Annotated in this window: 50 protein-coding genes and 1 pseudogene (2 of these 51 only partly in view); 17 read left to right on the plus strand and 34 right to left on the minus strand. The window is 35.1% G+C overall.

Features of this window, described 5'->3' with window-relative positions; translation table 11 throughout:
- The 4 genes in view from QJV49_RS01340 to QJV49_RS01355 are tightly spaced (at most 16 nt apart) and all read right to left on the minus strand, a layout consistent with a single transcriptional unit that may run on beyond the window.
- Positions 1-1,748, minus strand: partial view of an HsdR family type I site-specific deoxyribonuclease gene (locus tag QJV49_RS01340; RefSeq protein ID WP_225511456.1) — the 5' portion only. 1,342 nt of this gene lie to the left of the window's left edge; 1,748 of the gene's 3,090 nt are visible here — the first part of the coding sequence; the start codon lies at positions 1,746-1,748; the stop codon falls past the left edge of the window.
- A gap of 16 nt (positions 1,749-1,764) precedes the next feature.
- Complete coding sequence (locus QJV49_RS01345; protein ID WP_225511457.1) at positions 1,765-2,991, minus strand: restriction endonuclease subunit S; 1,227 nt, start codon at positions 2,989-2,991, stop codon at positions 1,765-1,767.
- The gene (locus QJV49_RS01350) at positions 2,988-5,567 is read right to left on the minus strand and encodes a type I restriction-modification system subunit M (RefSeq protein ID WP_225511458.1); all 2,580 of its coding nucleotides are present in this window, start codon (positions 5,565-5,567) and stop codon (positions 2,988-2,990) included. The genes QJV49_RS01345 and QJV49_RS01350 overlap by 4 nt, the downstream gene beginning before the upstream one ends.
- Entirely contained in the window at positions 5,564-5,803 is a 240-nt protein-coding gene (locus QJV49_RS01355) for a helix-turn-helix transcriptional regulator (RefSeq protein WP_225511459.1), read from the minus strand. Before QJV49_RS01355 ends, QJV49_RS01350 begins: the two co-directional genes overlap by 4 nt.
- 287 nt (positions 5,804-6,090) lie before the next feature.
- Here QJV49_RS01355 and QJV49_RS01360 point away from each other — a divergent pair, with 287 nt between their 5' ends.
- Entirely contained in the window at positions 6,091-7,194 is a 1,104-nt protein-coding gene (locus QJV49_RS01360; RefSeq protein ID WP_225511460.1) for an SLC13 family permease, read from the plus strand.
- Positions 7,195-7,237: 43 nt separating this feature from the next.
- Here QJV49_RS01360 and QJV49_RS01365 read toward each other — a convergent pair whose 3' ends face one another.
- The 5 genes from QJV49_RS01365 to QJV49_RS01385 all read right to left on the minus strand — a co-directional run bounded on the left by QJV49_RS01365 (position 7,238) and on the right by QJV49_RS01385 (position 11,004).
- Positions 7,238-7,834 (minus strand): histidine phosphatase family protein, encoded by a 597-nt coding sequence (locus tag QJV49_RS01365; RefSeq protein ID WP_225511461.1) that lies wholly within the window; start codon positions 7,832-7,834, stop codon positions 7,238-7,240.
- Between the two features lie 206 nt (positions 7,835-8,040).
- Entirely contained in the window at positions 8,041-8,844 is an 804-nt protein-coding gene (locus tag QJV49_RS01370; protein WP_225511462.1) for an HAD family hydrolase, read from the minus strand.
- Between the two features lie 270 nt (positions 8,845-9,114).
- Positions 9,115-9,921 carry a Cof-type HAD-IIB family hydrolase gene (locus tag QJV49_RS01375; protein WP_225511463.1) on the minus strand — a complete coding sequence of 269 codons (807 nt, stop codon included), beginning with the start codon at positions 9,919-9,921 and terminating at the stop codon, positions 9,115-9,117.
- Between the two features lie 37 nt (positions 9,922-9,958).
- Positions 9,959-10,585, minus strand: coding sequence for a sugar O-acetyltransferase (locus tag QJV49_RS01380; protein WP_225511464.1), 627 nt, complete (start codon positions 10,583-10,585; stop codon positions 9,959-9,961).
- A gap of 23 nt (positions 10,586-10,608) precedes the next feature.
- Positions 10,609-11,004, minus strand: coding sequence for a VOC family protein (locus QJV49_RS01385; RefSeq protein WP_225511465.1), 396 nt, complete (start codon positions 11,002-11,004; stop codon positions 10,609-10,611).
- A gap of 233 nt (positions 11,005-11,237) precedes the next feature.
- On the opposite strand from QJV49_RS01385, the gene QJV49_RS01390 reads away from it, so the two are divergent.
- Positions 11,238-12,206, plus strand: a complete 969-nt coding sequence (locus QJV49_RS01390) for an ROK family protein (RefSeq protein ID WP_225511466.1) — start codon at positions 11,238-11,240, stop codon at positions 12,204-12,206.
- 80 nt (positions 12,207-12,286) lie between these two features.
- Here QJV49_RS01390 and QJV49_RS01395 read toward each other — a convergent pair whose 3' ends face one another.
- Positions 12,287-13,933 (minus strand): alpha-keto acid decarboxylase family protein, encoded by a 1,647-nt coding sequence (locus QJV49_RS01395; protein WP_225511467.1) that lies wholly within the window; start codon positions 13,931-13,933, stop codon positions 12,287-12,289.
- A 134-nt stretch (positions 13,934-14,067) separates the two neighbouring features.
- Between QJV49_RS01395 and QJV49_RS01400 the strand changes: the two genes are divergently transcribed.
- Entirely contained in the window at positions 14,068-14,538 is a 471-nt protein-coding gene (locus tag QJV49_RS01400; RefSeq protein ID WP_017864566.1) for a MarR family winged helix-turn-helix transcriptional regulator, read from the plus strand.
- 50 nt (positions 14,539-14,588) lie between these two features.
- Positions 14,589-15,410 carry a LysR family transcriptional regulator gene (locus QJV49_RS01405; RefSeq protein ID WP_225511468.1) on the plus strand — a complete coding sequence of 274 codons (822 nt, stop codon included), beginning with the start codon at positions 14,589-14,591 and terminating at the stop codon, positions 15,408-15,410.
- Between the two features lie 40 nt (positions 15,411-15,450).
- Here QJV49_RS01405 and QJV49_RS01410 read toward each other — a convergent pair whose 3' ends face one another.
- Together QJV49_RS01410 and QJV49_RS01415 are read right to left on the minus strand one after the other, a co-directional pair.
- Positions 15,451-16,224, minus strand: coding sequence for an alpha/beta hydrolase (locus tag QJV49_RS01410; RefSeq protein WP_225511469.1), 774 nt, complete (start codon positions 16,222-16,224; stop codon positions 15,451-15,453).
- A 97-nt stretch (positions 16,225-16,321) separates the two neighbouring features.
- Positions 16,322-16,519, minus strand: a complete 198-nt coding sequence (locus QJV49_RS01415) for a hypothetical protein (RefSeq protein WP_225511470.1) — start codon at positions 16,517-16,519, stop codon at positions 16,322-16,324.
- 203 nt (positions 16,520-16,722) lie between these two features.
- On the opposite strand from QJV49_RS01415, the pseudogene QJV49_RS01420 reads away from it, so the two are divergent.
- Positions 16,723-17,258, plus strand: a pseudogene (locus QJV49_RS01420) (ClbS/DfsB family four-helix bundle protein).
- 67 nt (positions 17,259-17,325) lie between these two features.
- On the opposite strand, the gene QJV49_RS01425 reads toward QJV49_RS01420, so the two are convergent.
- The 7 genes from QJV49_RS01425 to QJV49_RS01455 all read right to left on the minus strand — a co-directional run bounded on the left by QJV49_RS01425 (position 17,326) and on the right by QJV49_RS01455 (position 23,393).
- Positions 17,326-17,631 carry an arsenic metallochaperone ArsD family protein gene (locus QJV49_RS01425; protein WP_225511471.1) on the minus strand — a complete coding sequence of 102 codons (306 nt, stop codon included), beginning with the start codon at positions 17,629-17,631 and terminating at the stop codon, positions 17,326-17,328.
- Positions 17,632-17,689: 58 nt separating this feature from the next.
- On the minus strand, positions 17,690-18,061 hold the full coding sequence (locus QJV49_RS01430; protein ID WP_017864571.1) for an ArsC/Spx/MgsR family protein: 372 nt from the start codon (positions 18,059-18,061) through the stop codon (positions 17,690-17,692).
- Positions 18,062-18,250: 189 nt separating this feature from the next.
- Positions 18,251-20,137 carry an aminodeoxychorismate synthase component I gene (gene pabB / locus QJV49_RS01435; protein WP_225511472.1) on the minus strand — a complete coding sequence of 629 codons (1,887 nt, stop codon included), beginning with the start codon at positions 20,135-20,137 and terminating at the stop codon, positions 18,251-18,253.
- A 4-nt stretch (positions 20,138-20,141) separates the two neighbouring features.
- Entirely contained in the window at positions 20,142-20,723 is a 582-nt protein-coding gene (locus QJV49_RS01440; RefSeq protein ID WP_225511473.1) for an aminodeoxychorismate/anthranilate synthase component II, read from the minus strand.
- A 169-nt stretch (positions 20,724-20,892) separates the two neighbouring features.
- The gene (locus QJV49_RS01445; RefSeq protein ID WP_225511534.1) at positions 20,893-21,834 is read right to left on the minus strand and encodes a metal ABC transporter substrate-binding protein; all 942 of its coding nucleotides are present in this window, start codon (positions 21,832-21,834) and stop codon (positions 20,893-20,895) included.
- Positions 21,818-22,672 carry a metal ABC transporter permease gene (locus tag QJV49_RS01450; RefSeq protein WP_225511474.1) on the minus strand — a complete coding sequence of 285 codons (855 nt, stop codon included), beginning with the start codon at positions 22,670-22,672 and terminating at the stop codon, positions 21,818-21,820. Before QJV49_RS01450 ends, QJV49_RS01445 begins: the two co-directional genes overlap by 17 nt.
- Positions 22,673-22,679: 7 nt before the next feature.
- Positions 22,680-23,393 carry a metal ABC transporter ATP-binding protein gene (locus QJV49_RS01455; RefSeq protein ID WP_225511475.1) on the minus strand — a complete coding sequence of 238 codons (714 nt, stop codon included), beginning with the start codon at positions 23,391-23,393 and terminating at the stop codon, positions 22,680-22,682.
- A 271-nt stretch (positions 23,394-23,664) separates the two neighbouring features.
- Between QJV49_RS01455 and QJV49_RS01460 the strand changes: the two genes are divergently transcribed.
- Complete coding sequence (locus tag QJV49_RS01460) at positions 23,665-24,078, plus strand: VOC family protein (RefSeq protein WP_225511476.1); 414 nt, start codon at positions 23,665-23,667, stop codon at positions 24,076-24,078.
- A gap of 115 nt (positions 24,079-24,193) precedes the next feature.
- Here the strand turns inward: QJV49_RS01460 and QJV49_RS01465 are convergent, their stop codons facing one another.
- The 9 genes from QJV49_RS01465 to QJV49_RS01505 all read right to left on the minus strand — a co-directional run bounded on the left by QJV49_RS01465 (position 24,194) and on the right by QJV49_RS01505 (position 39,328).
- Positions 24,194-28,462, minus strand: coding sequence for a bacterial Ig-like domain-containing protein (locus QJV49_RS01465; RefSeq protein ID WP_225511477.1), 4,269 nt, complete (start codon positions 28,460-28,462; stop codon positions 24,194-24,196).
- A gap of 471 nt (positions 28,463-28,933) precedes the next feature.
- Positions 28,934-29,161, minus strand: coding sequence for a DUF4176 domain-containing protein (locus tag QJV49_RS01470; protein WP_225511478.1), 228 nt, complete (start codon positions 29,159-29,161; stop codon positions 28,934-28,936).
- Between the two features lie 130 nt (positions 29,162-29,291).
- Entirely contained in the window at positions 29,292-32,432 is a 3,141-nt protein-coding gene (locus QJV49_RS01475) for an SbcC/MukB-like Walker B domain-containing protein (protein WP_225511479.1), read from the minus strand.
- Positions 32,433-32,434: 2 nt separating this feature from the next.
- A complete protein-coding gene (locus QJV49_RS01480) occupies positions 32,435-33,607 on the minus strand; it encodes an exonuclease SbcCD subunit D (RefSeq protein WP_225511480.1) in 1,173 nt (390 codons plus the stop codon).
- 153 nt (positions 33,608-33,760) lie between these two features.
- A complete protein-coding gene (locus QJV49_RS01485; protein WP_225511481.1) occupies positions 33,761-34,699 on the minus strand; it encodes a 2-dehydropantoate 2-reductase in 939 nt (312 codons plus the stop codon).
- Between the two features lie 199 nt (positions 34,700-34,898).
- Positions 34,899-35,318 (minus strand): Spx/MgsR family RNA polymerase-binding regulatory protein, encoded by a 420-nt coding sequence (locus QJV49_RS01490; RefSeq protein WP_225511482.1) that lies wholly within the window; start codon positions 35,316-35,318, stop codon positions 34,899-34,901.
- A gap of 193 nt (positions 35,319-35,511) precedes the next feature.
- Positions 35,512-35,676, minus strand: coding sequence for a hypothetical protein (locus QJV49_RS01495; protein WP_003131055.1), 165 nt, complete (start codon positions 35,674-35,676; stop codon positions 35,512-35,514).
- 326 nt (positions 35,677-36,002) lie between these two features.
- On the minus strand, positions 36,003-38,531 hold the full coding sequence (locus tag QJV49_RS01500) for an adhesive domain-containing protein (RefSeq protein ID WP_225511483.1): 2,529 nt from the start codon (positions 38,529-38,531) through the stop codon (positions 36,003-36,005).
- 353 nt (positions 38,532-38,884) lie between these two features.
- Positions 38,885-39,328: a hypothetical protein gene (locus QJV49_RS01505; RefSeq protein WP_225511484.1), complete on the minus strand. Its 444-nt coding sequence runs from the start codon at positions 39,326-39,328 to the stop codon at positions 38,885-38,887.
- Between the two features lie 308 nt (positions 39,329-39,636).
- On the opposite strand from QJV49_RS01505, the gene QJV49_RS01510 reads away from it, so the two are divergent.
- The 5 genes from QJV49_RS01510 (at position 39,637) to QJV49_RS01530 (ending at position 45,850) form a co-directional block, all read left to right on the plus strand.
- The gene (locus QJV49_RS01510) at positions 39,637-41,259 is read left to right on the plus strand and encodes an NFACT family protein (protein ID WP_225511485.1); all 1,623 of its coding nucleotides are present in this window, start codon (positions 39,637-39,639) and stop codon (positions 41,257-41,259) included.
- 39 nt (positions 41,260-41,298) lie between these two features.
- Positions 41,299-42,114, plus strand: a complete 816-nt coding sequence (locus tag QJV49_RS01515) for a putative RNA methyltransferase (RefSeq protein WP_225511486.1) — start codon at positions 41,299-41,301, stop codon at positions 42,112-42,114.
- A gap of 178 nt (positions 42,115-42,292) precedes the next feature.
- Positions 42,293-43,813 carry an ABC transporter ATP-binding protein gene (locus QJV49_RS01520; RefSeq protein WP_225511487.1) on the plus strand — a complete coding sequence of 507 codons (1,521 nt, stop codon included), beginning with the start codon at positions 42,293-42,295 and terminating at the stop codon, positions 43,811-43,813.
- Positions 43,806-44,900: an ABC transporter permease gene (locus QJV49_RS01525; RefSeq protein ID WP_225511488.1), complete on the plus strand. Its 1,095-nt coding sequence runs from the start codon at positions 43,806-43,808 to the stop codon at positions 44,898-44,900. The genes QJV49_RS01520 and QJV49_RS01525 overlap by 8 nt, the downstream gene beginning before the upstream one ends.
- Positions 44,897-45,850, plus strand: coding sequence for an ABC transporter permease (locus QJV49_RS01530; protein ID WP_225511489.1), 954 nt, complete (start codon positions 44,897-44,899; stop codon positions 45,848-45,850). Before QJV49_RS01525 ends, QJV49_RS01530 begins: the two co-directional genes overlap by 4 nt.
- Before the next feature lie 124 nt (positions 45,851-45,974).
- On the opposite strand, the gene QJV49_RS01535 is transcribed toward QJV49_RS01530, so the two are convergent.
- From QJV49_RS01535 to QJV49_RS01560, 6 genes are all read right to left on the minus strand, one after another.
- Positions 45,975-46,952 (minus strand): L-lactate dehydrogenase, encoded by a 978-nt coding sequence (locus tag QJV49_RS01535; protein ID WP_225511490.1) that lies wholly within the window; start codon positions 46,950-46,952, stop codon positions 45,975-45,977.
- A 117-nt stretch (positions 46,953-47,069) separates the two neighbouring features.
- A complete protein-coding gene (gene pyk / locus QJV49_RS01540) occupies positions 47,070-48,578 on the minus strand; it encodes a pyruvate kinase (protein ID WP_003131076.1) in 1,509 nt (502 codons plus the stop codon).
- A gap of 87 nt (positions 48,579-48,665) precedes the next feature.
- Positions 48,666-49,688, minus strand: coding sequence for a 6-phosphofructokinase (gene pfkA, locus QJV49_RS01545; RefSeq protein WP_003131080.1), 1,023 nt, complete (start codon positions 49,686-49,688; stop codon positions 48,666-48,668).
- A 386-nt stretch (positions 49,689-50,074) separates the two neighbouring features.
- Complete coding sequence (nagA, locus tag QJV49_RS01550) at positions 50,075-51,223, minus strand: N-acetylglucosamine-6-phosphate deacetylase (protein WP_010905894.1); 1,149 nt, start codon at positions 51,221-51,223, stop codon at positions 50,075-50,077.
- Between the two features lie 172 nt (positions 51,224-51,395).
- A complete protein-coding gene (locus QJV49_RS01555) occupies positions 51,396-52,574 on the minus strand; it encodes a toxic anion resistance protein (protein WP_003131084.1) in 1,179 nt (392 codons plus the stop codon).
- 143 nt (positions 52,575-52,717) lie between these two features.
- Positions 52,718-53,344 (minus strand): 5-bromo-4-chloroindolyl phosphate hydrolysis family protein, encoded by a 627-nt coding sequence (locus tag QJV49_RS01560; RefSeq protein WP_010905895.1) that lies wholly within the window; start codon positions 53,342-53,344, stop codon positions 52,718-52,720.
- A gap of 191 nt (positions 53,345-53,535) precedes the next feature.
- Here QJV49_RS01560 and QJV49_RS01565 point away from each other — a divergent pair, with 191 nt between their 5' ends.
- From QJV49_RS01565 to rsmG, 6 genes are all read left to right on the plus strand, one after another.
- On the plus strand, positions 53,536-54,561 hold the full coding sequence (locus QJV49_RS01565; RefSeq protein WP_225511491.1) for an NAD(P)H-dependent glycerol-3-phosphate dehydrogenase: 1,026 nt from the start codon (positions 53,536-53,538) through the stop codon (positions 54,559-54,561).
- 41 nt (positions 54,562-54,602) lie between these two features.
- Positions 54,603-55,544: a UTP--glucose-1-phosphate uridylyltransferase GalU gene (gene galU / locus QJV49_RS01570; protein ID WP_225511492.1), complete on the plus strand. Its 942-nt coding sequence runs from the start codon at positions 54,603-54,605 to the stop codon at positions 55,542-55,544.
- Between the two features lie 70 nt (positions 55,545-55,614).
- Positions 55,615-56,022, plus strand: coding sequence for a NusG domain II-containing protein (locus tag QJV49_RS01575; protein WP_225511493.1), 408 nt, complete (start codon positions 55,615-55,617; stop codon positions 56,020-56,022).
- Positions 56,019-56,549 carry a Gx transporter family protein gene (locus QJV49_RS01580; protein ID WP_225511494.1) on the plus strand — a complete coding sequence of 177 codons (531 nt, stop codon included), beginning with the start codon at positions 56,019-56,021 and terminating at the stop codon, positions 56,547-56,549. Before QJV49_RS01575 ends, QJV49_RS01580 begins: the two co-directional genes overlap by 4 nt.
- Positions 56,540-57,499: a polyprenyl synthetase family protein gene (locus QJV49_RS01585; RefSeq protein WP_003131090.1), complete on the plus strand. Its 960-nt coding sequence runs from the start codon at positions 56,540-56,542 to the stop codon at positions 57,497-57,499. The genes QJV49_RS01580 and QJV49_RS01585 overlap by 10 nt, the downstream gene beginning before the upstream one ends.
- Positions 57,496-57,671, plus strand: partial view of a 16S rRNA (guanine(527)-N(7))-methyltransferase RsmG gene (gene rsmG / locus QJV49_RS01590; protein WP_225511495.1) — the 5' end (the start) only. It continues 541 nt past the right edge of the window; the window shows 176 of its 717 coding nt (coding positions 1-176); the start codon lies at positions 57,496-57,498; its stop codon lies beyond the right edge, outside the window. The genes QJV49_RS01585 and rsmG overlap by 4 nt, the downstream gene beginning before the upstream one ends.

The raw sequence follows: 57,671 nt of genomic DNA on the forward strand, positions 1-57,671 counted from the left end.
TTACGAGCAACTGTCAAAATCGCATTAAATTCACGATTTTGGGATTGACTTTCCCAATTCTCTAAAATCTCTGTCACTACACGTGGAATATGCGTCTCATCTTGATAGATCAAAACTTCCTGCTTAGCTGCTTCTTTTTCCACTTCTAGCTCGGACATCACAGCATATTTACGTTCGAGCTCTTTTTTATTGACATCAGGATTCTCTACTAAGGCTTTATCCAGTAGCTGTTCACGCAAATCATCATAGCTCTTGAATTCACCCGTATTGATGTAATCCACATGGAAACCGAGGACGTTCCCGTCAGAAATTGCTTGGTCAATCGTATATTGATGAAGTTCAGGGCCGAAGAGTTTTTCAGTCGTATTGATGAGTTCACTCTTTTTATTGATTTTGCCTTTAACTTTATTTTCATCAAAGAGGGGTGTCCCTGTGAAGCCATAGAACAAACCATTTTTTCTAAAATAATCTTTGATATTTCCCATCATTTGTCCCATGGTTGTACGGTGGGCTTCGTCAATGATAAAAACAAAGCGTTTCTCTGAAAGACTATAGTCTTGATTCTTTTTCAGATCATCAATCAGATTATTCAGCTTAAAAGTAGTTGTTACGACAATGCCATTTTTTACATTCCCGAGTTTCTTCTTCAATTGATGAGTTGAGCGGGTATCATCGACATCTATCGGTTCATAGGCAGCGTATGCTTTGAAATTTTCCCCTGTACGACTATCTAACTCTCTTCTGTCAACGAGGAAAATCACTTTATCAAAACCCGCTCTTGTAGATAGGAATAGAGCCGTCTTAAAGCTGGTGATTGTTTTCCCTGAACCAGTGGTGTGCCAAACAAAGCCACCATGTGGAATCTTTTCGTCATTATCCCAACCAAAGGCTGCCCCTTCTATGGATTGAAGAGCATAAACTTGATAAGGGCGCATGAGCATGTGCCTACGGTTCTCCTCTTCCTTGGCTTCATCAATCACCAAGTAATCCCCCACCATTTGGTGCGCCATTGGAATCATTAAAAAGTGTTCTATCACCTTTTTCCAGTCATTAATGCGCTTATTATCTCTGTCTGACCAGTGAAAGACAAAGGCAGGATTGAAGTCATTGACAGTTTTGGGCGTGGCAAAATATCGCGTTTCGATTTCTGTCGTAACCACCATCATCTGTGAAAAGGCCATGAAGTTATTGGTATATTCACCATCACGATAATAGCGCTGGAATTGTCCAAAAGCTTCATCAATCGACTTGTCTGTCCGCTTTTGCTCGATATTTATCAGTGGCAAGCCATTGATTAAAAGTACAATATCAAAGCGATTGCCATTAGGCGTCTCCACTTCACGCGCCACCTGATAGCTTGATTCTCCGCCACGTACTTCTGCTTTTTTGAAGATGGTTAGCGTGATTTGCTTACGAGTGACTTGCGGATGGCTATCTCGATAGATGCCGTCAATCTTACCTTTGCCTTCCTCCATTGCCAGCACTTTAGCTGCCTCGTAGGAGTTGCTAATCTGCCCAACTTTTGACAGCACTTGAGCAAACTCTCCGTCTGTCAAAGAAATTCCCTCAAGCTGGTCATTATTCAAGCGATTGAGCTCACTCCGCCAGTTGTTAATGAGGCTTTGAACGGTAACTTTTTGTTTATTTCCATTCAAAAAGTCAGGCGTTTGCCATTTAAACTTTGCCAGTTCAGCTACAAAGTTCTCTTGATAGGCTTTTTCACTCGCATCTTTAGGTGCATTACTCACAGCTTACGCTCCTTTCCTAAATAAACATCTCATTGAGGTATGCTTTTTTGATATTTTGCAGCTTTTCCAGCTTTTGCTGTTGAAAAGTGATGGTTTGGTCGAGGTTAGTAAAGAATTGTCCGATTTGGATCTGTTCATCTTTACTCGGTACATAATCTTTAAACGTTTCAACCGAATTTTTTGAAATATTCAGTTGAGACATTCCAGCGCCTTGGGATTTAAAATAATTCTGGTGTGCATTGATATAATAAAACAAAAAACTAGAATTAGCTGTTTCATTTGGTCTTAATAATGCGACTCGCTGATTTAACACAAATCTATTATCTTCAGGTATTAGAGCTACTCTTCCAAGTAAATCTCCATGTCCAACATCACTTAAAACCATAACTAAGTCGTTCTTTAATAATGTGTCGTCTACCTCATCAATGTATTTTCCAGAATGTTTGAGCCCACCGTCAATACTTATTGAATTTAAGTTAATCAGCTCATACTTACCTGTATCACTTTGTCTATCTTCATGACCTTTGCCATTCTTATATTGGGTCATACTTCCCAACTCACACTGTTCCCAAGCATCAGTAAAGCCTGGAAAACGGCGTTTTGGCTTACGCTCACCTTCAGCAGGAAACATTTCTGACAAACAAGCCGATTTCATCGCCTTCATCTTCTCAAGCTTTCGCTGTTGAAAAGCGATGGTTTGGTCGAGGTTAGTAAAAAATGAACTAATCTCTTTTTGTTCCCCAAGTGATGGTATAAAAATTTTTTGATTTTTCACCAAATCAGAATTTAGATTTACTTGACTTCCTGGTTGTCCATATTTTTGCCATTGAGGTCTAAACATCTCTAACCACTGAAACATAAATTCTAGATCAAATTTTGGATTTAGGAAAATTAAAAATCCATCGTGTACGCCGGTTGGAACATAGTTAATAACTGGTTTCCCAACTGTTGCAGCAATACTAAGTAATAAGTGACTTGAATGCAAAACACGAGTTTTTCCTTGTCCAGCTTCTGATATTCTCTGTTCAAGAAAATGTATTCGGCCATTTTGTTCAGTAACATCTGAAATCCGTAACCATCCGATTTCAGAATTTTGGTCGAACCATTTTGGATTTTGAATTGGTCTTGGTGATGCTCCTCTAACAATTTCAGCTAGATCCCCCAACTCACGCTGTTCCCAAGCGTCAGCATTTTGAAACGCCTTGAAACGTCTTTTCGGTACTAATTTTTTATTTTTGCTCATTGATTCACCACCAATTCACTCGCAAGTGCTTCAAAAGCTTTTTCTAGCTCTGAAACTTGTGCATCAATTTCATTGAATGTTTGAGCATAACGCTTTTCAAGAAGTGCAATCGTTGAAAGCTCCGCGCGCAAAGGCTTTTCAACTAGCCCTACAAGAGCATCTACTGTACCCGCAAACCACTTTTCAAAAACCAGCATATCAATCTCTTCATTTGTCAGATTTTCAATCTTAGATTCAACCGCTTCTTTGAGTTGTTTTTCTTTTTCTTTGACGGACTTATTCGTTGAACTTTTATCCGTCAGAAGTTTTTCAACACGTTTTAGCCATTCAAATTCAGACGTGCCTTTTTCTGCTCTTTTCAGCTCAGCCTTGATCGTTTTAGCTTCAAAAACATCTTGTGGCTCGTCATCCTCATTTTTCTTGAGCGATTCGTAAAGGGCCTCATATTCTTCAGAATCCTCAACTTTGGCAGCCTCTACAAGCTCAGACAATTCGCTGTCAATTTCTTGAGCTTTATTTTTCAACGCTTCGATTTCTTCTTGTTCTGAAGCAAAAAGACGTTTGGCTATCAATTCATTTGGCACAAGCATACCAATCCAGCCATCTTGCTCTTGGCGTTTGTTCTTGCCTGACCCTTTTGTCACCATATTTGGCTCACGTGTACGACCAATGGCATAAAAATCACTTGCTGCAATCAATTCAGTGTCTTTAGTCAGACTATCTTTCCAGATTTCAGCCACGATTTGGTAAGCACTATATGCGTCTACAAATTCAATACTAGAAACCTCTTCCTTTATCTCAGAAAGCATTTCTGACATGAGACTCGTCAAATCACTATCAAGATTGACCTGACGGAGAATATCCCAATACTTCGCAACGAAACTTTCAGCAATCTTTCTCAACTCATCATTCTTTGCCAAAACTTGTGGGGCATTGATGACTTCTTCTGTCAGTTGCTCCATGCTCTTATTTAGCATCAGGTAGCCCTCGCGCAATACTTCAAATGATGAGTTTATCACTTCGGGAACACTCTTATTTAATACCAACAGTTCATCGATGTTGGACTTAGGAATTCCACCATATAAATGCGCATCTACATCTTGAGCAATCTCATCATTATCAGCTTCCACGTATCTAGGAATGTTCATATTCCACTCGTTAGCAATAATTTCCTCATGAGTCGCTAGGTGGCTATAGCCTTCAATCTCATCCCGTGATGAATAAGTATCTACGATTTTGGCAATATCTTTTTCTTGTAGAACGTTTTGCTTGCCAACTTTGACAAAACCACGAGATGCATCAATGATTAAAACGGGTTCTCCAACGGGACGATTTTTCTTCAAAACCATCACGATGACTGGAATACCCGTATTGGTAAACATTCCGCTCGGCAAGCCAATGATGGTATCAATTTGATTTTTCTCTAAAAGTCTTTGACGAATATCACCTTCTGAGCCACCTCTAAAGAGCACACCGTGAGGCAAGACAATCGCCATTGTACCATTTGTTCCCAAGTGGAAAAGGCCATGCAAAAGAAAGGCAAAGTCTCCCTTAGAATCAGGCGGTAATGTCCCTGCAATCTCAAAGCGAGGGTCACTAACTTTTAAGCCAGCTTTATTCCAGTCCTTGAGTGAGTACGGTGGGTTCATAACAACCGCATCAAACTGTACCCCAACATTTGCTTGACTCGGATCTTCGGGCCAGTCATGAGATAGAGTATCCGCATTTCTTACCGTCATCTTTTCTGGACGTACCCCATGTAAGAGCAAGTTCATACGTGTCAGGTTATAAGTGGCTGTATTTTTTTCTTGACCATAGTAAGATAAATCTTTTTGCACTTCTTTGCTCAGATGTTTTCCCACAGTTAATAAAAGTGAGCCAGAACCAACGGTTGGGTCATAGATAGATTGGATATTTGAGTTCTTAGCTGCAATTTGTGCCATTATTTCTGAAACTTGTCTTGGCGTGTAAAATTCTCCAGCCTTTTTCCCTGATTCCATGGCAAACTGACCAATCAGATATTCGTATGCATCACCGAGCACATCGCTCTTTTGCAAAGCAACCATATCAAGGTCAGCAAATAAATTGATTAGGGCTTTAATGCTTTTGTTACGTTCATTTAAGTTGCTACCCAAAGCAGTATCAGTTAAATCTAAAGTCGAACTTGAGAAAAGACCTTTAAAATCATCAGAGTCCCCTGTTACGGCAATAGTCTTTTCAAAATTATTTAAACTATCCGTTACTTTTTGAACTTCAAAATCCCCTGTGTTGATATCCTTTATCCATTTTTGATACAGGTATTCAGGTGCTACAAAATAGCCCAAGACCTGTTGAATCATCTTATCCAGTTCTTCCCCTAATTCTTCACGATTTTGGGTGTACGCTTCGACTAACTCTGATTCTGATATTCTGCCTAAGCCTGCAGTAGTTCTAAATGTCTCTAAGGTTTTATCACTTAAAAATTTGTAAAACATTAAGCCAAGCATATAATCTTTGTAACGGCTGGCATCCATTGAGCCACGAAGTTCCGTCGCTCCATCCCATAGTCTGCTTTTAATTTCTTCTGATGTAATCACGCTTGTTCCCCCAGTTGAGTTGAATCTTCTTTTTTGTTACTTTCTACTTCACAAATATCTTCTATCTTACATTTCAATGCATCACAAATCTTAGATAATGTTTCGGTCGTCACCGACTCACCTTTATTTAGTTTATTCACGGTGTATTGGCTAATCCCAGCAAGTTCAGCTAATTGCTTTTTGCTGAGTTCCCTATCTATCAACAGCTTCCAAAGCCTTTTATAAGAAAAAGTCATAACTGCATTCCTTTCAGTTCTTTGTAAATGAATCTTTTAAAATTATATCATAATAACGATGCTTATAGGCTATAAAATAGAGCAAATACTAAATTTAGATGGTCAATATTTTCGTTACAGTTTATAATTATCTTAATAGTGAGGGAGAGCTTATAAAATGTTTGGCTGCTCATAACATATATAATCTTTTTACTAGAAACAGTTAAATCTTGTAGTTTAAAAAAGAATAACAGGTGTTAGTTTTATGCTAAAATTAATTAAAAATAACTCCTTTGCGAGGAATCTCTATGGCATCTACTCTAAAACGTATTTTTTCTGATAAAACTTTTTTATTTACTTTCGCTCTAGCGCTACTTTCTTTAATTTTTGGGACGGTCAGAGCTTCTGATATTGATTTGAAAACCATTTTGGCTCTTTTGAGCTTGATTATTCTTATTTCTATTTTTGAAATTCTTGGTATTTTAAAATATTTTGCGGCCTTTATTATTGATAAATGTCAAAACTTGAGACAAGTGGCTTTAGTGGTGCTGCTCTTGTCTTTCTTTGGTTCGATGTTTTTTACAAATGATGTGGCGATTTTAACTTTGGTGCCAATTGTTTTTAATATTGACCGAAAGGTGAAGTTACCTAAAATTGGCTTGATTAGTTTGATGACCATTTATGCCAACTTAGGCAGTGCGATTACACCTATTGGAAATCCTCAAAATTTGTATTTGGTTTCTTATTATCATTTAAAGCTTTTAGACTTTTTCAAACTATCCTTACCTTTAGGATTGGTCAGCTTATTGACTTTATTTTTATGTGCCTTCTTCTTTTCAAAGAAGGCTGTAAGACAGATAGAAAACAAGGTATTTTCTATCAAAAAACGAGATCTTTACTTGTTAGGATTCACGACCTTAATTGTACTTTTGGGCGTATTAGCTTTGATTCCTGTTTGGATTTCTTTAATTGCAAGCTTGGTCTGTGCTTATCTTATCGAGAAAAAAGTTTATCAAGAAGTGGATTATGGAATCATCTTAACTTTTATCAATTTCTTTATTATTGTTGGTGCACTTGGGCGTATTCCTTTGATTCATGATTGGCTTCATCAGCTGATGAATAATGACCTCTCTATTTTCTTTACCTCTATCTTATCTAGTCAGATCATCAGCAATGTTCCTGCTGCTGTCTTACTATCAAAATTTACCGGCCAGCTTTCTCCTTTATATTTGGGAGTGACAATCGGTGGTTTAGGAACACTGGTGGCTTCTTTGGCTAACTTGCTAGCCTTAAGGCAATATCAATTGAATGTTAAAGACCAATCTACCTTGAAATTTTTCGGCCTTTTTACACTTTTAAATTTTCTCTATCTACTTGTTTTTATTGGAATTGGGATTTTATTTCTTCGATAATATTGATAAAAAACAAATCAATTTCTGATTTGTTTTTTTATTCTTAATAGTGTGCCGTAGAGTTTAAGAGTTTTAATTTTGCTTTTTTATTTTCTACTTCTATAATGCTTAATGATGTCGAGCTAAGGTCCATCTCACCATAAAGTTCTTTGTTGTTTAATAAGAGAGAAATCAGCATTCTAATCGTTATTCGATGAGAGACGATTGCGATTTTGCCTGAGCGCTCCCTGAGTCTTTCTTCTTTGATAAAAACTTTTAGTCTGGCTTCTAGTTGAGCAAATGATTCACCATCTTTAGAGGGAAAGTAATTAAAGGGGTGATTAAAGAAATTATTCCATTCTAGAGGGGCGAGTTTTTCAATTTCTTGATAAGTTTTTCCTTCCCACGCGCCCATAGCGATTTCACCTAACAAATCTGATGAAGTTTTCTTTTTATCACCAAATATTAGTCGAGAAGTTTCCAGAGCTCTAGGACTCGTACTTGAGTAAATATGATCAAAATAGTGTTTATTCAGCTCTTTACCTAATGATACTGCTTGCCCAACTCCTTCAACTGTCAAGTCAGAATTGAGTGAACCTTGCATTTTCTTTTCGAGATTCCACTTTGTTTGTCCATGTCGTATTAAATAAATTTCTAGCATTTTTTTCACCTCAAAAATTATTTTAGTAAAATAAATAGCTTTTTAAAAATACATTTTAATTAAGCAGATATAAGTAAAAGTTATGAATCTTTTTATCAACGATATTCTAGTAGATAATCTTTAAAAATAAAACATAAAAAAAGGACAATAGACATATTCTATTGTCCTTTACATTTTAATCAGTCAACTTAGACCTATGTTTCCTTTCATTTTTGTAAAATCAATAACTTTTCAATTGTTTGAAGAACGCCACTCTCTTCATTTGATTTTGTTATGAAATCAGCTTTTTCTTTTACAATGTCAAAAGCATTATTAACGGCAAAGCTACAGCCAGCGGCTTCTAATAGTTCAATATCATTGAGTCCATCGCCAAAGGCAATTGTTTCTTCTTTTGTTACTCCAAGAATATGTTGTAGTGCTTGAACGGTCGTTCCTTTGTGAACATTATAGTTGGAAATATCAATCCATGCTGCTTCTGAGGCCACGATATAGGCTTGCGCTTCAAATTCGGACAGCTCTTTAACATTTTCAAATGCTCTCAGTTTTTGATCAAAAACGGTTATTTTTACAAAGTCTTCCTCAATATTTTGTAAATCTTCCTGCTTTTTGACAACAGCATATGACTTTCTTATTTTTTGAGCATCCTCTTCAGAGACTGTTGACTTGATATAGGCAGCGGTTGGGGTACAAGCGATAATAATATGATCTGATGCAATATTTTCTAGTTTTTCAATAATTTGAAGTCCTAACTTGTTTGGTAATAAGGACTCATAAATATATTTACCTTCATGTTTAATTCGTGTTGCGCTATCGCCCAATATCCAGATATTTTTAGAAATATCGGTATCAAGGAGTTCTTCAACCCGCTCACATTGTTTACCAGTACAGGGGGCAAAAATAACATTATTCTGATCCATTATTTTCTTTACCTTCTCGTAGTAAGACTGATCAAAACTACCACTTTTGTTTAAGAAAGTACCATCTAAATCTGTAAATACAAGTTTAATCATATTATTATCTTTCTTTTATTAGTATTTTTTTGTTCAAGAATCTGAGTTAAAAGCTAGCCACTTCATTTTAAGACAGTAAATCAAATTGAAGACAAGATTTATTGCTATTTAGATCATTATAATGTGCCTTATGCTTGGTGAGAGCTCTACAATAATGTTTCTATAGGAGGTCAAAATTATAGTTGTTCATTATAATATCAATTATTTACTCTTAAGTTTACTGCCTTAGAATGAAGTGGTTTTTACTGGTTCCTTCCACTTCATAAAGTTTTAGCCTAATTTATCAAATAAAGCATTGATAGTAGAAATTACTCCGTTCTCATCATTTGATGGTGCTTGATATTTTGCTACTCGGGCCACTTGTTCACTTGCATTAGCCATAGAATAACTATAGCCTGCGAGCTCTAACATTTCTAAATCATTATTGCTATCACCAAAGGCTAGAAATTGCTCGGGCTTGATTCCCCATTGATTCAATAATTGCTTAAGTGTGCTCCCTTTGTTTACTTCGTTTGCAATCAAATCAACACTTCCATGTCCACTATATACGGCTTTTAGTTGAGAATTATTCTTTTCATTCATTAAATCAATAATCGAAAAAGCATTTTTATCCTCTAATTGAAGGGCAATTTTTACCCATTCATCATCTGGAAGGTCTTGAAATGAATCGATTTCTTTGAGTGCAAAATAGTATTTTGCTGCTTCCTTTTTCAAATCAGTGTTTTCGCTCTTGAGGATATAGGCAGATTGTACACCACAAAGAATAATTCCAACTTTGTAGGAAGTATTTTCTAAAAGAGTCAAAGTATCCTGAATAATTGGTTTGGCAATGGTCTTTTTTATTAATAAATTTCCCTTTTCAAATACGAGTCCGCCATTTTCTGAGACAAATGTTATTTCTCGCCAAATTTCTGGGAAAAAAGAACTTATTTGAGCGTACTGATTTCCACTTGCTACCACAAACCTCACTTCTTTAGCTTTTAATTTTTTAAAGAGCTCAAGGAATGCTTCTCTGTCGTAGTAATTATTTGAATTAAGAAAGGTTCCATCCATATCCACGGCGATTGCTTTAATCATACATTATCTCCAATTTAAAAAATATATCGATTTATTTCTATTTTTCTTTTAATCTTGATTGATATTCATCTTTTTTCTTGTTCCAATAGTGCTTGTCCTCTTCATTGATTGCTCGTATAAGCTGAGCTGGATTTCCTCCGACAATTGTATTGGCTGCAACATCTTTCGTTACTACTGCACCCGCAGCAATGATTGAGTTTTTACCAATGGTCACTCCTGGAAGGATAGTGGCACTCCCACCAATCCATACATTATTTTCAACAGTGATAGGCAAGCCAAATTCAAGTTCTTCTATTCTAATTTGAGGATCTATTGGATGTCCTGCCGTATAAAAACTGACACGTGGACCCACCATAACATTATTGCCAATCTTTATTTTATTAACATCTAAGAAAATACAATCCATATTTGCATAGAAATTATTTCCAATTTCTACGTGTCTGCCATAATCCACCTGAAATGGGGGAGTTACATACAGATTGTCCCCTGTTTTCCCAAAAATTTGACGTTCTAAAGCAACGATTGTTTCTTTTTCTTCAATCGGAGTATTATTGATTTTTTGGATAATTTTCTTGCCGTGGATGGATTTATTTTCTGGTAAAATATTCCCAGCAAGATATAAGTTACCTAACAACATCTCTTGATAATCAAAATCAACTGCCAAAGCTCCTTACCTACTCTCTATTTTTAATGTTCTTCATCTAGCGTTGTCGTGAGTTCAATCAAATTTCCTTCAGGATCTTGAATGACTGCTTCATAATAGCCATCCCCCGTAGTACGAGGGCCGTTGAGCAATGGATAACCATCTTTTACAAATCTTTCAGCATACTCATCTACTGCTTGTTTATCACCTACTGCAATAGCAATGTGGGCATATCCTAAACTCTCAGCAATTCTATTTGATAAGAATTTTTTTGTTGTGACTTCCATTCGACTTCCTGAGTCAAAGGTTAAAAAGTAAGATTTGAAGCTTGTTTTTTGATTATGATATAAATCACTTGAAGTGACATTAAAATATTTTTCATAAAAAGCTTTTATTTTTTCGATATCCTCAGCATAAATCGCTACGTGTTCGATGTACATTCTGTTTCTCCATTTTCTAGCTAACTTTATCCAATTGCTGGATAATCTTTTAAAAATAGTGGTATAATGATTCTAATGGCAATGATTGCTCCTTTTATTAAGAATAATAAGAGCAGGCCGATTTTTTTAAATAAACTTTATTAACAAACTTTAATAAGTTGATTTCATTATATCTTTTTTATCAAAATTAGTAAAGCGTTTTTATTTTGAAAAATGATCATATAAGGAGAATTATGAAAGCCTATAAACCTAAAAATATCAAAGAACACAATAAGGAACTAATTTCTGATTACATTAAAAATGCTCATTTACCACTTACAATTCGTCAAATATCAGATGGGACTCAACTCAGTGTTGTTACAATTAATAAACTTATTGTGGAACTGATTGAGAGTGATACCATTAAATCTCTTGATAAACATGCTAAAACTGGCGGTCGTTTCGCAACAGCCTATGAATTTAATGCTACTAAAGAGTTAATACTAATCCTTCAATTTATCGAAAATGATAAAAATTTGGTGATCAATTATCATATTGTTGATCTTCTGGGAAATGTCATTGAACAAAAAAATTTAAAGACTAATAATTTAGAAGAACTTTTGCTTAATATTAATCATTTTAGAAGTGTTTTTCCTCAAATCGTTTTAATTACTTGTGGTATTACTGGAGTTGAGATTGATGGAGAATTACGTATTATGGATTTTTCACCGCTTAAAAATGTCAATCTCGCTAAAGAAATTAGAGATTCAACTCAGATTGAAACCATTATTGAAAATGATATTAACGCCGCTACACTAGGTTATGCTTTAGAGGAGAATGAGGTTTTATCCGGCATTTATTTTCCAGAAAAATTTCCGCCGGGTTCTTCTTTGATTATTAATCAAACTATTTTTAAAGGAAGTAATAATATCAGTGGGGAAATAAAATATCTTCCTACTTTTAGAACTGCTGAATTTCCATTGAGTCAAAACGAGATTTATCTAAAAGTATTTGATTCGATTCAAACAATTATCGCAATGTATGCGCCCCATCAATTAATCATCTTTATTCCTCAGGTTTGGGAGAAACTCTTAAATATAGACAAGATAAAGGATGAACTCAGAGAGATTTTTCCTAAAGGAACTCTTCCGCAAATGGAATTTTCTTCCAACTTCTCTAGTTTCTATTTGGCAGGCTTAATTAAGTTGTCTTTGAGAAACTAAGGTTTTCTAAAGAAAGAGACAATTGATTTAGTCAACAAAAAAACATTAGGTATTTCCTAATGTTTTTTACTATTTATAAATTATGATTTATTTTGTTCAGCAAATAGTTTACCCATTTTTTTCAGTACTTTTGGTGCATCTTCTTTTGCCAAAATTAACTCAATCCAGTACATTCTATTTGGATCTGCTTGAGCTTCTTTCATGACAGACACAAATTCATTTTCAGTTCTAACGATTTTTGAGACTACTCGATCTTCTGTTGCTCCAAACGATTCTGGTAATTTTGAGTAATTCCACATTGGAATATCATTGTAGCTTTGATTTGGTCCATGAATTTCTCTTTCGACTGTATAACCATCATTATTGATAATAAAGCAAATTGGATTAATTTTTTCTCTGATTGCTAATCCTAATTCTTGCACTGTAAGTTGAAGTGAACCATCACCAATAAATAAAAGGTGTCTGCTTTCTTTATCTGCAATTTGGCTTCCTAATGCTGCTGGGAATGTATATCCAATTGATCCCCATAAGGGTTGACCAATAAAATGACTCTTTGGTTTTAAGAAAATTGATGAAGCGCCAAAGAATGATGTCCCTTGTTCAGCAACGATTGTTTCATTGCTTTGAGTTAGACTTTCAACTGCTTGCCATAGGCGGTCTTGTGATAAAAGCGCATTTGATGGAACAAAGTCTTCTTGCTTTTTATCGATATATTTTCCTTTGTATTCTATTTCGCTTAGGTTTAAGAGAGAGGAGATGAGGGATTCAAAATCAAAATTTTGGATTCTTTCGTTAAATATTTTTCCTTCATCTATATTCAGTGAAATCATTTTATTTTCATTTAAATGATGAGTGAAGGCTCCTGTTGAAGAGTCTGTGAGCTTAACTCCAAGCATCAGGATAAAGTCAGCTGATTCCACGAATTCTTTAAGATTAGGCTCTGAGAGTTTACCATTATAGATTCCTAAAAATGAAGGGAGAGCTTCATCAACTGAACTTTTTCCAAAGTTTAATGTCGTAATAGGTAGTTTTGTCTTTGAAATAAATTGAGAGACTGTATTTTCTAAGCCAAAACTAATTATTTCATGTCCTGTAATCACGATTGGTTTTTTGGCATTTTTCAAGCTTTCTTGAATTTTATTCAAAATCTCTTGGTCACTTGTATTTGAAGTTGAGTTTTCCTTTTTCAAAGGGAGTGAGGGTTTCTCTGCTTTTGCAGCAGCAACATCAACTGGTAAGTTGATATAGACAGGTTTTCTTTCTTTTAATAGTGCAGAAAGTACTCGATCAATTTCAACGGTTGCATTTTCTGCTGTCAGTAAAGTTCGAGCTGCTGTAACAGGTTCGTGCATTTTCATAAAGTGTTTAAAATCGCCGTCAGCCAGCGTATGATGGACAAATTTTCCTTCATTTTGGACTTTTGATGTAGGTGATCCCACTATTTCTACTACTGGTAAATTTTCGGCGTAACTTCCTGCTAATCCATTAACTGCACTCAATTCACCTACTCCAAAGGTTGTAAGAAATGCGGCAGCTTTTTTAGTACGAGCATAGCCATCAGCCATATATGAAGCATTTAATTCATTAGCATTTCCGACCCATTTCATATCCTTGCGGGAAATAATTTGATCTAAAAATTGTAAGTTATAGTCTCCAGGGACTCCAAAAATTTCTTCAATTCCTAACTCGTGTAATCGGTCTAATAGGTAATCTCCTACTGTATACATCGCATTCCTCCGTATTTTATTATATATTGGTCAATCAAATTGACATTTATAGAATAACGCTTTTCTTTAAATAAGTCAACGATATTGACTTATTTAAATTATCAAGTATAATAGACTAATAAAAGGAGTGAATTATGACTAAAGAAAACTCAGGAATAGACGATAACTTAAATTTTACTAGAGATTTGGCTTTATTTTACTTCGGATACCGTGCATTTATTAAACAAGAGGACGACCTAGTACTTTCTTACGGAATTCGTCAAGTACATCGACGAATTATATTTTTCATCGGAAGACTTCCTGGCTTAACTGTTAATGAATTACTTGAAGTGCTTGATATTTCTAAACAAGCTTTGAACGGTCCTATGAATGATTTGAAAGAAAAAGAGTTGGTTTATTTCAAGCCAAATGAAAATGACAAAAGAATCAAACAGCTTTATCTGACCGAACAAGGAAACATGTTAGATGAACGTATGAATGAAAATCAAATCAATAAAATGAAGCAATATTTTAGTGAATCTGGCGATAAAGAGGGAAGTTTTTGGACTAAGGTCATGGAATTATATGCCAATGAAATTGGTGAAAAATATGTCAATCGTTTATAAGGTCTTAATCAGACTTCTATCAATTACAAGTGAAAGTTAAATAGACATCAATGAATACACATCAGCTTGAAATTTTTTATCATGTCGCAAAATTTCAGTCAATATCAAAGGCAGCTGAGGCACTTTATATCAGTCAGCCAGCTGTCAGTAGCCAAATTAAAAAACTTGAGTCTGCTTACGGAGTTCACCTAATCGAGAAAAATGGTCAGGGAATTCAGCTGACAGCTCTTGGAATTCAACTTTATGAAATTATTCGCCCCTTTTTTGAAAATGCCATTGTTTCCGCAGAATCACTCTTAAAAAATTCTGCTGTTCTCCGGATTTCAGGAAATTTTTTAATGACAAATTTTGTGATTCCTCAAATTTTCGAGCAAGAAAATAATCAGGCTAACATAATTATCAAAAGTACTTCTTCTTTTAATGCTCTGACAGAATTGAAAAATGGTTACTGTGATTTGGCATTGATTAGTGCTTCTAGTCAGCCCGTTCTGTCAGCAGATATTTCGGTCAAAAAAATCTTTGATGACGAAATTATTTCTGTCAGTAAAAATCCATTAGAAAGCAAAGTTACTTCCCTTATTGTCAGTAAAAGTAAAATTGATGTTTACAAAATATTTGAAAAAAATAATCCATTATTTTCACACTTACCTTATACTGCAGTTGAGTCGACTCAAGATGCCCTCTCAAATATTAATATTAATAAAAATAGTGCAACTTTCATTTCTGCTCGTTTTCTAAAATATTTTGAAAAAGATTATAACTACCACTATACTGGAGTTAAAAATGGTTTTTATGCTCTCTATAAATCAAACAATTTTCATACTGATGAGATTTTAAAGCTTATCGAAATGATAAAGTCTTCTACTAAATAAATTAAAAAACAATCAACTACTGAGTTGATTGTTTTTATTATTAGATATAACGTTTCAAAAAGTTTAAAAGATTAGGCCAAATGTCATCAATATAAGCCTCCCCATGTCGTGAACCGCTAAGTAGGCAAGTTTCTACGGGAATTTGCTCTTGTCGCAATAGTTCTGCTAATTTTTGATGTTCATATGCAGGAACAAGCTCATTGATTGAGTTGCAAAGCAAGCCCGGTCCACTCTTTTTAGTTACTTTAGAAAAAATAGAGGCCTTTTCTAAACTATCGTCATTTATTGACGCCAGTAAGTTTTCGATAATCCACTTATAGTAAGAATCATTGGCTCCCGCTTGGTCAATCTTCTTACTGGGTAAGTCTGGGGCAATGATTAATTGTTTAGGAATCGTTTCCTTATGATTTTCATAAAATCCCTTTAAATCTAAAAGTCCTGACAGACTGACAAAGGGGCGACCTTTTGTCAGTCCCAAATAAGCAGCTAAATGTCCACCTGTTGAGCCACCAATAAAGGCGATATTATCAGCCTTGAAATCTGGGACATTTTTAAGAAGCCAAGTGTAGGCAGCTTCAACGTCCTCATCTTGGGTTGGAAAAAGATTTTTAGCTTGTGTGGCCAAACGATAATTCAGAGCTGCAACCTGATAACCTTCGGCAGCTAATCCTGTAGCAACTTCTTTTTCTTTGCCTTTGTCTCCTTGCCACCAACCACCGCCATGAATCAATACTAAAGTTTTTCCGTTCCATTCTTTTGGCTGATAGAGGTCAAGCGCTTGTAATTCATCTTTACCATAATTAAAAGTTTTCATCTTATTTCCTCCCCTTCATTAATATATAAGTTTTAGATTAACTATCAGAAGACCTTCCCAAATTATTGTGAGAAGGTCTGCCATTTTATGAATAAAATTATTTACTTAATTTGAAGTATAAATCAGCAATATTACCTGTAAAATCATAAGGTTTTTCATCGATAAGAACTTCAACTACTTTTGCAGAATCATCAATTGCTGGGATTTCAAGGTTTTGTTGACGAACAAAATCGTTGGCATCAATAAATTCTTTGTTCAATGTGCGACCATCCAAAGTTTTAAATGTAATTTTCATTTTATTACCTCTTTCTAATTGATTATAGTCCTAAAAAATGATGGAGTCAAATAATTACGAATGCCTAGTTTAGAGAGAACATCAAACTTGATCTAAGATACCATTATCTATAAGTTCTTGTGAAAATCTTAATTTTGGATGTCGTTTTGAAAAGGTATTCAAAAATGATAAAATATACTTAATATATTCAAGGAGGGATTATAATGGCAAGAGCTCAATCCAAAGAGGAATTAATTACTATTTCTGAAGAAAGTTGGCAGAAATTATGTTCCTAATCAATTCATTAAGCGAAGAAACAAAAAATGCCAATTTTATTTTTGATATTGAAGATAAAAAAGAAAAACATTGGGCAAGAGATAAAAATCTAAGAGACGTCATGGTTCATCTCTATGAGTGGCATCAGTTATTAATCAACTTTGTCGAAAAAAATAAAAGAGGAGACAAAACACCCTTTCTGCCCTCTCCTTATAATTGGAAAAATTATGGTGAAATGAATGACAATTTTCAAATAAATGGGCAAAAAAACTCATTATCTGAGATAACACAACAACTTTCTGAAAGCCATATGGAGCTAATCGTCCTCATTGAAAATTTTTCAAACAAAGAACTGTTCACCAAAAAATATTTTGATTGGACAGGTTCAACTAGTCTGGCTCAATATTTTCAGTCTTCCATGTCATCGCATTACGAGTGGGCTTATAAAAAAATTAAATTACACAAAAAAACCTCAGAACTATGAGGTTTTTTATTTTTAGTTTCTTGAGTTTAATCATTTCTGTCAGTAAATTTTACTGACAAGAACAGTCCTAACAGTCTTCTTCACATCCGAGATTTTGAAAACTTAAACCAGTGATTTCTGTCAAATCTTCCACCGTTGGATAGTCACCAATCAATGTTATTTCGCCATCTACAAGGGTCAGAGGTAAGACATCCTTTTTTCCCAACATTTGTGTCACTTGAGGATAGTTTTGAAAAATTTCTGACTGATTCTTTAAATTATAACGTGCCATTTGCAATTCTTCACCACATTTAAAAGCAGCAAAAACTTGGGTTAATGTCATCATTTCATTACTAAATTCGGGAATATCCGCCTCAAAAAGTTCAATTTTCATCTTAATGTCCTGTCTTTTGTCATTAAAATTATTATATCAAAAGACCAGGTCAAATTCACTAACGGAGACGCCAAGGAATAAAGGTCCGAATATCTTCGTTATTATAACCTATAAGTAAACGGCGGTCATCAAAAGTAATTGGTGAACGCAATAATTGCTGATTTTTCAAAATAAATTGAATCATTTGCTCCGTCGAAATTTGGTCCATATCACAAGAACTTCTTAGTTCCGAATAAAGTTTGGGTGCTTTTGATTCCGAAACAATAATTTCCTCAAAACCTTTATTTGAAAGCTCTAAAACTCTGACAATATCTTCTTTACATAATGAAGTTTTGGAAATGACAACATAAGGAATATTTCGCTTTTTAAACCAACTGGTAACGCGCTCAGCTGACTGGTTTGAACTTGATTTTTGGTAGATTTTAATCATCTTCACGCTCCTCTCCTTTATAAAATCTATTGTAACTCATTTTTACGATTAAAAATTCAGACTTGAGATGTATTTCTTAATTTTAATTTATTTTTTGTCAGTAAATTTTTAGAATATTTTTACTGACAGATTCTGTCAGTAACTTCTGTCCATAAAAAAATCCTTGGTCAGTAAAACCAAGGACTTATATTAGGAAATTCCGTCAATTTTAATTTCAACTAATCCTCTGACAGCATTTGTCATGTAAAAACGATCATATGTTTTCAAATCAGAAAGCGCAATATCTTTATAAACTAAAGTATGATTTTTTGAAAATAAGTCTAAAAAAGTTCCTTTTAGAGCATATTTGGCTGGTGTTTCGTACTGATTACCCTTTTTTGCCACAAAATTTCCGATTGATAATTCACTGACCAAACCATCTGTATGAAATAGAATATCTTCAAATCCTTCTTTTTTCGCTTCTAAGACTTCCTGACGAAAGACCTTTTGAAAATCTGGACCTGAAAGTTTAAAGTTAGACAAAAGACTAGGCTTGTCATTAATTGACGACAATTTAACTCGGTATACCTCATTTGAATGCGTCAGCTGACGCATCTCAGTAGTCAAAGAATCTCCGTCAGTACTGACACGTAAAACCCCGTCAGTAATATTTTGAGCAAATTTTCTCAATTTTTCTTCGAAATCTGGATGATGGTATTGCTTTTTCAAGCGATTGACATGACCCTCTAGATTCAACAATTCTCCATTTTTGACAAGACCTGTCGTAAATAAAATACTTGGAACATCTTTCACACCTAAAATATCTAAAAAGGGTTTTGCTTTTAGTAAAATCTCTGAAAACTCTGCTTCTGCTTCACTCTCAAACGTAATTCCACCGCCTACACCGAGCTGATAATGCTCACCATCATGAACTAATGTCCGAATCACGATGTTCATATCCAAATCCATTTCTCGACTTAACCAACCCTGCATCCCTGTATAAATTCCTCTAGGTTGTTTTTCAACTTCCTTAATAATCTCCACTGCCCGCTTCTTAGGTGTACCTGTGATTGAACCTCCCGGGAATAAAGCCGTCAAAAATTCTGAAAAAGTTAAATCTTCTTTAATTCTACTTTTTATTGAAGTCACCAGTTGATGAACATGAGAAAAAGTTTCAATTTCTGCAAATTTTGGTACTGACAAAGAAAAAGGTTGACTAATTCGGGCAATATCATTACGCAATAAATCCGTCACCATCAGTAACTCAGACCGTTCTTTACTACTGGCGGAAAGTATTTTCTTTTGTAATCTATCAGCTACAACATCTTCTCCTCTGGCAATTGTTCCTTTAATTGGTTTTGAAATTAATGCTCCATCATGAATAGAAACAAAGCGTTCCACAGAACTTGATATTTGCGTTATTTTCCATTCAGGATATTGTAAAAATGATGAGAAAGGAGCAGGAATTTGTTTCCTTGTTTTCTTAAAAACATCAATAGGTTTTTGATCGGACCAAATTTCAAATTGTTGCGTCAAATTGGCAACATAAATATCGCCAGCCTTCATATAATCTTGTAATTTCTTAATTGAAGCCACATATTCTTGTCTCGTTTGGTCAATAAAAACAGCCGCTACACTTTTCTGAACATCGAACTCAATCTCTGAATCCACTTCAATTTCTTCCGATTCAGTCAGCCAATAGTCACCATCAGTTTGCTCAAATTGCACGACCCGTAACAGTTTGGTTTCATGATCAAAAAGTAAAACTTCATCATAAGCTGCAAAACAAGCCGGATCTTGCTCATAACTTACAAAACCCAATAATTCTGGATAAAATGGCCAATTTTTAGGTCGTTCAACTAAGTCGTCTTTGAGCAAATCTACCCCATCTAAAAAATTGAACTTCTTTTTTTCACCATTAAAAGAAACTTGACCCTTATATTTTGAAACCTTTTTATAAGGTTTATGAGCTACAATACTGTAATGCTCATTTTTAGTCACTTGACTCGTATGTAAAAAAACGATTTCTTCATTTGGACGATAATATTTTAAAAAAATTTTCCAAATATCCACATTTTCTTTTATAAATTCTCTCAAAAAACTACACCTGTTTCAAAAAATTATTTAACATTTCATGACCATATTCTGTCACCAAACTTTCAGGATGAAATTGTAAAGCCCACAATTTCAAATTTTGCTGATGAACTGCCTGAATAACCCCGTCCTCACTCAAGGCATCAATTACAAAATCATCAGGTAAATGACTGACAATTAATGAATGATAACGTGCAATTTTTATATCTTGAGGCAGCCCTTCAAAAATTCCTTGACCATTATGATTAATTTTAGAAATTTTACCATGCATTGGCTTTTCACCAAGAACAACAGTTCCTCCAAAACACTCAGCAATGACTTGTTGTCCCAAGCAAATTCCTAAAATAGGAAGTTTTCCCGCATAAAGATTAACAACTTCCCGACTAAATACTGCTTCTTTGGGTGTTTTGGGGCCAGGAGAAATGACAATTGCATCATAAGTTTTACTGACAAAATCAGAAGAAGTTCTAATTTTTTGACTCAATTTTTCTTTGTCAGTAATCACCGTTACATTACAATTTAATTCCTCGAAATACTGTACCAGCAGATAAGTAAATGAATCATAATTATCAATTAAAAGCAATTTCATTTCATCCTCCTTCTTTAATTATACTAAAATATTTATTAAGTTAAGTATTTTAATCAACATAATTCAAAACTATAAAGCGTATATTGCCTCATAAATTAATTAATTTACATATTGCAAAAAAGAACTTAAAATAAGTTCTTTTTTTTGACAGTTTTTGAATTTTTAAAGACTATTTAGTAAGACCTTTATAAATTTGATCTAAATTCCATTTCATCATACTATAGTAGCTATCCCCATTTTCTCCTTTTTTTGCCACTGAATCTGTAAATATTGTTGAATAAATTGGAATTCCTGTATCCTTAGAGACTGTTTTCATTGGTCGACTATCAACACTACTTTCTACAAAAAGCGATTTGAGTTCAGTAGCTCTTAACTTTCTAACTAGATTTTTTATTTGGTCTGGTGTACCTTCTTCTTCTGTATTTATCTCCCAAATATAAGCAGAGGGAATATTGTAAGCCTTGGAAAAATATTTAAAACATCCTTCGCTCGTTACAATCATTTTTTCATTTTCAGGTATTAAAGAAAATTTAGATTTTGCTTGCTGATCAAGATCAGATAATTTTTTAACATACTTCTCTAAATTAATTTTATAAAAATCCTTATTAGCTGGATCTTTTTTAGATAATTGTTGTTCAATATTTTTTGCATAAATAATCCCATTCTCTAAATTAAGCCAAGCATGTGGATCTTCTTTCCCCTCAGTATTCTTTCCTTCAAGATAAATGACCTCAACTCCAGTGCTTACAGGAAAATAATCAATATTTTCTTTTTTATTTGCATTATTCACTAGTTTTGTAAACCATGCATTTCCACCTGTCTCCAAGTTTAAACCATTGTAAAAGATTAAATCTGCTCTAGAAGTTTTTTGAACATCTACAGGCAACGGTTCATATTCATGCGGGTCTTTGCCAACCGGAACTATACTATGCAAATTAATTTTATCCCCAGCAATATTTTTTGTGATATCTGCCAAAATAGAGTTAGTCACAACCACATTTATTTTTTTATCTGTTACTTGGCCTGTTTTTTTACTTGAACAACCTACTAGAAAAATGATAGCAACCATTGTTATAAAAGTTATCAATATATTTTTATATTTTTTGATCATCAATTTTAACCTTCTTTTTTATAAAATTTTGTTTTGGTGAAACTAAAAAACTAATTGCAAAAATGATAGCTGAAGTAATCACAATGCTTGAACCAACAGCAATATTAAAGCTATAACCAATAAATAAACCTAAAACGGAAGAAACTGCCCCTATTGTAGAGGAGAGAATTATCATTTTCCTCAAGCTATTAGTATATAAATATGCTGTTGCCGCTGGCGTAATTAACATGGCGACAATTAAAATAGTTCCGACGCTTTGCATCGCAGTTACGGATACTAGCGTCAATAGAACCATCAAAAGATAGTGATAAAAATTAACTCTCATTCCAATTGCTTTAGCCATCAATGGATCAAATGATGTAATTAAAAGCTCCTTGAAAAATAGAACGATGATGAGTAAGACAACTATTGAAACACCTATTGTCAACCATTTATCAATGTCTTGCACTGCTAAAATATTCCCAAAAAGGATATGGAACAAATCTGTTGAACTATTGGCAACTCCGATTAATATAACACCTAAGGCCAGAAACGAACTAAATGTAATTCCAATTGCAGTATCTCCTTTGATAATACTATTATTTTTTATGAAAGTAATAATTATTGACGACAATAATCCAAAAATAATTGCCCCTACAAAGAAATTTATTCCTAAAATATAGGAAATAGCAACTCCAGGAAGTACTGCATGAGAAATAGCATCACCCATCAAGGACATTCCTCTCAAAATGATGAAACAACCAACTGCTCCTGAAACTATGCCTATCACAACTGCTGTAACTAAGGCGTTTTGTAAAAAATGAAATTCATATAAACCATTTATAAAATTCTGTATCATTTAATTCCTAATCTCCTATAAATATATTATCTCCATATGCTGCTTTTAAATATTTTTGATTAAAACTATCTTTTACTGGACCATAAGAAATTATTTCTCTATTTAAAATAATGATGTCGTCAAAATACTCTCTTACTTTGCTTAGATCATGATGTACTATTAAAATGGTTTTCCCATGACTTTTTAAATCTTGAAGAATATTCATAATAATCTTTTCGCTTATTGAGTCTATCCCTACAAATGGTTCATCTAAAAAGATATAGTCTGCTTCTTGGACTAAACACCTTGCCAACAAAACCCTTTGAAATTGACCTCCCGACAGTTCACCTATCTGCCTATTTTCATATTCTAATAAGTTAACTTTTTGTAAAGCGTTAGAAACCCTTGCCCATTCTTTATTTCCGAGTTTTTGAAACAACTTTAATCCCGTGTAAGTACCAAGAGATACGCACTCCTTTACCTTAATTGGAAAAGTATGATCAATATCACTTTTTTGCTCTACATAAGCTATATTTTTTAGTTCCTTTTTACTTACCTTACCATCTATTAGTATTTCTCCAGAACGTGGAACAATATTGAGAATTGCCTTGATTAAAGTAGATTTTCCTGCACCATTTGGTCCGATAATACCAGTGATTTTCCCAGGTTTAACTTCAAGTTGAATATCCTTCAGTACTTTATTTTCATTATAGAATACATCTAAATGCTTAGTATTTATCATTGCTTTCTCCTTATGCTAGTAAATCAAAACTTATAAATCTTTTTTACGATTATAGCACAAGCTAAATATTAAATCAATATATTTTGTACAAGCTATTTATTTTTTTAATATTAATATATTAGAAAACTCACTAGTTTTCTTTTCATACTAAATTCCAGATTTCGTTCTCGAAAAGTTTAAGTCATAAGTTTGGATTCCTGCATTATTATTTGTTATACTTCAAGTAAGAACACACTAAGAACGAATTCATTTACAAAAGGAGGCAAATAATATGACAACTATGGTTTTTGTAAATTTTCCAGTATCTGATATTGAAGCATCAACTACTTTTTATGAAAAAATTGGTTTTAAAAAGAATCCTAATTTCTCAGATGAATTGGTTAGTTGTATGGTTTGGGATGAAAATTTTTTTATCATGCTACTATCACATGCTCGTTATAAATCATTCATTGGTGATAAAGAAATAGCAGATACAAAATCATCAAGTGCTGCATTAATTTCATTTACTTTTTCAAGTGCGCAGAGCGTGATGGACTTTGGTAAATTGGCAGATGAAAACGGCGGAAAAAGTCTCTATTTAGATAACGGTATTCCTGAAGAAGTGATGTATGGTCTTGAAGTTCAAGACCTGGATGGCAACTGTTTAGAGCCTGTTTGGATGAATCCTGAGATGGAAAAAAATTGATTTCATGAATAAATTTTTCTAGTAAGTAAAAAGGCTCCCTATTTATGGGAACCTTTTTTATTATAAAAATAGAAATTTTATATTTTATCTTAAAAAGAAACTATTTAATTATCTTTCAACTATGTTCCTTTTTTCTCCATGCAATTCCTCCAATTGTCAATACTGAAAGCAAACCTAAGCCAAGTGCCATCAACTCTGAACTCATTAATTCATCTGAGCCTGTAGTAGGAAGTGAGGCCCCTAACGACTCCGATACTATAGGCGTGCTAAGAACATTCACCTTGCTACGAGGAGCTGAATTATTACCAGTGGATATTGTAGGAACAGAGAGTGCAGTGTTACCAACTTTTGAAGATGGCACACTTTCTATTACTTTTACTCCCATATTCTTTCCAAGAGTGCCATATGTATTCACTCCATCTTTACCATCTTTTCCATTTTGACCATTGGCACCATCTTTACCCGCTACACCTGCTGGTCCTTGTGCTGAAACTCCCGTATCTTTTCCATTGATAAAGATATCTCCATTACTTCCAATTGTAAGTGTTGGACTTTCTCCGTCTTTACCATTTGTACCATTTTGACCATTGGCACCATCTTTACCTGCTACACCTGCTGGTCCTTGTGCTGAAACTCCCGTATCTTTTCCATTGATAAAGATATCTCCATTACTTCCAATTGTAAGTGTTGGACTTTCTCCGTCTTTACCATTTGTACCATTTTGACCATCGGCACCATCTTTACCCGCTACACCTGCTGGTCCTTGCGCTGAAACTCCCGTATCTTTTCCATCAATATACCAATCACCATTTTCTCCAATGCTAATATCTGGCTCTTTACCCTCAGGACATGTTGGACCCGTCGGCCCAGTTACTCCGGGATCTGTTATTCCGGTAGGAGGGACAACCGTGAGTGATCCTTCACCAGGAAGTGTTACTCCCCCTGTTGCTGCTGAGCTACTTATAGAACTTGAGGAACTACTTGCCATACTTGAATTATTAGTTGAGCTAGAACTTTCGGCACTGTTATTAGAACTAGATGCAACATTACTGCTATTACTTGTTGAGCTAGAACTATTTGAATTGTTTGGTGCAACAACAGTTAAGCTTCCCGATCCAGGTAGAGTAATTGGATCGGCAAAAGTCACTGTGCTTGTCAATATGTCTCCCACAGGAATACTTGAAGCATCAAAGCTATAAGTCAAAACAACATGTCCAGCCCCGATATTATCAACTACCATATTTCCATGGGCGGTAGCAATAATTTTACCTGTATGAATGTCATAAAGGGTCCCTTCTGTAGGTTGAGAAGTATTTGCGTCCATCATATCATTTTCAACCTGAACAAAATCATAAGCTAATTGGTTTCCATCCGCATAAATTTGCCCCTGTAAATAAGCTCCCGCAAGTTGGTGATTACCAGAAGCAACATAAACTGGTGCAGATGATTTATAAATTTTACCAGTTAGAGGATCAATATAACTATAATCTACTGTATAAGTTCCAACTGAATTTGTATTAACATATCCAGATACAGTGAGTTCATCCAATGACAAACTCTTACCTCCAGTGATAATTGCAGAAACGAAGCCAGCATCCGGAGAATATTGATCTCCAACAAACACTGTTTGAGGCTGGGTCGTAATCGTAACGGCACTAGTCGGAGGAATTACAGGGTTAATATTTTCGTTGTTCATTTGATAGACAATTGTTGTATAACCAGCCTGTGTAGGAGAGCTGTTTAAACTTACTCCCGCAGTAGTCCCTCCTTGCGTAGATGCTGCAGCAGTCCCCATTGTTGTAGTTGCTCCATTTAAAGTTGGTTTAACAACAAAAGTTTCGGGAACGAACATACCATCCTGATCTGATCCTGTAACAGCTTTTTGACCTTGATAATAATAGTTTTCGTATGCAAGGTTTTGACTAATCTGACTACCTGGGTCTTGTGCTGTAAACCCGACAGTCATAGTTGCAGATGCTGTTATTGTAGGAATAGCAGCTGTTCCTGTACCATTTGCACCAATATTCCCACCAAGGCTGAGAACACCATCAATCACACCAATACCAAACTGGACAGCATCAAGAGGGCTGCTTAAATTTCCTTGTATTGAACCAGCAATAGCAGAATTTGATAAATTGGCAATATTGCCTATTCCTGCTAGAGTTTGACCTAAAGAATACCCTATGCTATTAGTTCCGCTTGTTAAACTATTTGTTATATCTGCTTGTAAACCTTGAACAATAGAATTATATCCTTTTAAGGTGTCACTATAAGCTGCCGTGGCTGTATTAAGTAGACCATTCAAAAAGTTATCTACAATAGCAAACCCTGTAAACGAAGTATTACTTGAGTAATCATCAAATAGATTTGTAATCGAACTTGGTAGAGTAACAATCGTTCCCAGTTCATTACCTACTGATTGGGTATAATTTGTCACAAGATTCGTTGCCCAGTTAGCTACAGCAGTGATAAATCCATGACCACTCCCTTGAACGGTAAAGGTACCATCACCATTATCAACAACCGGAGCAAGATAATTTTCAGTAAATATTCCGCTCGTTGGGGAACTAGCATTTGCCAATACCTTTCCAGATTCATTAATAGAATTTATTGCAAACTGAACATTATTACCATACTGTTGTAAAGCTGTAGCTGCAACTGTGGTTATAGACTGAATCTGAGTGGCAACATTATAAATTCCTTGTTCAAAACTAGTAGGATTAATTTTTAAAAGTTCACCAATAGTAGGACCAGAAAAAAGCGCTCCTCCAGTAAGTGGATTTGGAATAGATATTGCAGTACCCAAAACTGTAGTAATTAAATTATTAAGTTGTTGTTGACCACCATTTAAAATAGAATTAAACGACAACTGGTTAAAAGGCGAAAGAATGGTATTTACTGAACTTGAAATAATTCCATTCACATAATCTGTTGCTGAGAGTCCAACATACTTAAGGACGTTGTCTGGCACACTTACAGCTGGATCAATAACAGTCTCTAAAGCACCAGTAAAATATGTTGCAAGAGATGAAGCTAAGTTACCATTCAAAATTTGATTGATTGTATCTGTAGTTGAAATCCAGGCAGAACCTGCACCTGCAGCTATATTATTCACAAGGGAAGCCACACTTCCTACTGCACCTCCAAGAGTATTAGCTAAAGCTTCTGTCGTACTTGAGTCAGCAGTATATTGAATGCTAACCATTGCAGTACTGGCTGCTGACGTGACAATATAGCCAGCTTCTTTTGCGCTCATCGTATTTTGCATTGAAGCAATGGCTGTACTGTTTGCAGTAATACTAGTCAATAGATTCGTCATCTGGGTAAGTAGAGATGCCGCACTTGCATTAAACCCTCCCGCTGCAATGGCTTGTGATTCTGCGGCAGACATTGAAGCATAATCAATCGCCATAGAACTAGTAGCTTTTGACAAATCAGCAATCGAGGATGCAATAGCAGAATTTTTTGCAGTTGTAGAAGTTGATAGAACAAATTCTTCACCTCCCACCACATCGTTCGGATAGTAACTTTGAGCTCCTTCATTTATTATTTGATAAGAACCACCAATTGTTTGTGCGGTTGCATTATTTTTTACAGCGATAGTTGTTGTAGTCCCTTGTAAATTAGCCGTCGACTCCTGATTTGCCACATAAATTACTTTGGTATCTGCTACTGAAAGACCAGCCTCCACTAAATCAGATGGTGCTTCAACTGTCCAAGAATAATTTCCCCCGGACAGGATATCATTAGCTGGTTCCCCTGATGGTACTATTTGAGTTTGCTTAATATCAAATGACGTTGAAGAGTTTGCACTACTACCAGCTTGTATTGCTCCATTATTATTCAATGCTGTACTGTTTGTAACTCCTAAAGCCGGTGAGGCTGAGGAATCAACTCTATTAACAGAACTATTAACACTATAAGTTCCGTCAGTATTAGTTGTATTTTTAGTTTCTGGAAGGCCTGTTGGAGCTGCAGTAGACCCCAAAGAATTTGAAATTATTGTAGTTCCATCTTGTCTTAAAACAACATTACTCGTACTCGTAACTGTTGTAGAACTAGCCACACTTGAGGTAGCTGCTACACTACTTGCAACCGCCATATTAGAAGAAGCAATTGAAATTTGTAGTGAATTAGCATATGAGGCATTATCAGCGCCTGCGGTGGCATTGGATCCTAAACCTCCGGTTGCCGTATTTTCCGTCCCAGTAGCACCCGCTGAACTTAAAACCTGTCCATCTGCATGTACATCTAGTTCAGTTCCTAAAGCACCTACTAATACAAATGCAATAACTGCAGAACTATAAAGCCAAGTTTTACCAGATTTCCAAGTACGAAATTGAGTGTTTACTTTTTTGAGATTTTCTTTCTTAAGTTTCTCCATAGTTTATTCCTTTTCGTTTTTAATAAAATTGTTTCACAATAACATAATACATTTAAATTAATAATAATTCAATCTTTCAGAAGCATTATTCATAATTTATTTTTATTAATAGTTTACTATTTGGTATTTTTTTAAGACACAAAACCTTTACAATAGGTAGTTTTATATAGATTACATCATAAAAATTAGTTTTTATTTATCAAATATCCTTCTTTTCAGCGGTGTATAATTATACACATTTATTAAAAATCAAGCAAACCACACCATTAGCTAAAAGTAGATATAATCAAATTATTTTCTTCCATTAAGAACCCAATAACCCTTATTGTATTTTTTAAAAAGCGAAATAAAAAGATTTCGACGTACAAAAAATCTTATTTTTTTGCTATCAACAGTAATTGTAGACAATAAAAAAGCAAAAGATATAACCCCCCCTGCCTTTTTATATGTTTAACCACGTAACCTTTTCAATTAATTATCTAAAAAACCCATTTGAAAAATATAAACAACTTCTTCTTGATTAAAATAACGAATTGATTTGAGATTTTGATATCCTTCTGGAATTACTATTGCTGAATAGTCCAGCTCACTATTCGACTCTAATCCTGCTTGCTTATATCCAATGATCATCAATTTTTCGTTCCCCCCCGCAAGTAGAACTACACTCCCAAGTGGCAGAAATTCCTTTAACTCCCTCATAATTTACGCTTTCCCTTATTGTTTCTTCCTAAACTCTAATACGTTAGAGCAATTATAACATTTACTTGAACATAAAGCTACAATTGAAATAGAAAGATTACATCATTTTTAGTTAATGCAAAATAAAAAATTATTTAATGATAGCTTTAATATTACTTCTACCATCCCCCATTTTATTTATGATAATTTGTTGTCCAATAGTTGCCTTCATTTCCTCTACGTGGCTAATTACTCCAACTAATCTATTTTCACCAATTTGCTCAAGAGCTTGCATTGCTTTTTGTAATGTTTCTTGGTCAAGAGAACCAAATCCTTCATCAATAAACAGCGCTTCTATTTGGACACCATTAGCTGTATTTTGAACAACTTCACTTAAAGCCAAAGCAATTGACAATGCGGCTATAAACGTCTCTCCACCTGATAAGGTATCGGCTGAACGAGCCGCCCCTGTTTCATTATCATAAATATTAATATCTAAACCATGATCCATTCGCCGATTATTTCCCTCGCTAGCAAGTTCAAATCGATATCTATTATTTGACAACTGATTAATAAAATGAAGGTTAGCATAACCAAGAATTTTCTCTAAATAATTTTGGACCACATATGTTTCAAGCCTTAGTTTATCCTCAGAAGCTCTACCTGAAATTGCATTATAAAGCTTAGTAATTGCAACTTTTTTACTAGCATCCTTATTTTGTTCTTTTATGACTCTTTTTAATTCATCGAGAATCAACTTCGCTTGCTCTACTTCATTTTCTGCAGATACCAGTTTTTTTTGCAAAAATACATAGTTTTCGCTTGCCTGTTTCTTTTGCTCTTCAATCAATGCAAGATTTGGTCGCTTTTTATTTTGAATTATTTGCTGAATATTTTTAATTTCGACTTTTAATCTTGCTTTATCTGCTTTATATTGTTCGACTTCTTGGGAAATCTGGATTAAATCATCATCATAAGCCCACTCTTTTAATACTTGAAACTCTGTCGTGAATGCCTCTTGCTCAGAAAATTTTTCTTTTATTTTTTCTTTATTGGCGCTTATCCTTTCAAGCAATGTCGCTTCTTGACTTTCCAATGAATTTAAGCTGGCCGTTTTTGAAGAAATTTTTATTTTAATATCCGAAAATTGTACCATTAGTTCTGACAGATGCCTTTCAAATAAATCAGCTTCTTCTATTAGCTTATCTCGCTTCCTCATCAAATTATAACTTGTCTCAACAATCCCTGTCTCCGTTATTTCGGCGATTAAATTTTCTATCTGTCTATTAAACTCTTGATTACTATATTCAAAATCTTTCACTTTTTCCTGTAATTCAAGTTTTTTTGACTCCAAATCAGCAAGCTTTACTTTTGTTTCATCATTTTTTACTTCTTCTAGCTCTAATGATTTCGTTAAATTTAAAAGGCTTTCCTCAATAGATGCTTCATCAAAAGAATTGGGAAATATTTGTGAATAATCGGCAATAAATTCGCTATAAAGAATTGAAAGTTCTTTATCAAAATTATCTGACTCTATTTTTTTCAAATCGAGACTACTTTTAAGTTCAGCCTCTAATTGTTGTAGCTGTTTATTTTTTTCCAGAAGGACTGTTTGTTTCTTTTGTGATTCATCAATCTCTTTCAATAAATTTCCAAGTTCTTTATAAGAGCTTTCTACAATAGTTTCTGTAAACGGATGCTCTAATGCACCACACACAGGACATGCTTCACCTTCTTGCAGCTCAGATTGCAACTGTGCAATCATCAAGCGCCTTCTACCTTTTAATTTTTCATTATAAACAAATTTGGCCTTTTCTAGATTGTCCTCATTTTCAGAGAGCGCTATTGTGTTTTCTTTTAATTTTAATTCTAACTCAGCAATATCAGCTTTTGAATGTTTCACTTTCTGAAAGGCAGGAATTAATTTTCCTCGAAATGTTAATTCTAATTGATTTCTCTCCTCTCTTTTACTAATAAAGTAATCATCAGAAATAACATCATCTTGAAGAGTTGAAAACTTTTCTGCTACTTGTTCCAGGTTAGCTTTAAAACTGTCCAGTAGCGTGAGATTATCAGCTTGCTCTAACTTTAATTCCTCTACCTTTGATTGCTTTTTTTCTACCTGAAGTGATAGCTGAATCTGGACAAATATTTTTTCTGCTGCTTTTTTATTCTCATTAATATTTTCTTGCTGTTTATTTAATTCCTCTTTTTCGTTTGTTAATTTTTTCAAAAGAATTTCATCTTTTGCTTTTTCAGAAATTACCCCAGCAATATTACTTTTCAAGCTTTTTAACTGTTTTATATCTTGTTCTAGTTCATGAATACTCTCTTTTAAGGGAGATGCCCATTTCAATTTTTTTAGATATTCGTATTTTTGTTCAAAAATAGCTGACTTTTCAATAATATTCTGTTGGTAATCATTTTCTAAGTTATTTAGATTTTTAAACTGATTTTCTAATTCCAACGCGGATTTATAAGCTATTTCCAGCGAAGTCACTTTTTCTTCTTGTTCAACAGTTTGACCTTCTATCTCATTTTTTCTCGCAACACGATTCTCCCACAGAGATGTGACCAGGTCCAGTTTTTCTTGTTCAGCTGCATCTTCTAATTCTTTTAACTCAAAAGGATTCCAAATTGATGACTCATATAAATTTCGTTGTTTTCGATCATGTTCTAAATAAACCGCGTTCATCTCTGAATTTTTTGCCTTTATCTCATTACTAAAAGATGTAAAAATATAGGTGCCAAATATTCTTTTTAATATTGCTTCTTTATCTGGAGTAGAAGACTTTAAAAATCTCGAAAAGTCATTTTGTGGTAGAAGAATTATTTTTTTAAATTGTTCAGCATTCAGATGTAAAAGACGATTGATTTCTTCTCCAACGTTTTTAGGATTTATTGCAATATTATTTTTCTCAATTCCTTTTACTCTATCTACAATAGCTAATTTCGCTGTTGATTTTTGAAGAGTCGATCCACTACCTCGTTTCTTCGAGAGTTTTTGTTCAGGGCTTCTTTCAATTCTATACAAAAGATTTCCTTGTTCAAAATAAAAAGTCACACTCGTTCTGTCATCAGCTGTAGCAAACTGACTTCTCATTTCTTTGGCATCTCTATCACCCGTTGTTGTCCCAAACAAAGCATATGTCATCGCGTCAAATATCGTGGATTTTCCCGCACCTGTGTCCCCACTAATTAAAAATATAGGAGATTCATCTAGCAGTCTAAAATCTACGACAGAACTCTCATGGGGGCCAAAATAATTCATTTCCAAATATATAGGTTTCATTTTTATTTTTCTCCCTCTAATTCATTAAATGTACTTTCGATGATCGCTGTCTGTATATCATCTAGTGTATCTCCTGTAGTAAATTTATAAAAACTAGAAAGAATTTCCACATTGTTTAAAGTTTCAATATCTTGACCCCTACTTCTTGTTAATTGTCTTTTTTCAACTTGATAGTCAAGTTCTATAATTGTTCCATAAATTTTTTGGAGTTGGGCACGTAAATTTTGTCCCACGAGTTTTGTTCGGTCAAAATTCTTAATTGTAATCGCAAACCAAGCTTTATTAAGTGGTTGCCGTTCATAAAAATCACGGCTTATAAGTTGCTCCCATTCTTCTTCAAGAACTACTAAATCTGTTTTAACTTGTAGCGGAAGAAAGTTAGAATTGAGCATTTTTTCTTTAACTTCAACAACAAAGATTCCTTTTTGTGTTGACGCTTCTTTGGTATTAAATTTTACCGGACTTCCCGAATACTGAACTTTATCACTTGGGGAAGCTAACCTAGTATGAATGTGACCTAACGCAACATAATCAAAATCTGAAAATTGCGAAACATTTAAGGTCGATAATCCACCTACTTTAGATGAGGTTTCACTTGTTAAAACAATTTCTTCTTTATGAGGACTCACCGCAAAATGAGTGACTAAAACCTGATTCTTCTTATTGTTGAACTGACTTTTCATCTTAGAAATTACTAATGTCATCGCATCATCAATCGTCTTAATTTGCTTTGTGTCCTCTTCATCTAATCCCTGATTTGAAAAATATATTCTTGCATCCATTGGGTCAAAAAAAGGAAGCAAAAAAATCTGAGTTTCTTTTGTTTCCACTGGAATAAAGGCTTCCTCAAGAGATGTTCGTAGATGTAAATTATTAAAACCCAACCAATCCTTAGCATAACTTAGTCTTTTGGCCCCATCATGATTCCCTGCAATCATATAAATAGGAAACTTTTCTATAATATTCATCTCTCTCAGCATCTGATTGAATGTTATGACCGATTCTGCACTTGGAACCGCTCGGTCATAAAGATCTCCAGCAATGATAATTCCATCAACATGATTTTGTTTTGCCAAAGATAAAATTTGCTCAAATGCATATTTTTGTTCTTCCAATAAAGAAAAACCATTGAGCGTTCTTCCAATATGCCAGTCTGATGTGTGTAAAAATTTCATATCTCCCCCCCCCCAAAAAAAAATCTTAATCCTTATAATATTCACCTTTCATTATAACATTATCAAATAGTTTTATATTATTCGTTGATAGAATATTTGATAAAACAAAAATACTAGCATTAACACTAGTATTTCAATGAATTCAATTATTTATTATTTTGCTTTTAATAACTCTTCTTTGCTGTGAACTAATTGTGTTAAAAAATCACAATAAGGTGTGGCTACCTTATATTTTTTACCTTTACGTGAAACAGCCCCATTAATATAGTCAATCTCTGTCAATCGATTATTTTTAATCAAATCCTGATACATAGAAGGGTAATGTAGTCCAATTGTGACTGGGTCAAAACAGGTTTCCACATGCTGAACTACTTCAGCAATATCAAGGTTTACATCCTCATACTTTCCTACTGCTGCAAATTCATTGACAATAGTAACAACCATATCATGCGCTGGTTTTGTTTCACCTAATCCGGTCATATTAGTGTCTAAAATAGTACAAAGTCCATTCATTGTTCCATTAACACAAGCTTTTCTATAAATAGAATAATGAATATTGTTAGAATATTTAGCATTCAGTCCCGATTCTGATAATATTTCTGCTAACTTTTTAGCCGTTTCTTCCTCACCTGAAATAAGATTTTGCAGCTCGACCGAACCATTACCAAATAATTTAGCTTTACCTGGACCTTCTAATCCAGCAGTCCACATAGTATTACCAATAAAGATATTATTTTTCGAAACATATTTTTCAATAGTATCTTCGTGGCCAATTCCATTTAGTAAGCAAAGTACCTTGGTATGCTCGTCAATTAATGGTTTAATATCTTGTAGCATCTTATCTAATTGCATGGCTTTTGTAAACAAAATAATTAAATCTGTTTTTTCTTTAGATGAAATCTCAGATTGTAACTCAACCGATAGATGAGCGGTGAGCTCTTCTCCATTATAATTAGCTCGCAAACCATGTTCTTTAATCGCTTTAACATGTTCAGGCCATCCATCTATAAGGGTTACTTCATTGCCACCTTTATGAAGCATTAAACCAAAACGACTCCCCATCGCTCCTGCACCAGCAATTGTAATTCTCATTTTTTCTCTCAATCTACATATTTTTTCCATAAAATAACTGAATTCGCTATTTATAAACGAGTTCAGTTATAGTAATTTATAGATAACAAATTATTTATAGTTAAAATTGTAGCCTTTTATTAGTCAAAAATCAAAAATTAACTTTCAAAATGTAAGATAGAGATATTCAGAAAATTCAACAAACCTTCACTAAATATTCTTATTTTGCCTGATCCCAAATTCGAACATTTTCAATAGCGGCCATCAGACCAAGCTGCCTAACTTTTCGTGGAAGAAATTTACGAATATCATCTTCGTTATAACCTACTTGCAACCTATGTTCATCCACCACAAGTGGACGACGCAGTAATTTTTGATTCTGAACAATCAACTCTACGAGTGAATTTAGAGTCAGCGCATCAAAATCAATGATTTTTGATAGTTTTTTGTAAGCACTACTTCTTTTAGAGATAATTTCCTCTACTCCAGCTTCTGTTAATGAGAGTATTCTTAAAATATCTTTTTTTAACAAAGTATTTTCTAAGATACTTATCTCTTCAAATTCTAATTTATTTGTAATTAACCATTGTTTCATTTTTTTACTTGAGCTACAGTTTGTCGAAGAAAATAATTTAATCATGGCATAATTTCCTTTTTTGTTTTTATTATTTTTATTATTTTTTTCTAATTTACAAATATATTATATTAAATCTTTCATTTTTTGTCAATACATATTATTATTTTTATTTAATTTTTTTGTTATTTAATTATAGTTTTTATGCATACCCCTATTAAATAATAAAAGCCATCAAATGATGGCTTTTGTTTAATACTTATTTTCTCCCCCCAGAAGTTAATGTCTTAAATTTATGCTTCCATTCGTTTTGGAACCATCGATTTTCAAAGGTGTCTGCAAGCAGAGTATTTCTCTCTGTTTGTTGTTTACTATTTTTGACCACTTTTACTGATATTTTTTTAGACAATTGATTTCCTCCCATTAGTGCTCTTAGATGATTAACCGAACAGGCCAACTCTAAAACTACTATATAGCTTAAAAAAATCTAAAGGATATAGAGAATCATTTCATTCTCTTAACGTAATTATACCAAAAAAATAACATTTTATGAAGAAAAAAGCTTACTTTTTGATATAGATAATTTGAATACCCTATTAAACAACAAAAAAGCCAGTCAAATGGACTGGCTCAATGTTTGTAATTTGAAAAGAATTTCAGAGATGTCGAGGTTGGATATGTCTCGACTCTCCTATTCTATCGTATTTTATAAACTTTAACTAATTATTTGTTTGAAAAATTTTATTGATATTAGCGTTCACCCTCCTTTTTATTCTTACGCCAGAACAATAGACTACCAAGGAGGGATAGAATGGCTGTTCCAATTACACCAATCCATCCAGTATCTGCACTATTTGTTGCTGGTAATTCACCACTTGAGAAATACTTACCTCCCATCTTCTCCCCACTATTAACTATTGCCATTCCAGAAGTCAAGGTCGGAATAGTAAACTGTATTGGATCACTTACATTTCCTGCAGCATCAGTTGCGGTAGCTGAAAGTTGAGTCCCCGGTTTAACCCCCATCGGAAGTTTGATGCTATAGTTTCCATCTTTATCCACTATAGTAGTTCCCAAAACCTCTCCAGTTGCTGGATTTTTAATTGTTATTGTGGATCCAGGTTCCCCCTTACCACCAACCGTATAACCTGTATCAGGGTTACCGGTCACGGTATCTACACTTGGAGGATTAGGAGCTGTAGTATCTGACGGAGCCTTAGAATCTGCTGGAGTTTTCGCTGAAGTTGGATCGCTCACATTTCCAGCGGCATCGGTCGCTGTGACGCTGATTGGTGCGTTAGGGCCGACTGAGCCTGGAAGAGTAATGGTGTAATCTCCTACTTCATTTGCGGTTCCTGTTCCAACGGTTGCACCATTTTTATCTTTAATTGTGATGGTTGAACCTGGTTCAGCTGTACCTGTGACCGTATAACCTTTACTGCTACTTCCTAGCACGTTTTTTACTGTCGGTGCAGCTGGAGCTGCGGTATCAGATGGATCTGTAACAACTAGGGCTTGCTTAACATTTTCATAACCAGATGCTGAGTATGTCACAGTATAAGTGCCAGCTGCCAACTTACCATTAGCGACTGGGTTTCCTGAAGCATTCGTGATAACTGCTGTGACCGGAACATCAGCGCCTTCACTATCTTTCAAAGTGGTTGGAAGAGTGGCCATAGCGTCTGCGGCTCCGATTGCCGAAGTGGTTGCGGTCAAGTTACCGGTTGGAGCTACGAGAACTGGACTTACTGGATCTGCTGGAGTGGTCGCTGAGGTTGGATCACTCGCATTTCCGGCGGCATCGGTTGCTGTGACACTGATTGGGGCGTTAGGGCCGACTGAGCCTGGAAGAGTAACGGTGTAATCTCCTGCTTCATTCGCGGTTCCTGTTCCAACGGTTGCACCATTTTTATCTTTAATTGTGATACTTGAACCTGGTTCAGCTGTACCTGTGACCGTGTAACCATTTGTGCTGTTGCCTGTCACGTTGCCCACTATTGGCGCATCGGGAGCAGTGGTATCTGTTGGGTCTGTAACCACTAGGGTTTGGGTAACGCTAGAATAGCCTGCGGCCGAATATGTCACGGTATAGGTACCAGCCGACAACTGACCATTATTCACAGTTGTTCCTGAACTATCGGTAATGACTGAAGTTACCGGAATGTCTGTACCAGCATTATTTTTTAAAGTCGTTGGAAGGGTCGCTGTTGCATCTGACGCTCCAATTGCCGAAGTCGTTGCGCTCAGGTTTCCTGTAGGCGCTACCAATGTCAAATTGACATCACCCTCTAAATAAACATAGGAAATGCCATCTGCACCACTAAGAATATTGACATCCAATAAATTGGTTTGAACCGCCGATCCTACAAATTTGGCATCGATGTTACTTGCAATATTAGTTGGTGCTGTAATCTTGGTTGGAATTGTAATACTTGTATCACCCAATGCTGAAGCGTTTAAAAGGAGATCTAAAATTCCACCAGTCCCATTAACTAAGGGTACTAAAACGGCATCAATTGCTGTAATGAGTGGAGGTTTAAGCAAAGCCAAGGCAGCATTAGCCACAGGAGCCGTCAAACCGGTTGCGGTTAGGCTGTTAACAGCTGTTCGTAAATTTTGCAAAATAGCTGTGACGTTTTGGGACAAAATTGCCCCCATTCCGTCATTCAAAGGTGCACTAAGCATTGAATTTCCATTAAGAGTAGTGGGTGATGAAAATGTCCCTCCACCAATATTTTGGATACCTTTTAGTAAATTCAATTGTGTCGTTACTTGCGTCAAGTTAATACTGACCGCCGGATTTTCACTTAAAATTGTGGCAACCCCTGCAATGAGCGTATCTCCGGCACTAACAATCGCATTGATGAGGGCAATTTGATTGAAGTCAATTGTGAGATTAGTTGTCACAGAAGTATTGCCATTTGCTGTAACATAACCACGCAATTCTTGAGGAATGGCCAAAGCAGCGTATCTTGGGCCAGAAAGTAAAGAGACATTAGCTAAAGCTCCGCCTGAAATTGTAAAATCTACATTGTGGCTCCCTGAATTACTAGCCCATCGGTTAGTTGTACTTGTACCACTATTATTACTTGAAGTGATATTTTGCAATAGATCAATATTCAAGGCAGCTGCTTGTGCTGTGATCTGATTGGAAAGAAGGCTGTAAGCTGTTGGAATAACTATCGATGTCATTAATAGAGTTCCTGACATCGTTGCTGATAATACTTTACGTTTAGTAATAATTTTATTTTTCTTACGTGGTGGTTTTTGTTTTTGCATTTTGTCAAATTCCTCCTAAATCGTTTTGGAAAATATCTTATGATGATCAGGCATAAAATATTTTTAAGCAACATGCATTAAGTAATCTATTCTATACACCATTTATACATCATTTCTTTATAAAAAAACATAAAAACACTCTATTTTTGCTTGACCATTGCTGACTTACACAAGAGCTTGTGTGAAAACGGTTAAGTCTAAAATCCCCAGTTTTTTAGGACGTTTCACCAATTGTAGATGACATTTTCAAAATAAAAAAATCGCCAATGATAGCGATTTCTTTATTTCTTTATTTTTGTATTTTTATTTCATTTTTGTATTTTTATTCTATATAATTTTATTTTGTATTTTATTTATTTCTCGGAACTTTCTTCTAACATTTTCATTCTTCGTAAAAGTTGATGTTCTCCAAATAAAATTAGTAATAAAACCAAACTCCAACCTCCAATCAGTCCTGCCGAATCAATCAGTGGTCGTCCAGTTCTTGAAATGAAAATACGAGTAGGATGGTCTTTAACCACATATACTGTAATTTTTTTGCCTTCATCTCCTAATTTTCTAAAATATACATCTAAGGGTCTTTGTTGATATTCTTTTCCTTCAAAACTGTATGTTACTTCATGAATTGCTTTAACCTCTGTTCCATAAACAATTTTTCCTGAAACAGGTATTTTCTCTAAGTTTTTATTTGTTTGATGCAAGCCTAATAAAAAGAGAGCTCCTCCAAGCATTGCTACGGCAACGACAAACATGATAATCCGTAAAATACGCTCAACTATGCCGACAATTTTATTCATTTAATTATCCTATATTTTCTAATTTACTAATTTTCCTGAACTTATTTCTATTTCATTTTAACATTTTTTACTGATAAAAGTTACTTTCTCACTTATCCAAAGTTTTTTCAAAATTTTTTGAAAGAAATACAAGCCCTTCTTTAATAATAGAAGAAAAATTACTCTTTTTTTGGTAAAATTGGCTTAGAAATAATTATAAAACTTCTCATATTTACTGACAGGTTTGTCAATAAATTGAAAAGATATAATCACTCCCTAATTAACAGTTAAAACTGCTTATAAGAATTATAAAACGAAAGAGGCACCTAATGTCCTTTGATGGTATTTTTTTACACCACATGACGGCTGAACTTCAACCGCTGATTGGTGGACGTATTCAAAAAATTAATCAACCCTTCGACCAAGAACTTGTCCTAACAGTTCGGTCAGCTGGTAAATCTCATAAACTATTACTTTCAGCTCACCCTGTTTTTGGTCGTGTTCAGTTGACAAAAACTGATTTCCAAAACCCACAAAATCCAAATAATTTTGTGATGATTTTACGCAAATATTTGGCTGGCGCTTTTATTGAACAAATTGAACAAGTGGAAAATGACCGTCAGATTATTTTCCATATTTCAACCAAAGATGAAATTGGGGACAGTTTAAAAATTGCTTTAATTACGGAAATTATGGGTAAACATAGTAATATTATTTTACTAGAAAAAACCTCGCAAAAAATTATTGAATCCATTAAACATATTGGCTTTTCACAGAACCAATATCGTACAATTTTACCAGGTTCAACTTATATTGCACCGCCTATAAATACTGCTATTGACCCCTTTAAAGCTACTGACGAAGAAATTTTTGAAGCTTTACAAACTGAACAATTACAACAAAAGTTACAAGGAATTGGACGCGATTCTAAAAATGCGTTGACAGGTCTGTCAGTAAAAGAATTCAAAGAAAAATTACTGACAGTCACTCCATCAATTTATCCTAACGATACTTTTTCCAGTATCAAACTTGCTGATGAATTTGTAAGCTTTGATAGTCTCTCTGAAATGCTTGACACTTATTATGCGGATAAGGCCGAACGTGACCGTGTTAAACAGGTTGCTGCTTCTGTCATTAAAAAAATTCAAAATGAACTGAAGAAAAATCGTGACAAATTAAAAAAACAAGAACGAGAATTACTTGCGACTGACAACGCTGAAATTTTCCGTCAAAAAGGTGAACTGCTTAATACATTTTTAAATCAAGTTCCTAATGATAAAACAAGTGTAACCTTGGAAAATTACTATACTAATGAACCAATTGAAATTGCTCTAAATCCAGCTTTAAGTCCTGTTCAAAATGCTCAACGTTACTTTCATCGTTATCAAAAATTGAAACAAGCCGTCAAATTTTTAGGAGAGCAAATTGCTAAAACCAAGGAAACTATTCATTATTTAGCATCTGTTGAATCAAATCTTGAAAATGCTGACGTTGCTGAAATTGCTGATATTCGTGAAGAATTAATTCAAACAGGCTATATTAAGCAAAAATATCGTAATAAAAAGCAAAAAATGCTCCCACCAGAAAAATATCAAGCTGAAGATGGAACAATTATTTTAGTAGGTAAAAATAACTTACAAAATGAGCAAGTCAGTTTCAAACTTTCACGCCGTGGCGATCTTTGGTTTCACGTTAAGGATATTCCAGGAAGCCATGTTTTGATTACAGGAAATGCAAATCCATCTGATGAAACAATTACTTTTGCTGGAGAATTAGCAGCTTATTTCAGCAAAGCACGCTATTCCAACCTTGTTCAAGTGGATGTTTTAGATGTAAAAAAATTACACAAACCAACAGGAACAGCTCCAGGGTTTGTTACTTATGACCGTGAAAAAACGATTCGAGTGACTCCTGACGAATCTGTCATTAAATCTCGCAAAATTGCTAAGTAAATTTTACTGACAAAACTTAATTTTTATATTGGAGAACAAATGTCTGAAATCATCAGCTGCCCTGTATGCAGCCACTTGCTCATAAAGGAACAAAATACTTATAAGTGTGAAAATAACCATACTTTTGATTTAGCTAAGGAAGGTTACCTCAACCTTCTTTTAAATGCCAAAAAAACTTCTGGCGACTCAAAAGAAATGATGGCAGCCAGACGCGACTTTCTCGCCAAAGGCTATTATGAAAAACTATCAGATAGAGTTAATCATAGTCTTAAAAAATCACATTCAACTGACCAAGCTATCCTTGATATTGGTTGCGGTGAGGGCTACTACCTTTCACGTTTCCAAAAAGAAATTGCTCCGGAAGCCTCTAATTTCTATGGAATGGATATTTCTAAATTAGGAATTCGTATGGCGGCTAAAAAAAATCCGATGATTCATTGGTTAGTCGCTAATTTTGCCAAACTTCCTTTCAAGGACAAATCTGTCAGTACCGTTTTATCAATGTTTGCCGAATACTCTGTTCCAGAAATCGACCGAATTCTTACTGACGATGGAAATATTATTATTGTCAGAGCTGCAAACAATCATCTTATTGAATTAAAAAATATTATTTACCCTGAAATTCATGAAAAAATAAAAACTTCATCTATCAAAACTTTCCCCGGATTTTCCGTTGAACAAGAAAATTTTTCATATAAAGTTACCATTCAATCTACCGAAGATTTATTAAGTCTGCTGTTGATGACACCCCATTATTGGAAAATCAAACCGGAAGGAATTGAAAATTTAAAGAAATTTGAATCCTTAGAAGTAACAATCAGTATTGAAATTGATTTATTAAAGCGACAAAAATAAATTTTTTTAACTGAAAAATAACTGTATTTTAACCAAGCTTTTTTAAAAACCAATTATTAGGAAAAGCACTCTCATTATTAGAATGACGGGGCTTTCATAAATTGGACAAATTTGATATAATTAAATTTGTAATTTTTACAATTTACATTATTATATTATTTTATAAGAAGGAGCCAATATGGCAAATGAAACTGTCATTCAAATGATTGATGTCACCAAACGTTTTGGTGATTTTGTCGCTAATGACAAAGTCAATCTTGAGTTGAAGAAAGGTGAGATTCATGCTTTGCTCGGCGAAAATGGAGCCGGTAAGTCAACCTTGATGAACATTCTCTCAGGACTCCTCGAGCCTAGCGAAGGTGAAGTCCACGTTAAGGGAAAGCTCGAAAATATCGACTCTCCGTCTAAAGCAGCAAATCTTGGTATCGGAATGGTTCACCAACACTTCATGTTAGTTGACGCCTTCACAGTTACTGAAAACATCATCCTTGGTAATGAAGTTACTAAAGGAATCAATCTCGATTTAAAGACTGCTAAGAAAAAAATACTTGAACTTTCTGAGCGTTATGGTCTTTCTGTTGAACCTGATGCGCTCATCCGTGATATTTCTGTTGGTCAGCAACAAAGGGTTGAAATCTTAAAAACGCTCTATCGTGGAGCTGATATCTTAATTTTTGATGAACCAACAGCGGTTTTGACTCCAGCTGAAATTTCTGAATTGATGCAAATCATGAAGAATTTAACTAAGGAAGGTAAGTCAATCATCCTCATCACACATAAATTGGATGAAATTCGTGCGGTAGCTGACCGTATCACAGTCATTCGTCGTGGTAAATCAATTGATACTGTTGAACTTGGTGACAAAACGAACCAAGAACTTGCAGAATTAATGGTCGGACGCTCAGTTTCATTCATCACCGAGAAAGCTCCCGCTCAACCTAAAGATATTGTTCTCGAAATTAAGGACTTAAATATCAAAGAAAGTCGTGGTTCTCTAAAGGTTAAAGGATTATCACTTGATGTTCGTGCTGGTGAAATTTTAGGGGTTGCCGGAATTGATGGAAATGGTCAGACAGAATTAGTGAAAGCAATCACTGGCCTAGCCAAAGTCGATTCAGGTTCTATTAGACTCCACAACAAAGACATTACCAATCAACGTCCTCGTAAAATCACGGAACAATCTGTCGGGCATGTCCCAGAAGACAGACATCGTGACGGTCTCGTTTTAGAAATGACAGTAGCCGAAAATATTGCTTTGCAAACCTACTACAAACCACCAATGAGTAAATATGGTTTCCTTGATTATAATCAAATAAATAGCCATGCTCGCAAACTCATGGAAGAATTTGACGTTCGCGGTGCGGGTGAATGGGTTTCTGCCGCCTCTCTTTCTGGTGGTAATCAGCAAAAAGCAATTATCGCCCGGGAAATCGACCGTAATCCTGACCTCCTAATCGTATCACAGCCTACTCGTGGACTCGATGTTGGTGCAATTGAATATATTCATAAACGTTTAATACAAGCTCGTGATGAAGGAAAAGCAGTTCTTGTGATTTCTTTTGAACTCGATGAAATTCTAAATGTTTCCGATCGAATCGCTGTTATTCACGATGGTCAAATTCAGGGAATTGTAAGACCTGAAACAACCACAAAACAAGAGCTCGGTATTTTAATGGTTGGAGGAAACATAAATGAATAGTAAAACGAAAAAAGTCCTTGTTCCTCTGGTAGCCATTGTTTTTGGTTTCTTATTGGGAGCAATTATCATGCTAGCCTTTGGCTACAACCCAATTTGGGGTTATGAAGATCTCTTCATTTCTGCTTTAGGAAATGCAAGAGCAATCGGTGAAACCTTGCAAACAATGGGCCCACTAATTTTGACAGCTTTATCTTTTGCAGTTGCAATGAAAGTAGGTCTCTTCAATATCGGAATGTCTGGTCAAGCACTTGCTGGTTGGATTAGCTCAATGTGGTTTGCTTTGAGTTTCCCAGATATCCCACGTTTATTGATGATTCCTTTAGTTGTAATCATCGGAATGTTCTTCGGAGCATTTATGGGATTCATACCTGGTATTCTTCGGGCTCTACTTGGAACTTCAGAAGTTATCACAACAATCATGCTGAACTACATCATGTTGTTCTTTTCAACATTTATGATTCATAGTATGTTCCAAAAAAGTATCCTGATGGATAATACAACTGACCAAACAAAATTAATTAGTGCTAATGCGTCTTTTAGAACCAATTGGATGTCATCATTAACTGATAATTCAACCTTAAATATTGGGCTAATTATTGCATTAATTGCTCTTGTCATTATGGCAATTATCTTTACTAAAACTACTCTTGGATTTGAAATCAAAGCTGTTGGTTTAAATCCTGATGCTTCAGAATATGCTGGTATTTCAGCAAAACGTACCCTCATCTTATCTATGCTTGTCGCTGGTGCCCTAGCTGGTCTTGGTGGTGTTGTTTACGGATTTGGATACATGCAAAACTTTGTTTCTCAATCAGCATCCCTTGATATCGGATTTAACGGAATGGCTGTTGCCCTTCTTGGTGGTAACAGTCCTATCGGTATTCTCTTTGCCGCCCTTCTTTTCTCAGTTCTTCAAACAGGTGCTCCTGGTATGACAAATGATGGTATTCCACCAGAAATCGTTAAAGTCGTCACTGCCTCAATCATTTTCTTCATCGCAGTGAAATTCATTATTGAAGTGATGTTACCAAAAGCTAAAGAAATCAAAGCATCAGAAACTGCTAAGAAGAAAGGAGAAAAAGCATGAACGTTGTAAATACTTTACAAATTATTGTCGCAAATATGCTCATCTATTCAACTCCACTGATCTTTACAAGTATTGGTGGTGTCTTCTCCGAACGAGGCGGAATCGTCAATGTTGGTCTTGAAGGAATAATGACTATTGGAGCTTTTAGTTCCGTTGTATTTAACTTAACTACTGCTGGGATGTTTGGAAGCATGACGCCGTGGCTCTCAATTCTCTTCGGTGCTTTAATTGGTGCTCTCTTCTCTTCTCTTCATGCGGTTGCTACGGTAAACCTAAGAGCAGACCACATTGTATCCGGTACTGTACTTAACTTGATGGCTCCAGCACTGGGAGTTTTCCTACTTCAAGTTTTCTATCAACAAGGTCAAATTAATATCAATGAACAAATCGGCTATTGGAATGTTCCATTACTTTCTGACATTCCTATAATTGGTAAAATTTTCTTTAGTCAAACTTCTTTACCAGGATTTCTTGCAATTGTTGTAGCCATTCTTTCTTGGTACGTATTATTTAAAACACGTTTTGGTCTTCGCCTTCGTTCAGTTGGTGAAAACCCACAAGCAGCTGATACCCTTGGAATTAACGTTTATGCCTATCGTTGGGCTGGTGTGCTTCTCTCAGGTGTCCTCGGCGGTGTAGGTGGAGCAATCTATGCTCAAGCCATTTCTGGTAACTTCTCAGTTTCAACGATTGCCGGACAAGGTTTTATTTCACTTGCCGCCATGATTTTTGGTAAATGGAATCCTATTGGAGCAATGTTATCATCACTTCTCTTTGGTCTCTTTACCTCACTTGCTGTAGTAGGGGGTCAAATCCCTGGAATCAAAGAAATTCCTTCTTCATTCCTACAAATGGCTCCGTATGTATTTACAATTATTGTCTTGGCACTCTTTCTTGGTAAAGCAATTGCGCCTAAGGCTGATGGTATTAACTACATTAAATCTAAATAAATTTACAAAAATAAAAAGTCTGTTGATGAACAGACTTTTTTATTATACTTTTAGCTTAGCAAATTTAATTTAAAATAAAAAAAGAGCTAGTTGAAATCTCAACCAACTCTTTTTAGTTTTAGTTTTAGTTTTTAACTGCAGAAGCAAATTCTTCTTTAGCAAAAGCTTCGTCAATGATTGCTTTCAATTGAGCACCAGAAGCTTCCATTTTTTGCATTTCAGCATCGTTCAATGGAATATGAATTGGGTTAACAACACCTTCTGCACCAACTACAGCTGGTTGACCAAGGTAGCAGTCGCTTACGCCGTACTGTCCATCCTGGAATACTGATACAGGAAGTACCGCATGTTCATCATCAAGAATCGCTTTAGTAATACGAGCAAGGGCTACAGCGACACCGTAGAATGTTGCACCTTTTTTAGCAATAATTGAGTAAGCAGCATCACGTACAGATTCGAACAATTCAACGATTTCTTCTTCGTTAAGATAGTCATTTTCTTGGAACCATTGTTCCAATTTAACACCAGCAACGTTAGCGTGTGACCAAACGGCAAATTCTGAATCACCGTGTTCACCCATGATGTATGCGTGAATTGAACGAGCGTCAACGTCAACTTTTTCAGCCAAGGCTTGACGGAAACGTGCAGTATCAAGTGAAGTACCTGAACCTACAACACGGTTTTTAGGGAAACCAGAGAATTTCCAAGTAGCGTATGTCAAGATGTCAACTGGGTTAGCAGCAACAAGGAAGATTCCTTTGAAACCTGAATCAACAATTTTGGTTACAACATCTTTAGTGATACGAAGATTTTTTTCAACAAGGTCAAGACGAGTTTCACCTGGTTTTTGTGGAGCACCAGAAGTCAAGACAACGAGGTCAGCGTCGCTTGCATCAGAGTAGTCTGCAGAGTAAATCTTTTTAGGTGATGTAAATGCCAAGGCATGAGAAAGGTCTTCTGCATCTCCTTGAGTTTTTTCTTTAAAAAGGTCAACAATTCCTAATTCTTGTGCAATCCCTTGGTTTACAAGAGCAAAAGCATATGATGAACCTACAGCACCGTCACCTACAAGGATAACTTTTTTACGTTGTTTATCAGCCATGATTTTCTTTAATTCCTTTCAAATTATAAACGAGTATTTTATAAAATATAATCTTTTCAACAATAGGGCCTGTCGATAGCGGCAGGCATTATTGTTTTAAGATTCTTAATTGACAAATTATTTAACAGTGCGGATACGCATTGTATTTGTACGACCAGTACCAACTGGAACACCAGCAACGATGATGATATTGTCACCAGATTCAACTAAACCTGAAGCCAAAGCAACTTTTTCAGCAACTTCAAACATGTCATCTGTAGATGAAGGTTTTTCAGTCATCGTTGGGATTACACCCCAGTTAATCATCAATCCACGTTCAACTTTTTCGTCAAATGTAATAGCCAAGATGTCAGCATTAGGACGGTGTTTAGAAATCAAACGAGCAGTGTTACCTGATTCAGTCAAAGCAACAATCAATTTGATATCCATAGCTTCTGCAGCATTTTTAACTGATGCAGCAACTACTTCTGTTACAGTTGATTTGTCGTAACGTTCTGGGTGAAGACGTCCGTATTCTTTCAACATTGTTTGAGCGTTTTTGTTAACAGTAGCCATTGTACGAACTGATTCGCGTGGGTATTTACCGTTAGCAGACTCACCTGAAAGCATTGTTGCGTCAGTTCCATCAATAACAGCGTTGAATACGTCTGAAATTTCTGAACGTGTAGCACGTGGATTGTAAGTCATTGATTCAAGCATGTTTGTTGCAGTAACAACGATTTTACCTGCTTTGTTAACTTTGCTGATGATCAATTTTTGGTAAACTGGAACCATTTCAAATGGAACTTCGATACCCATGTCACCACGAGCGATCATGATACCATCAGCTGCTTCGATGATTTCATCAAGGTTTTCGATACCTTGTTGGTTTTCAATTTTAGCCAAAAGTTGTACGTGTGGATTTCCAGTTTCTTCACAAATACGACGTACTTCTTTAACGTCATTTGCAGTACGTACGAATGAGATAGCGATAAAGTTGATTCCACCAGGTTGTGAAAGTCCGAAACGGATATCCGCATCATCACGTTCAGCAAGAGCTGGGAAAGGAATTTTAGTGTTAGGAATATTAACACCTTTTTGTTTACCAATAACACCATCATTTTGTGCTTCAACTTCAAATTCACGAGTTGCTGCATCTTTACCAGTCAATGACAAACCAAGTTTACCATCGTCAATCAAAATAGTTTGACCGATTTCAACATCATCAAAGATATCAAGACCACCAGCTACGTTCAAAGCAATCAATTCAGGAGTTGATTTAAGACCTTGTTTAGTTGCAACGCGGAATTTATCTCCAGTAACAACGCTGATTGCATCAGCACCGTCAGCAAAGAGTTCTGTACGCATTTCAGGACCTTTAGTATCAAGCAAGAAACCTACTTTATGACCAGCAATTTCTTCAGCGCGGTGAACGGTTGCCATACGAGCACCTTGTTCAGGATGGTCACCGTGTGAGAAGTTGAAACGGAAGACATTTGCGCCTTCTTCAATCAAAGCTGCAATGTTTTTTGCTGATGCTTCAACGTCAAGAGATTCTCCCCAATAGCCGCTTTCACCAAATTTTTTGCCACCACGAATTTCGACAGCAGGTCCAAGAGTTGAGACGATTTTTACACGTTTATTCATTTTGTGTTTTTCTCCTATAATGATTAATTATATATCTCTGCCCTAATTATGCGTTTAACACTTAACTAGAAACAGATTTGCAGTAACTTAGTTAAGGTTAAGATTGTTGAGTGCTGAGTTAAGACGGTAAAGTTCAAGACCAGCTTTATGCGGGTTATTTACTTTGATTCCACCTTCAGTAGTCAAACTAAAGAGTGCTCCTTCTTCAGCTGTTCCGAGAATTGGACTTTCTACAAGTTCTTCATTACGAATACCAACGGCTACGCCACCGATTCCGTCACGAAGCAATTCAACGGCACGAGCACCCATACGTGAAGCAAGAACACGGTCACGAGCTGTTGGTGAACCACCACGTTGGATGTGTCCAAGAACAGAAACACGAAGGTCTCCTTTATAACCAGCTTCTTTAAGTTTTGTAGCAAATTCTTCACCAGTCATAACGCCTTCTGCAAGAACGATGATGTGGTGATTTTTACCTTTTTCGTAGCCTTTGTTAATGTTGTTAACTACATTTTCAAACTTAAATTCTTTTTCTGGAATACAAATATCATCTGCACCAGCAGCGATACCCGCATTCAAAGCGATATCTCCAGCATTTCGTCCCATTACTTCTACAACGAAAGTGCGGTTATGTGATGATGAAGTATCACGGATTTTATCCAAGGCATCTACAACTGTTGAAACAGCTGTATCAAATCCGATTGTAAAATCAGTTCCTACGATATCGTTATCGATTGTACCTGGAAGTCCAACAGCTGGGAAACCATGTTCTGTAAGACGCATAGCTCCATGATAAGAACCATCACCACCGATTACAACGACACCTTCAATACCGAATTTTTTAAGTTGCTCAATCCCAGCAAGTTGTCCTTCTACTTGAGCAAATTCTGGGTAGCGTGCTGAGTACAAGAATGTACCACCACGACCGATTTTATCACCAACTGAAGCTGACGTAAGCGGAAAAATATCTCCCGCAACCATGCCCGCATATCCGTGATTGATACCGTAAACTTCGATACCTTCAGAAATTGCTTTGCGAACAACTGCACGAATAGCCGCATTCATTCCTGGGGCATCACCACCAGAAGTCAAAACTGCAATGCGTTTCATTTAAATCTGTCCTCCGAAATTGAGATACATAGCAAAAATACGTAAACGTTATTAATATTTTTACCATGTTCATTTGTTGTCTAGTTCATTATATCACGTATTTATAAAAAAATCTCTTTACAAACTGTATGAACCGTTTTCATTGTTTCTTTTTTTCTAAGCCTTATTTTGCAAGGGTTTTCTAGCATTTTCAAATAAAATTTATAGACTTCATTTGCTCTTAATTCTTCTATAATATGACATAATAATTGTCATTCTATTCTTTTATATTTTAACAAAAAAGTAAATAATCTTTTACTTTTTTGTTTATTTTTCTAATTATTCAACTTGAAAAATGAAATATTTTCATAAAAAAAATGAATTCCTTACGAAATTCATTTTTTATATTACGCTTCGTAGCGTTTTTCACCATCAAGGTAAGTTGCAACTAGATCAAAATCATTGTCTAAAACGATGAAATCAGCTGACAAACCTGGTTTTATTTGACCGCAAACATCATCAATGTTTACAGATTTTGCTGGTGTCAATGAAGCCATCATAATTGCTTCTGCTGGTGTGGCAATCCCCCAGTCAATGACATTTTTAACAGCTGTTTTAAGTGTTAAAATTGAAGCAGCTGGGCGTCCTGTTGGAAGCCATGCGGCTCCGTCACGAACTTCTACTTCGTATTCACCAAGCATATAAGGTCCATCAGGAAGTCCTGCGGCGCGCATTGAGTCTGTAATTAAAACAACGTGGTCAGCGCCTTTCATTTTCATTACAATTTCAGCTGCTTCTGGACGAACATGGTGACCATCACAAATTAACTCAGCATAAGTGTTTGGTGTATTTAAAATTGCTCCGACCATTCCTGGTTCTTGGTGAGTCATTCCAGACATTCCGTTAAAGGTGTGAACCCAAACAGATGCTCCAGCTTGAACACCAGCAACCGCTTGTTTATAAGTCGCATTTGAATGTCCTAATGCAATAACAACGCCTGACTCAGTCGCTTTACGGATGAAGTCTTCTGAACCATCACGTTCTGGGGCAAGACCGATTTTTTTAAGCATTCCGTGTGCGGCTTCTTGCCAATCTTCAAGTTCCCACATTTTGGCATCACGCATGTACTTAGGGTTTTGAGCCCCTTTCTTTTCTTCTGTAAAGAATGGACCTTCAAAGAAAATACCACGAACTTTAGCTCCACGAGCTTCTTGATAATGTTCTCCTACAACCGTACAAACCGCTTTCAATCCTTCGTGGTCATCTGTCAAAGGACTTGGTAAAAATGAAGTGACACCTGCTGACAACAAGCCTTCTGACATTGTTCCCATAATTCCTTCAACCTCAGCATCTTGGGCATCAGCTCCACCAAAACCATGGATGTGTGTTTCAACAAGACCTGGGGCTATTGATTGACCTGAATAGTCTAAAATGTCAGCTCCTGCTGGCGCTTCTTCTGTCCATTCTCCAAATTTTCCATCAGTAATTTCTAAGAAACCACCTTTTTTTGTTTCATAAGCGTAGAAAAATTGATCTGCTTTAATATAGTAAGTCATAAATATCTCCTCTTCTTTTTCTTCAATTTTAGCACCCTTTATCTTTTTTGTCAATAAACAGTATATACCAATTTTCGGCATAAAAAATGACTGACAGATTTTACCTGAGTCTATACAAATCATTCTTTAGCAGATGAAAATAGCGCTCAATTTCTGTCAGTAATTTTTAAATTTAATTTAATTGTTTATTATTTGATAATTGTAACAATTTTTCTTTAATTTCTTCTTCCATTTTAGAAAGTTCAACCTCACCTTGTTGACGTTTTTGACGTCCTTCGGCCTGAATTCTCATGGTTTCTTGAATAGTATCAACTAAGTTTTGTTGAGTTAATTTTAATGTTTCAATATCTACTAAACCACGTTCATTTTCAGTTGCAGCCTCAATTGTTGATGCTTTAAGCATTTCTGAATTTTTACGCAACAAATCGTTGGTTGTTTCTGAAACAATACGTTGACTTGTCAAAGCATCTTTTTGTTTTAAGAGGGTCAAAGCAATCGCAACCTGATTTTTCCATAGTGGAATGGCAGTGTTAATTGAAGTTTGGATTTTCTCAGCTAATTCTTGATTGGTATTTTGAATGAGACGAATTTGTGGGGCTTGTTGAATTGTCAACTGACGAGCAAGACGCAAGTCATGAGCTCGTTTTTCTAAGCGATTTTTATATGATTCTAAATCATTCACTTTTTGAACAATCAAGGCATTGTCAGTAGAATCTTGAGCTTCTTTTCGAGCTTGCGGAATAATTTCTGTATCTAATTCTTGGACTTTTAATTCAGCACCAGCAATATAAACATTCAAAGCCTTGAAATAATTCAAGTTTTCATCATAAAGTTTATCGAGCATTTCATTATCTTGCAAAAGTCCTTGTTGCTCATTGTTCAATTTTGCAGAAATTTTGTCAATACCTGCTCCAATTTTTTGGTATTTTTGCGTCACTTCAAAAATTGAACGTTTAACTTTACCAAACATTTTGGTAAAAATCCCTTTATTTTCAGCAACCAACTCGTTTGGATTGGCTTGTTGTAAGTTAAACATCAAATCTGTCAGTGAAGAACCAACTTCGCCCAAATCTTGTGCCTGAACTTTATTTAAGACACTTTGTGAGAAAGCAGAAATTTTATCTTGGGCACTTGCTCCATAGTTAATGACAGATTGAGCACTTGATTCATCCAACTGTTTTGATAATTCTTTTGCTTTTTCTAATTCTTCAGTAGAAAGAACTTCTACTGCTGCTAAAGAGGCTTTTTCGTGCATTTTTACAATTTCTGACTTTTGTTGTTCATCTAATTGCTCTGCCTCTTTAATGACTTTATCATTGGTCATCAAATCATCTAAAATTGGATTATCCATATCTTTAATTTCCTTTGCTATACTTATATTTCTTTACTTTTAATTATAAATGATTCCTGCCAAAATTGACAGGAATATTTGTTTTTTACTGACAGAATCATCAGTTTTACTGACAAGAATTTTTAAAATGTCTGTCAGTAAAATTATTTGTCAAAATCAACTTGATGTTTGATGACATTGACATCGTCCATCAAAATTTCATGGTAGTTTTTAGAAATTGAATGTGAAAGTGTTTTTATCAAAAGTAAGGTTTCATCTAAATCACGATTGATTTCTTCTGTTCTTACTGACTGTTTCTTCATCTCAATGAATTTCTCAGACAGTTTGACCATATTTGGCAAGTCTTTATATAGAAACTCATTTTGTTTTGTGAGTTCTTGTGGATTTTGAACAATATATTTAAACGTTTGTTTGCTGGCTTCTAAACCACCTGTCACTGATTCAACAACTTGTAAATCATCTTCTTTTTTCAGTAATTTTTCCCAAGTTTTGATATTTTCTTTGGCTTCTGACAAATTTTCACGGAAAATTTTAATATCCGTATCTGAAAGTCCTGCTTCGTGGTAACGTTCAATATTTTCTTTTTTGCTCATTCCTTTATCCTTATATCCTTCTTCTCTTTCATCGGGGTTTTTTCGCATAAAACTAATTCCGATAATCATTTTTATAATTAAGAAAAAGAGAACTAATCCAAAAATCACATTCACGATTCCTAGATGACCATAACCGAACATCATATCCTGATGATTCATAAATAAACTGACTGGCATATTTTTTTCCTCCCGCTTGCGTCCTGTTCTCACAAGTTTCTAATTTTTAAATTTCATTTTTAAGAATAACCTTTCGGATATATCTCTATTTTATCATAATATTTGAACCCTAAATCATACTTAGGGCTGATTTTTATTCTTGCTTATGTTAAAATGTAAAGGAAACCAAAACGAAAGAAAGGATCATTTCTATGAATCCACAAAAAATTGCAGTTCTAGGTCCAGGTTCTTGGGGAACTGCACTTTCACAAGTTCTTAATGATAATGGTCATGAAGTTCGTATCTGGGGAAATAACCCGGAGCAAATGGCTGAAATCAATGAAAATCATACAAATACACGCTATTTTAAAGATGTTGTTCTAGATGAAAAAATAAAAGCGTTTGATCGTTTAGATTTAGCTTTAGAAGATGTTGATGCCATTTTATTTGTTGTACCAACTAAAGTGACACGCTTGGTTGCAAAGCAAGTTGCTGAAGTACTAAAGCATAAAGTGCACATCCTGCACGCTTCTAAAGGGCTTGAGCAAGGAACTCACGAGCGAATTTCTACTATTCTTGAAGAAGAAATTCCTGTTCAACTGCGAGGTGAAATTGTAGTTGTTTCTGGTCCCTCTCATGCTGAAGAAACGATTGTTCGTGATATTACTTTGATTTCTGCAGCTTCTAAAGATCATGATGAAGCGAAATACGCTCAAGCAATTTTTAGCAATGACTACTTCCGCTTATATACTAATACTGACGTTATTGGTGTTGAAACAGCTGGAGCCCTTAAAAATATTATTGCAGTAGGTGCTGGTGCTCTTCATGGTCTTGGTTTTGGTGATAATGCTAAAGCAGCAATCATTACACGTGGCCTTGCCGAAATTACTCGCTTAGGTGTGGCAATGGGAGCTGAACCTTTAACTTATAGCGGTTTGTCTGGTGTTGGTGACTTAATTGTAACAGGTACTTCCATTCACTCACGAAACTGGCGTGCCGGTGATGCTCTTGGTCGCGGCGAAAAGTTAGCTGATATTGAAAAAAATATGGGAATGGTTATTGAAGGTGTTTCAACCACTAAAGCTGCTTTTGAACTTGCTCAACAGCTAGGTATCGATATGCCGATTACCGAAACAATCTACAAAGTTCTCTATGAAAATCTAGATGCAAAAACTGGAATTCTTGATATCATGCGCCGCGAAACTCGTGCCGAAAATGAATTCATTAATAATAAATAAAAAGTAAATACGATTTATCTAAAATAAAGGAGTTATTATCCATGAAACAAAACACTATTCCATCTAAAGTCAGAAAAGTACGTAAAGCTGTTATTCCTGCCGCCGGTCTTGGAACTCGCTTTTTGCCAGCAACTAAAGCCATTGCCAAAGAAATGTTACCAATCGTCGACAAACCTACTATTCAATTTATCGTTGAAGAGGCCTTGAAATCAGGAATCGAAGATATTTTGATTGTTACTGGTAAAGCAAAACGTCCAATTGAAGACCACTTTGACTCAAACATTGAGCTTGAACAAAATTTGCTTGAAAAAGGAAAAACAGAATTACTTAAACTTGTTGAAGAAACAACAGATATTAATCTTCACTTTATCCGTCAATCTCATCCAAAAGGATTGGGGCATGCCGTTCTTCAAGCTAAAGCTTTTGTTGGAAATGAACCCTTTGTAGTCATGCTTGGTGATGACTTGATGAATATTACCGGAAATGAAACTCCTTTAACTAAAGACCTAATCAATGATTATGAAAAAACTCACGCTTCAACAATTGCAGTCATGAAAGTTCCTCACGATGATGTTGATAAATATGGTGTCATTGACCCTAACGGTGAAGTTTCTAAAGGACTTTACAATGTTGAACGTTTTGTCGAAAAACCAAATGTCGATGAAGCTCCTTCTGACCTTGCAATTATCGGTCGTTACCTCTTAACTCCTGAAATTTTTGATGTTTTAGAAACACAAGTTCCTGGTGCTGGAAATGAAATCCAATTGACTGATGCTATCGAACGTTTGAATAAAACACAACGCGTTTTTGCTCATGAATTTACTGGAAAACGTTATGATGTTGGTGATAAACTTGGTTTTGTTGAAACAACAATTGAATATGGTTTAGAACACCCACAAATCGGTGCGGATTTGAAAAATTACATCATTGGAAAAGCAAAAGAGCTTTCTAAAGATGAGTCAAAAAATGTCACTAAAAAATAAGAAAGAGCCGAAAGGCTTTTTCTTTTTGATTTCGTGAATTTTTTCATTAATTTTGCTATAATTAACCTTAATGAACTTCTTTAAAAACACGGTTAATTTTTTTAAAAGCATAAAGACAAAACCGCTTGATTTTGTTATTATTTTCCTACTGTTCATCGCTTCTTTCTCAACCTTGTTCTTCTTCGCCGCTGGTTCCAAGGGAGCTCAGGCCGAACTAAGAATTAGTGGTAAGGTGATTAAAACTTTTGATTTAAATAAAAATCAAACTTGGACCTACCGTGATAAAGATGGCGATTATAATAAAATACAAGTTAAAAATGGTGAAATTGCGGTTGTCGAAGCTAATTGTAAAGACCAAATTGACGTCCAAAGGGGCTATATTTCTAAGACTGGAGAGACTATCGTCTGTTTACCTCATAATTTAGTGATTGAAGTTATGAATGGTCAAAAGGATGAACAGGTGGATTATAAAGTATGAATATTAAAGAATACGTTTATGTTTCTCTATTAACAGCTGCTGCGGTAGTTATGGGAATTATTGAAAGCTCTTTACCTCCTTTTTTTGCTTTTGCACCTGGAGCTAAAGTTGGCCTTGCTAATTTGGTAATGATTATTGCAGTTTTTACTCTAAGATGGCGACAAGTTTGGGTCATGCAAATTCTACGTCTATTAATTACAGCACTTTTTACTGGTTTTTCCGTTTTTCTTTACTCTTTTGCAGGCGGAATCTTATCTCTATTAGCCATGTATTTGATGAAACAATTTGGTCCAAAACTGGTCTCGATGATTGGAATTTCGACTGTTGGTGGATTTTTCCATAATTTTGGACAATTGGCAATGGCTTCCCTTTTAGCTAAAACTACTTCTGTCATGCTTTATTTGCCCTGGCTTGCCTTTTTTGGAATACTAGCCGGTTTCGCAATTGGCATTGCTGGAAATCAATTAATCGAACGTGTGAAACCCATTCAGGAACTATTTATTAAAGAAAGTAAACAATGGACTTAAAAAATAACTTTTGGAAAGACTATCCAGAGCTTGAAAAAGAATTGGTTCAAGTTCAACAATTAATGAAAAGCCACGTTACCATCAAAAATTCAGATGTTAAATCGGCTATTTTTGATATATTTGATGCGGGCGGAAAAATGTTGCGTCCAGCTTATTTACTTTTATTTTCAGGATTTACTGATCTTTCTGAAAGTGAAAGGTTGGCACTTGCGGCTTCTGTCGAAATGATGCATACAGCGACTTTAGTTCATGATGATGTCATTGACCACGCAGACACACGGCGTGGCGTAGCTACTTTGTCAGCTAAATATGGACCAGAAATTGCTGTCTATGCTGGGGATTATTTATTTATTGCTGTCTTTCGTCTAATGTCTGAACACTCATTAGAATTATCAAATTTAACCAAAAATATTGGTTCAATTGAGCGTTTATTAGGTGGTGAGCTTGGTCAACTTAATCATCATTTTAATCTTCAACAAACTTTAGATGATTATATTGAAAATATTTCAGGAAAAACGGGAGAACTTTTTGCACTTTCTGCTTCTGTTGCTCCTTTAATTTCTAAAAATAATACATTGACCAAACGAGCTTATAAAATCGGAATGAATATTGGGATTTCTTTCCAAATTATGGATGATTATTTAGATTATGCATCAACTGCTCAAACGCTTGGCAAACCGGTACTTGAAGACATTAAACAAGGCATTTATTCTGCGCCTGTTCTCTTTGCTTTACAGGAAAACAATGCTCTTGTTTCTGAATTAATTAAAAATGAAAAATTTGATGAAGTTTATGATTTTATTAAAACTTCTGATGCCCTTGAAAAAACCAAAGCACTTGCAAAATCTTACACTCTTTCAGCATTAAATTTAATTGATAAATTACCAAAAGGTAAAAATCGTGAGCTGATTGCTGAAATTACTAGAAAACTTTTGGAGCGAACTTTATGACCCCTGATGAATTTTTGTCAGCACTGACAGAATTTGATATTCAACTCTCTGATAAACAAATCAAACAGTTTGAACGCTATTTTGAACTTTTGGTTGAATGGAATGAAAAAATTAATCTAACAGCAATTACTGAAAAAAATGAAGTCTATTTAAAACATTTTTATGATTCTAT

It is taken from the genome of Lactococcus sp. NH2-7C (assembly GCF_029953655.1).
In the GTDB taxonomy this organism is placed as follows: domain Bacteria; phylum Bacillota; class Bacilli; order Lactobacillales; family Streptococcaceae; genus Lactococcus; species Lactococcus lactis.

What these genes read in the sequence shown, in the direction of transcription:
- QJV49_RS01585 (WP_003131090.1), top strand. Translation starts at nt 56,540, where the DNA reads ATGGACTTAAAAAATAACTTTTGGAAAGACTATCCAGAGCTTGAAAAA.
- QJV49_RS01510 (WP_225511485.1), top strand. Translation starts at nt 39,637, where the DNA reads ATGTCCTTTGATGGTATTTTTTTACACCACATGACGGCTGAACTTCAA.
- QJV49_RS01455 (WP_225511475.1), bottom strand. Translation starts at nt 23,393, where the DNA reads ATGATAAATACTAAGCATTTAGATGTATTCTATAATGAAAATAAAGTA.
- QJV49_RS01400 (WP_017864566.1), top strand. Translation starts at nt 14,068, where the DNA reads ATGACTAAAGAAAACTCAGGAATAGACGATAACTTAAATTTTACTAGA.
- QJV49_RS01375 (WP_225511463.1), bottom strand. Translation starts at nt 9,921, where the DNA reads ATGATTAAAGCAATCGCCGTGGATATGGATGGAACCTTTCTTAATTCA.
- QJV49_RS01440 (WP_225511473.1), bottom strand. Translation starts at nt 20,723, where the DNA reads ATGAAATTGCTTTTAATTGATAATTATGATTCATTTACTTATCTGCTG.
- QJV49_RS01355 (WP_225511459.1), bottom strand. Translation starts at nt 5,803, where the DNA reads ATGACTTTTTCTTATAAAAGGCTTTGGAAGCTGTTGATAGATAGGGAA.
- QJV49_RS01415 (WP_225511470.1), bottom strand. Translation starts at nt 16,519, where the DNA reads ATGAAAATTACATTTAAAACTTTGGATGGTCGCACATTGAACAAAGAA.
- QJV49_RS01460 (WP_225511476.1), top strand. Translation starts at nt 23,665, where the DNA reads ATGACAACTATGGTTTTTGTAAATTTTCCAGTATCTGATATTGAAGCA.
- QJV49_RS01490 (WP_225511482.1), bottom strand. Translation starts at nt 35,318, where the DNA reads ATGATTAAATTATTTTCTTCGACAAACTGTAGCTCAAGTAAAAAAATG.
- QJV49_RS01500 (WP_225511483.1), bottom strand. Translation starts at nt 38,531, where the DNA reads ATGCAAAAACAAAAACCACCACGTAAGAAAAATAAAATTATTACTAAA.
- QJV49_RS01535 (WP_225511490.1), bottom strand. Translation starts at nt 46,952, where the DNA reads ATGGCTGATAAACAACGTAAAAAAGTTATCCTTGTAGGTGACGGTGCT.
- QJV49_RS01445 (WP_225511534.1), bottom strand. Translation starts at nt 21,834, where the DNA reads ATGATCAAAAAATATAAAAATATATTGATAACTTTTATAACAATGGTT.
- QJV49_RS01555 (WP_003131084.1), bottom strand. Translation starts at nt 52,574, where the DNA reads ATGGATAATCCAATTTTAGATGATTTGATGACCAATGATAAAGTCATT.
- QJV49_RS01370 (WP_225511462.1), bottom strand. Translation starts at nt 8,844, where the DNA reads ATGATTAAACTTGTATTTACAGATTTAGATGGTACTTTCTTAAACAAA.
- QJV49_RS01430 (WP_017864571.1), bottom strand. Translation starts at nt 18,061, where the DNA reads ATGATTAAAATCTACCAAAAATCAAGTTCAAACCAGTCAGCTGAGCGC.
- QJV49_RS01485 (WP_225511481.1), bottom strand. Translation starts at nt 34,699, where the DNA reads ATGAGAATTACAATTGCTGGTGCAGGAGCGATGGGGAGTCGTTTTGGT.
- QJV49_RS01480 (WP_225511480.1), bottom strand. Translation starts at nt 33,607, where the DNA reads ATGAAATTTTTACACACATCAGACTGGCATATTGGAAGAACGCTCAAT.
- QJV49_RS01560 (WP_010905895.1), bottom strand. Translation starts at nt 53,344, where the DNA reads ATGCCAGTCAGTTTATTTATGAATCATCAGGATATGATGTTCGGTTAT.
- galU (WP_225511492.1), top strand. Translation starts at nt 54,603, where the DNA reads ATGAAACAAAACACTATTCCATCTAAAGTCAGAAAAGTACGTAAAGCT.
- QJV49_RS01505 (WP_225511484.1), bottom strand. Translation starts at nt 39,328, where the DNA reads ATGAATAAAATTGTCGGCATAGTTGAGCGTATTTTACGGATTATCATG.
- QJV49_RS01515 (WP_225511486.1), top strand. Translation starts at nt 41,299, where the DNA reads ATGTCTGAAATCATCAGCTGCCCTGTATGCAGCCACTTGCTCATAAAG.
- QJV49_RS01360 (WP_225511460.1), top strand. Translation starts at nt 6,091, where the DNA reads ATGGCATCTACTCTAAAACGTATTTTTTCTGATAAAACTTTTTTATTT.
- QJV49_RS01475 (WP_225511479.1), bottom strand. Translation starts at nt 32,432, where the DNA reads ATGAAACCTATATATTTGGAAATGAATTATTTTGGCCCCCATGAGAGT.
- nagA (WP_010905894.1), bottom strand. Translation starts at nt 51,223, where the DNA reads ATGACTTACTATATTAAAGCAGATCAATTTTTCTACGCTTATGAAACA.
- QJV49_RS01345 (WP_225511457.1), bottom strand. Translation starts at nt 2,991, where the DNA reads ATGAGCAAAAATAAAAAATTAGTACCGAAAAGACGTTTCAAGGCGTTT.
- pfkA (WP_003131080.1), bottom strand. Translation starts at nt 49,688, where the DNA reads ATGAAACGCATTGCAGTTTTGACTTCTGGTGGTGATGCCCCAGGAATG.
- QJV49_RS01410 (WP_225511469.1), bottom strand. Translation starts at nt 16,224, where the DNA reads ATGAAAACTTTTAATTATGGTAAAGATGAATTACAAGCGCTTGACCTC.
- QJV49_RS01530 (WP_225511489.1), top strand. Translation starts at nt 44,897, where the DNA reads ATGAACGTTGTAAATACTTTACAAATTATTGTCGCAAATATGCTCATC.
- QJV49_RS01525 (WP_225511488.1), top strand. Translation starts at nt 43,806, where the DNA reads ATGAATAGTAAAACGAAAAAAGTCCTTGTTCCTCTGGTAGCCATTGTT.
- QJV49_RS01565 (WP_225511491.1), top strand. Translation starts at nt 53,536, where the DNA reads ATGAATCCACAAAAAATTGCAGTTCTAGGTCCAGGTTCTTGGGGAACT.
- QJV49_RS01520 (WP_225511487.1), top strand. Translation starts at nt 42,293, where the DNA reads ATGGCAAATGAAACTGTCATTCAAATGATTGATGTCACCAAACGTTTT.
- QJV49_RS01450 (WP_225511474.1), bottom strand. Translation starts at nt 22,672, where the DNA reads ATGATACAGAATTTTATAAATGGTTTATATGAATTTCATTTTTTACAA.
- pyk (WP_003131076.1), bottom strand. Translation starts at nt 48,578, where the DNA reads ATGAATAAACGTGTAAAAATCGTCTCAACTCTTGGACCTGCTGTCGAA.
- QJV49_RS01425 (WP_225511471.1), bottom strand. Translation starts at nt 17,631, where the DNA reads ATGAAAATTGAACTTTTTGAGGCGGATATTCCCGAATTTAGTAATGAA.
- QJV49_RS01390 (WP_225511466.1), top strand. Translation starts at nt 11,238, where the DNA reads ATGAAAGCCTATAAACCTAAAAATATCAAAGAACACAATAAGGAACTA.
- QJV49_RS01495 (WP_003131055.1), bottom strand. Translation starts at nt 35,676, where the DNA reads ATGGGAGGAAATCAATTGTCTAAAAAAATATCAGTAAAAGTGGTCAAA.
- QJV49_RS01395 (WP_225511467.1), bottom strand. Translation starts at nt 13,933, where the DNA reads ATGTATACAGTAGGAGATTACCTATTAGACCGATTACACGAGTTAGGA.
- QJV49_RS01465 (WP_225511477.1), bottom strand. Translation starts at nt 28,462, where the DNA reads ATGGAGAAACTTAAGAAAGAAAATCTCAAAAAAGTAAACACTCAATTT.
- QJV49_RS01470 (WP_225511478.1), bottom strand. Translation starts at nt 29,161, where the DNA reads ATGAGGGAGTTAAAGGAATTTCTGCCACTTGGGAGTGTAGTTCTACTT.
- QJV49_RS01575 (WP_225511493.1), top strand. Translation starts at nt 55,615, where the DNA reads ATGAACTTCTTTAAAAACACGGTTAATTTTTTTAAAAGCATAAAGACA.
- QJV49_RS01365 (WP_225511461.1), bottom strand. Translation starts at nt 7,834, where the DNA reads ATGCTAGAAATTTATTTAATACGACATGGACAAACAAAGTGGAATCTC.
- QJV49_RS01580 (WP_225511494.1), top strand. Translation starts at nt 56,019, where the DNA reads ATGAATATTAAAGAATACGTTTATGTTTCTCTATTAACAGCTGCTGCG.
- QJV49_RS01405 (WP_225511468.1), top strand. Translation starts at nt 14,589, where the DNA reads ATGAATACACATCAGCTTGAAATTTTTTATCATGTCGCAAAATTTCAG.
- QJV49_RS01385 (WP_225511465.1), bottom strand. Translation starts at nt 11,004, where the DNA reads ATGTACATCGAACACGTAGCGATTTATGCTGAGGATATCGAAAAAATA.